This is a genomic window from Kosakonia sp. Marseille-Q7440, from assembly GCF_965119485.1.
This window is the reverse complement of sequence record NZ_CBCPLT010000001.1, coordinates 1,553,614-1,610,147: the sequence shown is the minus strand read 5'-3', so window position 1 is coordinate 1,610,147 and position 56,534 is coordinate 1,553,614. Positions and strand designations below refer to the sequence as shown.

Below are 56,534 nucleotides of genomic sequence, written 5' to 3'. Positions count from 1 at the left end.
AAACCAGAGCCGGAGCCATTTCGCTGGTGACGCCAGCTTTGCTCTCTTCGGTAGTCTCTTCACGACCCGGGGTCTTCAGATCCAGCGCTTTAATCAGCACACGGAAGACGGTGTAGTAAACCACCGCGTAGCAGATACCGATGATCGGGAACAGCCACAGTTTACTGCTGTTGCCGCTCAGCACGACAAAGTCGATCAGACCGTGGGAGAACGACGTACCGTCACGCATACCCAGCAGGATACAGATCGGGAAGGCCAGGCCTGCCAGAATCGCATGGATAACGTACAGGATCGGCGCCACGAACATAAAGGAGAACTCGATCGGCTCGGTGATACCGGTCAGGAACGAGGTCAGCGCGGCGGAGATCATGATACCGCCCACTTTCGCGCGGTTTTCCGGTTTCGCAGAGTGCCAGATAGCAATCGCGGCAGCCGGCAGACCGTACATTTTGAACAGGAAGCCACCGGAGAGTTTACCAGCGGTCGGGTCACCTGCCATGTAGCGCGGGATATCGCCGTGGAATACCTGGCCTGCGGCGTTGGTGAATTCACCAATCTGCATCTGGAAAGGTACGTTCCAGATATGGTGCAGACCAAACGGCACCAGGCAACGCTCGATGAAGCCATAGATACCGAACGCGACAACCGGGTTCTGATAAGCAGCCCACTGAGAGAAGGTCTGGATAGCAGTACCGATCGGCGGCCAAATAAAGGAGAGGATCACGCCGGTGAAGATTGCTGCCAGACCAGAGATGATCGGCACAAAGCGTTTACCCGCGAAGAAGCCCAGATACTCAGGCAGCTTGATACGGTAGAAGCGGTTAAACATATACGCTGCGATCGCACCAGAGATGATACCGCCGAGTACACCGGTGTCTGCCAGGTGTTTCGCCGCGATCTCTTCAGCAGGTAAATGCAGAACCAGCGGCGCAACCACCGCCATGGTTTTAACCATAATGCCGTAGGCGACAACGGCGGCAAGCGCTGAAACGCCGTCGTTATTGGTGAAGCCAAGGGCCACACCGATCGCGAAGATCAGCGGCATGTTGGCGAAAACGGAACCGCCCGCTTCGGCCATAACATGGGAAACCACTTCTGGCAGCCAGCTGAAGTTTGCAGAACCGACGCCCAGCAGGATACCTGCGATAGGCAGTACGGATACTGGCAGCATCAGCGATTTACCGACCTTCTGCAGGTTAGCAAATGCATTCTTAAACATAATTGAGAGTGCTCCTGAGTATTAGTGCTTTTTTCTACGCTTTCGCGCATTGGCACGGGGGGAGAACCGCGCCGTGGGAAGGGCATCTAAGCGCCCTTTATTTATTACACAGAGTAAAATAAATCGTTTCAGGTTTGTTTGACCGCTATCACGTTTCAGCCAGCGCTAATAAGAAAAGTCACATTGGCTTACATTTACCGCTCTGTTTAGGTCAAATTGTAACCTTCACCGCCCATTTTATGGCGGTGAACTTTACTCTTATCGGGTATTAATTACGAGTACTAAAATAAGCTGCTTTTCATGCTATGTGCAGACGCGACGGGGCAATATGGAACAGGCGGGCAAAGTTTTGCGTCGTCTGTTGGGCAAGCTCTTCAATGGAGACGCCCTTCAGCACCGCCATATACTCTGCAACATCGCGCGTCATGGCAGGCTGGTTCTCTTTCCCGCGGTGCGGCACCGGTGCCAGATAAGGCGAATCGGTCTCCACCAGCAGGCGATCGAGCGGCACATAGCGCGCGGCGTCGCGTAACTGCTCGGCGTTACGGAAAGTGACGATGCCGGAAAAGGAGATATAAAAGCCCATATCCAGCAGCTTACCGGCCGTTTCACGATCTTCGGTAAAGCAGTGTAGTACGCCGCCGCAATCCTGCACCTTCTCTTCTTGTAAAATCGCCAGCGTATCGGCGCGCGCGTCACGCGTATGCACAATCACCGGTTTATTCAGCTCACGCCCAATGCGGATATGGTTGCGGAAGGACTCCTGCTGGCGCGGCTTGGTTTCCGGGGTATAGAAGTAGTCGAGGCCGGTTTCACCCATAGCCACCACACCCTCTTCTGCCGCCAGCTGGCGCAGGGTTTCCACCTCGTACTCTTCATCCTGATTAAGCGGATGTACGCCGCAGGAGAAGACCACATTCTCACGCTCGCCGACTAATTCACGCATTGACCGGTATCCAGGCAGCGTAGTGGCGACCGCGAGGCAGAACTTCACATCGCGCGCGGCGGCTTTCGCCAGCACATCGTCCACATCTTTATGCAGCGTTTCATAGTTAAGGCCATCAAGATGGCAGTGCGAGTCGACTAAAAACATAATGTCTCTCTTATAGATGGGATACAGGGAGCGTCACGCCGGAGTGCAGGTAACGCTCCACATTTAACAGTAAATCGGTCAGCAGCAGTTCACGGTTAACGCCAACAACGCTCAGCAACTGCTCGCGGCAGGTAAACAGCGCATGTAAAAGCGCATGCAGCGTGTCGCTGCGCCACTGGTGGGCAAAGCCCTGCACCAGCGCCGGAGCATCAACATTGGTAACAAGTGTTGCGCCTTGCTGCAGCTTCAGCGCATCAAGGATCAGTGAAGCGAGCCACTGCAGGCGCTCCGGGGCATTGTCATGATTAAGCGCGGGCAGCACTGCCAGCCAGTCACCGCCGGTAAGCGCTGCGTTTGCCGCCTCGCACAGCGCCTGGCGCTGCTTCCACTTATCATCCTGCAACAACATTTGGGCAGCGCCTGGCGAGCCGGCCGAGAGGCGCAGCGCGGTGAGAATCGCATCTTGTGACATTGTCACTTCACGCGAAAGCCACGTCGCGGCGTAATTCTCTGCGGGCGGCGCTAAGTGATGCATACGACAGCGGCTACGCAGAGTGGGCAGCAGCCGCACGGGCTCGCGGCAGGCGAGGAAAAACCATGTCTGCGCCGGCGGCTCTTCAAGCGTTTTGAGTAACGCGTTGGCGGCGGCGTCGCTGAGCTGTGCGGCATCCGGCAGACAGACGACTTTCGCGCCGCCGAGCCGGGCGTGCTCATACAACTTTTCGTTCACTTCACGCACCGCATCAATACCCAGCGTCGACTTCCCTTTCTCCGGCGCAAGCACGTAATAATCGGGGTGGGTACCCGCCTGCATTAATTCGCAGCCGCGACAGTGACCGCAGCTTTTATTTCCTTGCGGCGTCTGGCAGAGCAGCAGGCGGTTGATGGCGTAGATCAGCGCATCGTCGCCCATCCCTTCCAGGGCATGGATCAGTAACGCGTGGTGCCCGCGCCCGCTCTGATAACTGGCGACCAGTTGTTCAAAGTCCGGCCGTAGCCACGGATACCATTTCATGCGCCCTGCTCCTCCACCCATGCGCTGACGGTGCGGCGAATATCGGCTACAACCTCTTCCAGCGACTGGGTGGCATCAATGGTACGAATACTCGGATCCTGTTCCGCCAGTTCCAGATAGCGCGCACGTGTGCGGTTAAAGAAATCGAGTGACTCCTGCTCAATACGGTCAAGCTCGCCGCGCGCACGGGCGCGTTTAAGGCCCACTTCTGGCGTTACATCAAGATAAAGGGTTAAATCGGGGCGGAAATCGCCGAGCACCGCGTCGCGCAGCGTGGTGAGCAGAGTTTGGTCAATACCGCGTCCGCCGCCCTGGTAGGCCTGGGTGGAGAGATCGTGGCGATCGCCAATGACCCAGCTTCCGCGCGCCAGCGCGGGTTTGATAACCGTCTCCACCAGCTGAACGCGGGCGGCGTAAAACATCAGCACTTCGGCTTTATCGGTGATCACTTCATCCCCGACGGAGCGGATATCCAGCACCAGGCTGCGCAGTTTTTCCGCCAGCAGCGTGCCGCCCGGCTCGCGGGTAAACACCATGTCGCCAACGCCGAGCATTTTCAGCGTATCAACAATGACATCCCGCGCGGTGGTTTTGCCCGCGCCTTCCAGCCCTTCAATGACGATGTATTTACTGCCCATTTTTTTCCTTAAGTACTTTCAGGTACTCCTGCACCGATCGGTTATGACTGGCGAGATTGGTGTTAAACGTATGCCCGCCTTTACCGTCGGCAACAAAATAGAGATATGGCGTTTTTGCCGGATGCGCCGCGGCGTTGAGTGAGGCTTCACCCGGCGTGGCAATCGGTCCCGGCGGCAGGCCATTAATGACATAGGTGTTGTAATCCGTCGGTGCCTCCAGATCGGCGCGCGACAGCTTACCACTATATCGCGCCCCCATCCCGTAGATTACCGTCGGATCGGTCTGCAGACGCATCCCGATGCGCAGCCGGTTAATAAACACCGAGGCCACCCGGTCGCGCTCACCGGCGACGGCGGTCTCTTTCTCAATAATCGAGGCCATGGTAACCAGCTGATTTTCATCTTTATAGGGCAGACCTTCGGCGCGCCCTTCCCAGGCGCGGGCAACGGCCTGCACCATTTTTTGATGCGCACGTTTCAACAGCGCGACGTCGGTGGTATTGGCGGTGTACATCCACGTGTCAGGCCAGAACCACCCTTCGACCCACTCCGGGTGCGCCATTTTTATCGCCTGCGCTACGGTCGCGTAGTCATCATCTTTCAGCGTGTGTTTGATGTATGGCGCGTCGCGCAGCTGTTTCAGGTAATCGCTTAACCGCATCCCCTCAACGAAACGCAGCGGGAATTGCGCCTCTTTACCGCTCTCCAGCAGTTGCATCATCTCACGCACGGTCATATTGGGCGTGAAGCGGTAGGTCCCGGCTTTGAAGTGTGAGAGATCGGGCTCCAGGCGCAGTAACCACTGGAACACGCGCGGGCGATTAATCACCTTTTCGCGATAGAGCAGCTCGCCCAGCGTTGTGCGCCCGGTGCCTGCCGGCAAGGTGAAGATGGTTTCGTCTTTGATCAATATTTTGCTGTCCGCCAGCTGCCGCACCTTCCAGGCACCAGCGCCTGCGGCAATAACCAGTACTGCGAGCAGAATGAGTACAACGCCAAAGAGTTTTTTCATAATGGATTTATGCGCTCACAAAGAGGGGCTAAAAAATGGTACAGATCGCGCGCCTGCCACTGCCTGTCCGCCCACTGGCGAACCGGCACAACCGGCATCAGCGCGTTACAAATAATGGCTTCGTCTGCCAGTGCCAGCGCATCGAGCCCGGCGTTCACTTCGGCAACGTTAAACGCAGAAGATGCCAGCTGGCGCAGGCAGTATTGCCGCATAATGCCGTCAACGCCCGCCTGATCGAGCCTGGGGGTGAACACCGTTTTACCCTGCCGCCAGAAGATATTTCCCGCACTGCACTCGGTGATCCAACCGTCGCTGTCGAGCACCAGTGCGTCATCGGCGTCGGTTTTTTCAAGCCCGAGGCGAATAAGCACCTGCTCCAGCCGGTTAAGGTGTTTGATACCGGCAAGCGCAGGGTTGCGCCCCAGACGGATCTCACTAAGCGCAAGGGAGACGCCCTCCTGCTGCCAGCGCGCATAGTGCGCGGGCCGGGGTGCAAAGGAGACAATGCGCGTCGGCGCAGAACAGTTGGCCGGGCTGTAGCCACGCCCGCCCACGCCGCGCGTGATCACCGCTTTGATGACGCCTTCATCGTGCTCTTTCGCCAGCATGGTCATCTCCTGCTCAAGCGCAGACCATTCAGCAAAAGGGATCGCTAAGCGCTCGCACCCCTGATGCAGGCGCTGCTGGTGAGCGGCGGCAAACTGGATCTGCCCGTCGATAATGCGCGCGGTGGTAAAACAGCCGTCACCAAACTGCGTCGCCCGGTCATTGGCCGCAAGCGAGGCCTGCTCTGTGCCATTAATCAAGAACATAGCGACTCCTTGTATGCATAGGCAGACAGTTTGGCAGGATGAAAAGCCGAGGACAAGGGGGATAAATCAGAATAGAAAAGGCCCGCAAGCGGGCCTTTATACGGCAGGTTGATCACACTTTTTTGAAGATCAGCGAGCCGTTGGTACCACCGAAGCCGAAGGAGTTACACAGGGTGTACTCCAGACCGCTAACCTGACGCGCCTCATGCGGCACGAAATCAAGGTCGCAACCCTCATCCGGGTTATCGAGGTTGATGGTTGGCGGTACAGCCTGGTCGCGCAGTGCCAGGATGGAGTAGATAGATTCTACTGCACCCGCCGCACCGAGCAGGTGGCCGGTCATGGATTTGGTCGAGCTGACCATCACGCTGTAAGCTGCGTCGCCGAATACGGACTTCACTGCCTGCGCTTCGGCTTTATCGCCCGCAGGTGTTGAAGTGCCGTGTGCGTTTACGTAGCCAATCTGAGACGGCTCAATGCCCGCATCGCGAAGCGCATGAATCATCGCTTTCGCCGCACCCGCGCCGTTTTCCGGCGGAGAAGTCATGTGGTAAGCATCGCTGCTCATGCCAAAACCGATGATTTCAGCATAAATTTTCGCACCGCGCTTCTTCGCGTGTTCGTACTCTTCCAGCATGATGATGCCTGCGCCATCGCCGAGGACAAAACCATCACGGTCTTTATCCCACGGGCGGCTTGCGGCCTGCGGATTGTCGTTACGCGTGGAGAGAGCGCGCGCTGCGCCAAAACCACCGACGCCAAGCGGCGTACTCGCTTTTTCCGCACCACCTGCCAGCATCGCATCGGCATCGCCATAGGCAATGATACGTGCGGCGTGACCAATGTTATGCACGCCTGATGTACAGGCAGTCGCAATTGAAATGCTGGGGCCTTGCAGACCAAACATAATGGTCAAATGGCCAGCCACCATATTCACAATGGTCGATGGAACGAAGAACGGGCTGATTTTACGCGGCCCACCCTTAACGAGGGAGCTGTGGTTTTCTTCGATCAGTCCGAGACCACCAATGCCAGAACCAATAGCCGCGCCAATACGCGAGGCGTTTTCTTCTGTTACTTCCAGGCCGGAATCCTGCATGGCCTGAATACCAGCGACAATTCCATATTGAATGAAGTCGTCCATTTTGCGCTGTTCTTTGCGCGAAATGTAATCTTCACAGTTAAAATCCTTTACTAAGCCAGCAAATTTGGTTGCATAGGCGCTAGTATCGAAATGGTCGATCAGGCTGATGCCACTCTGACCGGCAAGGAGAGCTTTCCAGGTAGACTCTACGGTATTGCCGACAGGAGACAACATGCCAAGTCCGGTCACAACTACACGACGCTTAGACACGTTTGTCCTCCAGGGAGGGATAAAAAAAGAGATTCGTGAGATTGCTTAGATAAAACTCAGGCGGTCGAATGACCGCCTGGAGATGTTCACTTACGCCTGGTGGCCGTTGATGTAATCAATGGCAGCCTGAACGGTAGTGATCTTCTCAGCTTCTTCGTCCGGAATCTCAGTATCAAACTCTTCTTCCAGAGCCATTACCAGCTCAACGGTGTCAAGAGAATCAGCGCCCAGGTCCTCAACGAAGGAAGCATTGTTGGTAACTTCTTCCTGCTTAACGCCCAGCTGCTCGCCGATAATTTTCTTAACGCGTTCTTCGATAGTGCTCATACTCTTAAATTTCCTATCAAAACTCGCTTTCGCGATGGTTTTCGTAGTGTATAAAATGTTGAAAAATTTGCAACTAAATCCCGGCAGTTCGTACCACGATTTTACGCTATTTTGAGGCCTTTCACCCCAATAACGCAAATAAATTTCATCGTGGTCAAACCATATACATTCCGCCATTGACGTGCAGGGTTTCACCAGTGATGTAACCCGCCTCGTCAGAGGCTAAAAATGCAACCGCGCTGGCGATTTCCTGCGCACCGCCGAGACGGCCTGCAGGCACTTGCGCCAGAATACCCGCACGCTGATCGTCAGATAGCGCACGCGTCATGTCCGTTTCAATAAAACCCGGAGCAACAACGTTTACTGTAATACCGCGGGACGCAACTTCACGCGCCAGCGATTTACTAAAACCGATAAGACCCGCTTTCGCCGCAGCGTAGTTGGCCTGACCGGCATTTCCCATGGTACCAACCACAGAACCGATAGTGATAATACGCCCATGACGCTTTTTCATCATAGCTCGCATTACCGCTTTTGACAGACGGAAAACAGATGAAAGATTGGTCTCGATAATATCGTTCCACTCATCATCTTTCATACGCATTAGCAGATTGTCACGAGTAATCCCGGCGTTATTCACCAGAATATCGACCTCGCCAAACTCAGCGCGAATGTTTTCCAGCACAGATTCGATAGATGCAGGGTCGGTCACATTTAACTGCAGACCTTTACCGTTCGCACCCAGATAATCGCTGATTGCCTGCGCGCCACTTTCGCTGGTCGCAGTACCAATCACCTTCGCGCCGCGGGCGACGAGGGTTTCGGCGATTGCGCGGCCAATACCGCGGCTTGCACCGGTAACCAGCGCGATTTTTCCTTCAAAACTCATGGTCTTCCTCTTTTATTGCGCAAGTGCCTCTGACATGGCCGCCGGCTCGTTCAACGCCGAGGCTGTCAGGGTGTCAACAATACGTTTAGTCAGGCCGGTGAGGACTTTACCCGGGCCCACTTCATACAGGTGCTCAATGCCCTGCGACGCCATAAACTCAACGCTTTTGGTCCACTGAACCGGGCTGTAGAGCTGGCGCACCAGCGCATCGCGAATCGCTTCCGGTGTCGTTTCACACGCCACGTCGACGTTATTCACGACAGGGATCTGCGGCGCATTAAAAGTAATATTGCTGAGCTCAGCAGCCAGTTTCTCCGCCGCAGGTTTCATCAACGCGCAGTGGGAAGGAACGCTTACCGGCAGCGGCAGCGCACGTTTTGCACCAGCGGCTTTACAGGCAGCCCCTGCGCGCTCAACGGCTTCTTTATGACCCGCAATCACCACCTGACCCGGTGAGTTATAGTTTACCGGCGAGACGACCTGCCCTTCGGCAGCGGCTTCACACGCCTGTGCAATTGCGGCGTCATCAAGACCGATAATTGCGGACATCGCACCGGTACCTGCCGGAACGGCATCCTGCATAAACTTACCGCGCAGTTCAACCAGGCGAACCGCGTCAGCAAAGGCGATCACGCCCGCGCAAACCAGCGCAGAGTATTCGCCAAGGCTGTGACCCGCCATCAGCGCAGGGGCTTTGCCGCCCTGCTGCTGCCATACGCGCCACAGCGCGACGGAGGCCGTCAACAGTGCAGGCTGCGTCTGCCAGGTTTTATTCAGCTCTTCCGCCGGGCCTTGTTGAACCAGCGCCCAGAGATCGTAGCCCAGCACCGCTGAAGCTTCCTGGAAAGTCTCTTCGATAACCGGCCAGGTGGCTGCCATGTCGGCCAGCATGCCGACAGTCTGGGAGCCCTGTCCCGGAAACACAAATGCGAATTGCGTCATTTTTTTGTCCTTATACTCAGAAACGTACCAGCGCAGAGCCCCAGGTGAACCCGCCGCCAAAGGCTTCAAGCAGGATCAGCTGGCCAGCTTTGATGCGCCCGTCACGCACCGCTTCATCCAGTGCGCAAGGCACGGAGGCGGCAGACGTATTGCCATGACGATCGAGTGTAACCACCACATTATCCATCGACATGCCGAGTTTTTTCGCCGTCGCGCTGATAATACGCAGGTTCGCCTGATGCGGCACCAGCCAGTCCAGCTCGCTGCGCTCAAGGTTGTTGGCAGCCAACGTTTCGTCAACAATATGCGCCAGTTCGGTGACGGCAACTTTAAAGACTTCGTTACCCGCCATCGTTAAATAGGTCGGATTTTCCGGGTTTACGCGATCGAGGTTCGGCAGCGTCAGCAGTTCGCCATAGCTTCCGTCAGCGTGCATATGCGTGGAGATAATGCCCGGCTCCTCTGAAGCGCCCAGCACGGCAGCGCCCGCGGCGTCACCGAAGAGGATAATCGTACCGCGATCTTCTGGATCGAGCGTGCGCGCCAGCGCATCGGAGCCGATCACCAGCGCATGTTTTACCGCACCGGATTTAATGTACTGATCGGCAATGCTCAGGGCATAGGTAAAACCTGCGCAGGCGGCGGCAACGTCAAACGCCGGGCAGCCTTTAATTCCCAGCATATTCTGGATCTGGCAGGCAGCGCTTGGGAAAGCGTGGGTCGCTGAAGTGGTTGCGACAATGATTAAGCCAATCTGATCGTTATCGATGCCGGCCATCTCGAGCGCGCGTTTAGCGGCCTCAAAGCCCATAGTCGATACAGTCTCGTTTGCCGCAGCAATACGACGCTCACGGATACCCGTACGCGTGACAATCCACTCGTCGGAGGTATCGACCATTTTTTCTAAATCGGCGTTTGTTCGAACCTGTTCTGGCAGATAGCTGCCGGTACCAATAATCTTTGTATACATGTGCGCTCAGTCACTCTTGGATAATATACATACGTTCTTGCTTTCGTTGCCCAGTGCAGACGAAGCCGACGCGATGTACACAGATTCCAGGCGAGCGGCAATCCGCTGTGGGACTTGCCGCTGCACCGCCTGCACTGCCTGCTCAATCGCGACGCAAAACGCGCGCTGATTGGCTGCGCCGTGACTTTTAATCACTGTGCCGCGCAATCCTAACAGACAGGCACCATTATACTGGTCGGGGTTGAGGTGGCTGAATCGACTTATCAGACTTTTTTGTAACCAACGTTTGAGTAAGATGAGCCACCACGCCCTTTTTTTCCCTTCGCCCTGCGATTTCAGCAGCGAAAGAAACATTCTGACAACCCCTTCCATGGTTTTTAGCGTGACGTTTCCCGTGAAACCGTCACACACCAGCACATCCGTCTTGCCGGTTAATAATTCGTTCGCTTCCAGGTAACCAATGTAGTTGATGGATGGCGCTTCGCGTAACAACGCGGCAGCTTCGCGGATATTGTCATGGCCTTTGCTTTCCTCTTCACCAATATTGAGCAGAGCGACCCGCGGGTTGGCGATCTCCAGGATCTCCTCCGCCATGACGGCACCCATTACGGCGAATTGTGCCAGCATCGTGCTGTCGCAATCGACATTCGCACCCAGATCGAGCACCACGGTTCTGCCCTTTTGCTGATGCGGCAATACCGTCACCAGCGCCGGACGCTCAATACCGTCGAGGGGTTTAAGCAGCAGTTTCGCCAGCCCCATCAACGCCCCGGTATTACCTGCGCTGACGCAGGCCTGGGCGCGCCCCTCTTTCACCAGCTCCAGCGCGATACGCATTGACGTACCACGACTATTACGGATCGCCTGCGCCGCGCGCGCATCACTGGCAACAACTGACTGTGCAGGAACAACAAGCAGGCGAGAGCGCTGCTCGAAATCAGCTTTGGCAAGTAATGGCGTGATTGCGTCGGGATCACCGACTAACAGGAGAGTGAGTTGCGAATTAGAATTCAGTGCCTGCAAAGCTGCAGGCACTGTCACGGAGGGGCCAAAATCGCCCCCCATGACATCTAACGCCAGGGTTAGACGTGTCAAGGTATCGTCAGAGCCTGGTTCGGTTTATCCCCGCCTGAGCGGGGAAAGCCTCACTAAGCTTCATCACGCTTGCGCGTGATTACTTAGTGATAACCTTGCGACCGCGGTAGAAACCGTCAGCGGTCATGTGGTGACGCAGGTGGGTTTCACCAGAAGTTTTGTCTACAGACAGGCTGGTGACTGCGGTCAGCGCGTCATGGGAACGACGCATGCCACGTTTGGAACGGGTTGGTTTATTCTGTTGTACGGCCATGGACCTTACTCCTCAATTACTTACGCTTTAAGCTGGCTAATACGGCAAATGGATTGGGTTTTTGCGCTTCATCAGGCAATTCCCCAAAGACCATGTCCGCCTCGGACACTTCACAGTGTTCAGAATCATGCACCGGAACTACAGGCAAGGCGAGAATGATTTCATCCTCAACCAACGCCCGCAGATCGATTTCGCCGAATTCGTTAACCTCAATCGGCTCATACGCTTCCGGCAGTGCTTCAGCCTGTTCGTCTGAACGCACAGGACTAAAACAATACGTTGTGTAGACGTGATGGGTGAACGGTTTCCCGCAGCGCTGGCACTCGAGAGCTACCGTAACCTTCGCATCGCCGGTTAACACCGCCAGACGCTGATTATCGATAGCAAACGACATGGAGCACTCCACATCAGTTTCTACGCTGACAACAGAATCGGCGACGCGCTCGACCTGATCGAGAGTGTAGACACCCTCATAATCAAGGCGTTTTTGAGCGGTACGAACCGGATCAAGAGTCAGGGGTAATTTTACCTTTTGCATAGGGCGCGCATATTAACTTTGTAACGTCATAGAGTCAAAGAAAAAGGCAGCCTGCGGTTGCCTTTTGCCAATTATTCGCACACATTGCGGCCTACAGTTTAATTTGCCTCTCATCGTTAAGCCATATTTGGTGGAAAAAATATGTCTCCTCTTATTCTTGCTTCAACTTCACCCTATCGTCGCGCGCTGCTGGAAAAACTCGGCCTCCCCTTTGAGTGTGCAGCGCCGCAAACCGACGAAACACCGCATCCCGGTGAAACGCCCCGCCACCTCGTGCTGCGCCTTGCTCAGGAAAAAGCGCAGTCGCTGGCGGAAAAATATCCACATCACCTGATAATTGGCTCCGATCAGGTGTGCGTATTAAATGGCGAAATTAACGGCAAACCGCATACGGAAGAGAATGCACGCCAGCAATTGCTGAAAGCGAGCGGAAATATTGTCACCTTCTATACGGGACTTGCGCTGTTTAATTCGGCAACCGGACATTTGCAAACGGAGTGTGAACCCTTCGACGTCCATTTCCGTCATTTAAATGAGCAGGAGATTGACGACTACGTGCGCAAAGAGCGCCCGCTTAATTGTGCCGGCAGTTTTAAAAGCGAAGGGCTGGGCATCGCCCTGTTCGAGCGGCTTGAGGGGCGCGATCCGAATACGCTGGTCGGGCTACCGCTGATTGCGCTGTGCCAGATGCTGCGCCGTGAGGAGCGCAACCCGTTGTTAAGCTAATGCTTAGGCGATCACAGATTGTTTAGGACACGACCTGTAGAGTCACACTCAATATTAAAACGGCGTTTTAATTCGAGGGATGGTGATGAAGATTTCGTGCAAAGGGGCGCTGGCCGCCGCGTTATTGATTTCCGCTGCGGCCAGCGCGCAAGAGACGTGGCAAACCGAAGGCGTCGTCGAAGGCAATCTCCCGGCGAGCTGGCCCGCGCTGAAAGCGCAAATGCTCTACCCCGACTCCTGGCTCTCCGGCCACTACTCTGATTTTAATCAATGGCAAACAGAGGGCCGTCAACGCTTTCGCGCCGCCCTGCTCACCCCCGATGCCAGCAAAATCTTCGCGCCCGAGACAATAAGCAAAGAGGATCGCGGCAGCTACACCGCAGAAAAACTGGCGCTGAACATTACCGACGACAACCGCATTTCAGCCCTGCTGCTGATGCCGAAAACGCCCGGCCCGCATCCGGCGGTGGTGCTTCTGCATGATCACGGTTCGAAGTTTGATATTGGCAAAGAGAAATTAATCCGACCGTGGAATGACGCCAAAAAGCTCGCCAGCGCACAGGCGTGGGCGGATAAATTCTTTAGCGGAAAATTTATTGGCGACGAGCTGGCACAGCGCGGGTATGCGGTTATCGCTATCGACAGCCCCGGCTGGGGCGATCGCGGGCCAATGGTCTATGAACAACAGCAGGCGCTGGCCAGCAACTACTTCAACCTGGGCCGTTCACTTGCGGGCGAAGTGGCGTATGAAGATATGCGCACCGTCGATTTTATCGCCGCACATGCGGGCGTCGACAGTAAACGCGTCGGCGTGCTGGGCTTCTCCATGGGCGGGTTCCGCGCCTGGCAACTGGCTGCCCTTAGTGACAAGGTGGCCGCAACGGCGGTGATTTCGTGGTTCGGCACTTACAACGGCCTGATGCAGCCCGGGAATAATGTGCTGCGCGGGCAGTCAGCCTTTTATATGCTGCATCCCGGTATGCCGGCGCTGATGGATATTCCCGATATCGCCAGTCTCGCGGCACCAAAGCCGATGCTCATCTTCAGCGGCGGCAAAGATAAGCTCTTCCCGCCGCAAGCGGTCGAAGAGGCCTTTGAGAAAGTGCACCGCGTCTGGGCATCGCAGCATGCCGATGAGAAACTGGTGACCAAAAGCTGGCCCGAGCTGGGCCATGTTTTTTATCAGCAGCAGCAGGATGAGGTCTTTCCGTGGCTGGACAAGTGGCTGAAGCCGTAAACGCCCCCCTCCGCAACGGAGGGGAGAGAGCTTATTTTGCGTTACGCAGCGTCGTCAGGCAGTGCTTAAGGGCATTGTCGAGGGGCGCTTCGATGCGCAGCGTCTCGCCGGTTGCCGGGTGGGTGAACTTCAACGCCGCCGCATGCAGAAAGAGGCGTGATAAGCCGGTTGAGGCAAGCTGCTTATCAAACTCGCGGTCGCCGTAGCGATCGTCAAAAGCAATGGGATGACCGGCATGCTGGGTATGGACGCGGATCTGGTGCGTACGCCCCGTCACTGGGCTGCAACGTACCAGCGTGGCGAACGCGTAACGCTCTTCCACTTTGAAGCGCGTTTCCGACGGTTTGCCTTCGCTGTTAACCCGTACGATGCGCTCACCGCTCTGCAAAATATTTTTCAGCAGCGGTGCCTGCACGGTTTTCACGTGGGATTGCCACTGCCCGCGCACCAGCGCCAGGTAATCTTTCTGCATCTCTTTACCGCGCAGCTGCTCATGGAGCGAACGCAGCGCCGAACGCTTTTTCGCCACCAGCAGCACGCCGGAGGTGTCGCGATCGAGGCGATGGACCAGTTCGAGGAAGCGCGCTTCCGGGCGCAACGCACGCAGCCCTTCGATCACGCCGAAACTGAGGCCGCTGCCGCCGTGTACCGCGGTGCCAGAGGGTTTATTCAGCACCAGAATATGATCATCTTCGTAGAGAATGACGTCATTAAGCTGGGCGACCTTTTGCAGGTGCGGCGAAACTGCCTCTTCTTCTTTTTCGGCTACGCGCACCGGCGGGATACGAATTTCATCGCCATCTTCCAGTTTATATTCTGGTTTTACGCGCTTTTTATTCACACGTACTTCGCCTTTACGCAAAATACGGTAGATCATGCTCTTCGGTACGCCCTTCAACTGCGTACGCAAAAAGTTATCAATGCGTTGCCCCGCTTCGTCTGCGGTGATAGCAACAAATTTTACGGCTAATGTCTCAGTTTTCATGGGAGGCGATTCTAAATAGCCACGCTGAATAGCGCCACTCATTTTTATATGCTTATATTGACTATTACATTCGGTAAACAGCGTTTCATACAGTTGATTCGGTGGTTATTAAACCAATCTCCGGGCAAAGGTGAAGAAACTGTGAGTAACCGGGTGATAAATGGTAAAAGTCAGCTTGCTATAACAGGGTTCGCAAGGAATAATGTTGCCGTTTTCCGTGTTGAATTTTGCTAAAACAAGTAAATGAGCGGAATGACCAGTTTTGCCTGTCCGATCATACACGCAGCAATGGCGTAAGACGTATTGATCTTTCAGGCAGTTAGCGGGCTGCGGGTTGCAGTCCTTACCGGTAGATGGAATCTTCTCTGGAGAGTTTTTCCCAGGCTGTTCCCCTGATAATTGCGCTGTATTTTCCACAGGAAATGCAGGCAACCGACACACTGCGCCTCTTAAGCGAGCGACAACCGTGAGGTTGGCGACGCGTAATAGACTCGAGGCCATCGGTTCTCCCCGGAAAGGCAAAATCTTGCCCGCAGCTTAGTCGTCAATGTAAGAATAATGAGTAAGTTACGATGAAAAGAATGTTAATCAACGCAACTCAGCAAGAAGAGTTGCGTGTCGCACTTGTTGATGGGCAACGTCTGTACGACCTGGATATCGAAAGCCCCGGGCATGAACAGAAAAAAGCCAATATCTACAAAGGTAAAATCACCCGCATTGAACCGAGCCTTGAAGCTGCCTTCGTTGACTACGGCGCTGAACGTCACGGTTTCCTCCCCCTCAAAGAGATCGCTCGCGAATACTTCCCCGCCAACTACAACGCGCATGGCCGTCCGAACATCAAAGATGTCCTGCGTGAAGGCCAGGAAGTTATCGTCCAGATCGACAAAGAAGAGCGCGGCAACAAAGGCGCGGCGCTGACCACCTTTATCAGCCTCGCCGGTAGCTACCTCGTTCTGATGCCGAACAACCCGCGCGCGGGCGGCATCTCTCGCCGTATCGAAGGCGACGATCGTACCGAGCTGAAAGAGGCGCTGTCGAGCCTCGAACTGCCGGACGGCATGGGTCTTATCGTACGTACCGCGGGCGTTGGCAAATCTGCCGAAGCGCTGCAGTGGGATCTCAGCTTCCGCCTGAAACACTGGGAAGCGATCCAGAAAGCCGCAGAGAGTCGTCCGGCTCCGTTCCTGATTCATCAGGAGAGCAACGTTATCGTTCGCGCTTTCCGCGACTATCTGCGCCAGGACATTGGCGAAATCCTGATTGATAACCCGAAAGTGCTGGAGCTGGCTCGCCAGCATATCGCCGCGCTGGGTCGTCCGGATTTCAGCAGCAAAATTAAGCTCTACACCGGTGAAATCCCGCTGTTCAGCCACTATCAGATTGAGTCGCAAATCGAATCCGCCTTCCAGCGTGAAGTGCGTCTGCCTTCCGGCGGCTCGATTGTTATCGACAGTACCGAAGCACTGACTGCCATCGACATCAACTCCGCTCGTGCAACCCGCGGCGGCGACATTGAAGAGACGGCGTTCAACACCAACCTCGAAGCGGCAGATGAGATTGCCCGCCAGCTGCGTCTGCGCGACCTCGGCGGCCTGATCGTTATCGACTTTATCGACATGACCCCGGTACGCCACCAGCGCGCGGTTGAAAACCGTCTGCGTGAAGCCGTGCGCCAGGATCGTGCGCGTATCCAGATTAGCCATATCTCCCGCTTCGGCCTGCTGGAGATGTCCCGCCAGCGTCTGAGCCCATCGCTGGGTGAGTCGAGCCACCACGTCTGCCCACGCTGTAGCGGTACGGGTACCATTCGTGACAACGAATCCCTGTCGCTCTCCATTCTGCGTCTGATTGAAGAAGAAGCGCTGAAAGAGAACACCCAGGAAGTGCATGCGATTGTGCCGGTGCCGGTCGCCTCTTACCTGCTGAACGAAAAACGCGCCGCTGTAAGCGCCATCGAAGCCCGTCAGGGCGGCGTGCGCTGCGTCATCGTGCCGAACGATCAGATGGAAACGCCGCACTACTCGGTGCTGCGCGTACGTAAAGGCGAAGAGACGCCAACCCTCAGCTACCTGCTGCCGAAGCTGCATGAAGAGGAGATGGCGCTGCCGTCTGAAGAGGAGTATGCCGAGCGTAAACTGCCTGAGCAGCCTGCCCTCGCTACCTTTGTGATGCCGGACGTGCCGCCTGCGCCGCAAGCCCAGGAGCCCGCGCCTACAGCCCAGGCACAGCCTGCCGCTACCACTACCGCGGCACCGGGTCTGTTTGGCCGCATCGTCTCTGCTCTGAAAAACCTGTTTGCTGGCGAAGAAGCGCCCGCACCGGTTGAAGTGAAGGAAGAGAAGAAAGAGGCGAAACCTGAGCGTTCGCAGGAGCGTCGTAAACCGCGTCAAAGCAACCGTCGCGACCGTAACGATCGCCGCGATTCACGTGATTCCCGTAGCGAAGGCAACGAGGGGCGCGAAGGACGTGACAACCGCGACAATCGTGACAACCGCGAAGGTCGTGAGAGCCGCGAAGGTCGCGAAGATAACCGCCGCAACCGTCGCGAAAAACCGCAGCAGAACGCGGAAAATCGCGAACCGCGCCAGAACACCGTCACAGACGAGTCGGATAAAGCGAAAACCCGCGACGAGCAGCAGCCTTCACGTCGTGAACGCAACCGCCGCCGCGGCGATGACAAGCGTCAGGCGCAGCAGGAAGTCAAAGAGCTGAACCGTGAAGAGCCGATCCGCGAAGAGCTGCCAGCTCAGGAAACGGAACAGGAAGAGCGTGTTCAGGTAATGCCGCGCCGCAAACAGCGCCAGCTGAGCCAGAAAGTGCGCATCGATGACAACCGTGCTGAAACCGTTATTGACGAAACCGTTGCAGAGACCGCGCCGGAGCAGCAGCACACTCAGGTCGCGAAAGTCGATCTGCCGGCTGTGGTTGAAAACGCCCCGGTTCTGGAGCAGGAAGAGAACGGTGAAGCGCGTGAAAACACCATGCCGCGCCGCTCACGCCGCTCCCCGCGTCACCTGCGCGTCAGCGGTCAGCGCCGCCGTCGCTACCGTGACGAGCGCTACCCGGTACAGTCCGCCATGCCGCTGACTATCGCCTGCGCCTCGCCGGAGATGGCTTCCGGTAAAGTGTGGGTTCGCTATCCGGTGCCGCGTGCGCAGGAAGAGCAGCAGGAGATCCAGCAGAACAGCGCGCTGGAAACCGAGCAGCAGCATGCACCAGAGCATGAAGTTGCCCCAGCCGTAGCTGAAGCGCAGCAGGTTACCGCCGCGCCGGCTGACGTTGTTGAGCCGCAGGCACCGGTTGAAACCGCACCTGCCAGCGAGCAGCCAGAAGTGGTTGAACCGCAGGCAGAGGTTGCAGAGCCAGCTCCGGTCGAGATCGAAACGACCCATCCGGAAGCGATCTCTGCCCCGGTAGACGAGCAGCCGCAGCTGATTGCTGAGGAAGATCGCCCTGTCGCAGAGCAGGTTGCTGAAAACGCAGAGCCGGTGAAAGAAGAGGCTGCGCCTGCACCGGTTGCTGAAGAAGTTGCTCCGGCGCAAGTTGAAGCACCGGCTCCAGCTAAAGTTGAAGCTCCAGTGCAAGCTGAAGCTCCTGCTGTGGTGAAAGCGGAAACCCCTGCGCCGGTGAAAGCCGACGCACCGGTGGTCGTGCACAGCCATGCAACCGCGCCGATGACCAAAGCGCCTGCCCCTGCATATGTGCAGGAAGCACCGCGCCACAGCGACTGGGTTCGCCCGGCGTTCAACTTCGACGGTAAAGGTTCTGCGGGCGGTCACAGCGCCACGCATACCGCCACCGCGCCGGCGACCAAACCGCCAGCAGTCGAGTAAGTTAAACGCTGCAAAAAGCCGACCTCCGGGTCGGCTTTTTTTATGTCCGCATTTCCGGCTGGCGCATCCCGCTCAGCCCCGGCATCACTTCCCGCATCAGCTGCAAAAATTTACGCAGCCGCGCCGGATAGTAGCGCGCCCACGGATAGACAAGATGGACCGGCAACGGTGCGGCCTGCCATTGCGGTAAAAGCGTCACCAGCTTGCCGCTGCGGATATCCTCCTCCACCGCCCAGCTGGAGATTAACGTCACCCCCAGCCCGGCGAGTGCCGTATTGCGCGCGGCGTAAAGGCTGTCGGTAAACAAGCGCGGCGAGATGGCTACCTGCACCGACTGGTCATCATCCTGCGCATAGAGCGCGATTTGATGCTGATAGAAGGTACTCAGCGCCACCCACGGTAAGTTGCTCAGCTGCTGCGGCGTCTCAATGGCAGGAAAGCGTTCCAGCAGCGCGGGCGACGCCACCAGGCTGCGCGGCACTTCGGCTAGCAGCACCGATACGGTAGCCGGATCGACTTCTGCACCGACGCGAATGGCGCAGTCAATATTGGCGCTAAGAAAATCAACGGTTTTATCATTCAGCATCCACTCCACCGTCAGCTGCGGATGACGCTCAAGAAACTGCGTCAGCGGCACCAGCAATTGCTGCTGACCAAAAGCATGCGGGGCGCGCACCCGCAGCATGCCGACCGGTTCGTCGTCGGACTGGCTGAGATCGTCCTCCAGCGCCACCCAGGCATCCGCCACCCGCTTTGCATGCTGATAACAGCGCTCGCCGTCATCAGTGAGCTTCATAGCATGGGTGGTGCGCAGCAGCAGCTTGACGCCAAGCAGCGTCTCCAGCGATTGCAAACGACGGCTAACGGTTGCCTGTGTGGTCTCCAGCTGGCGGGCCGCCGCTGACAGCGAGCCTGCCTCAACAATGCGGATAAAGGTCCGCATTAAGTCCACCCGATCTATACGCTCTTGTCGCCTCATAATCTTTATGCCTATACGTTACACGTATAACCGTTTTACCACTGCGCTGACTACCGCGCCACCGTGCCATGGGTAAAAATGCGCTCACACCGTAGCCTGACTACGCATTCACAGCTTTATCTCTTCGGGGACACCATATGAACCACCAATCGCTCTCTGCCCGTATGGCAAACGGCATCTTTTTTGCGCTGGCGCTCGGCGCGGGATTCAGCGTTGCGGCCATCTACTACTCGCAGCCGCTGCTGCCGCTGATGGGCAGCGATCTGCATCTGACCATTAACGGCATGGGGCTGGTACCGACGCTCACGCAGGCCGGTTACGCGCTCGGCATTCTCTTTCTGTTGCCGCTGGGCGACCGTCACGATCGTCGTCGCCTGATTGTGGTGAAAAGCGCAGCGCTGGCGGTCTTACTGCTGGCCTGTAGCCTGACCAGCCATCTGCCCTCGCTGCTTATTGTCAGTCTGTTAATTGGTATGGCGGCGACCATGGCGCAGGATATTGTGCCGGCCGCGGCGATCCTCGCCCCGGCGGGGAAACAGGGGAAAATGGTCGGCACGGTGATGACAGGCCTGCTGCTCGGTATTTTGCTCTCGCGGACGGTCAGCGGCTTTGTCGGTGCGGCGTTTGGCTGGCGTGTGATGTATCAGCTCGCGGCGGTCAGCATCGCCCTGATTGGCCTCTTGATGTGGTCAGTATTGCCGCGTTTCGCTACCCACTCCACGCTGAGCTACCCGGCACTGATGCGCTCAATGGCGCACCTGTGGCAGCGCTACCCGACGCTGCGCCGCGCGGCGATGGCGCAGGGCTTTTTGTCCATCGCCTTTAGCGCCTTCTGGTCGACGCTGGCGCTGATGCTGCTTGAGCACTATCAGCTGGGCAGCGCCGTTGCCGGAACATTCGGTATTGCCGGTGCCGCAGGGGCGTTAGCCGCTCCGCTGGCGGGAGGCCTTGCGGATAAAGTGGGTGCAGAGCGCGTCACGCAGCTCGGTGCCGGGCTGGTAACGATCTCCTTCGCCCTGATGTTCCTGCTGCCTGCCCTGCCGCCCCATGGTCAGCTGGCGCTGATTGCCCTCTCGGCGGTCGGGTTTGATCTTGGCCTGCAATCGAGCCTCGTCGCGCATCAGAATCTGGTTTATAGCCTTGAGCCGCAGGCGCGGGGACGTCTCAATGCGCTGCTCTTTACGGGGGTGTTTATCGGTATGGCGCTGGGTTCGGCGCTGGGAAGTAAGCTTTACGCTGTCGCCTCATGGCAGGGGGTGGTGGTACTGGCGAGCGTATCGGGGCTTATCGCACTGCTGATTCGTCTCTTCGATGCCCGTAAGCTTGAGCAGGCGAAGCAAAACGCATAGATAAAAAAAGGCCCGCTCTGGAGAGACAGAGCGGGCATAGCAGACATACTCCAGTTTCAGGATATGCCCAAAGAAAAAAGGTTATTAACGATTCATCTGGAACAGTGACATACCCTGCATATCGGAGAAGGCTTTATAAGAAGCCTGCAATGCCGCTTGTTGCATGGTGTAAGAGGAGATCACCGAGCTCCAGTCAGCATCGATCAGGTCACTCTTCTGCTGCTTTAACGACAGTGCACGATCGTCGCCAAGCGCATCGAGGGTATCCAGTTCGTTAAGCTGCGTACCGAGTTCAGCACGCACGCTCAGCACGTTGTTCAGGGAGTTGCCCAGACCACGGCTGGTTTTATCCACCGCGGCCTGCGCCGTGGCTTTCGCCGTATCGTCGCCTGCTACCGGTGTCTTCAGCGCTGCAATTGCCGTGTCGAGCATTTTGAACAGATCCGTTTCCGGCGCAGGCGCAACGCCCGTAGCCGGATCGACAGGCTCTTTAGTCGCATTACTGGTGACGGTGTTGAATACCTGGTCACCGGTATGGGCGATCACCATCGTACGCGCCGCATCAACCTGCTGGGTAATGGCGTCGGTACCGCCGCTGTAGTTGCCTGTGGCATCGTACGGCTTGTTTTCAGTGCGGTAGCCACCAAAAATGTAGCGGCCGTTACCGTCGGTGCTGTTCGCGAGGTTCAATAACTGATCGCGAAAGCCCTGCAACTCGGCGGCTACTGAAGCGCGGTCATCATCACTCAAGGAGCCATTGCCCGCTTTCACAATGCTGCTCTGTGCGCCTATGACGGCAGTAGTCACCTGCTGCAACACGCTCTCTTCAAGGGAAACTTTCTGCTTCGCGAAGGTGCGCGCCGTATCGTACTGCGTGTTTTGCGCCTGCGCCTGGGAGATCACCACCGCCTGCGAGGCGGCGATCGGATCATCAGACGGGCGGTTAACGCGCTGACCGGTTGTCATCTGCTCGCCGTATCCTAACCATTTGCCCTGAGCATTGGTTACGCCGCGCAGATTTTGTTCGTACATCATTTGCGTGCTAATACGCATGACTCACCTCTTACTTAACGAATGGCCAGCAGGGCATCAAACAACGAGCTTGCGGTCTTCAGCACCTGGGCGTTAGCCAGGTAATATTGCTGAAAACGCTGCAGGTTGCCGTACTCTTCATCGAGGTTCACCCCGGAGATAGACTGCTGCTGGTTACTCAACTGGGTCACGACGTTAGTCTGCGTCGCGCTGCTGGTTTTCAGCGTCGAGGTTTTGTTCCCGACATCGCTCACCAGCGTGGCATACGAATCGTTAAAGGTTTTGTTCCCGCCGACCACTTTCGCGCTCTGCAGCTTTAACAAATCCTGACCGTTGCGGTTGTCGCTCGCGCCGTTACCGGCCGCGCCCGCCATAGCGATTTTCGACTCATCGGTCACCGCCACGCTCATATTCACAATCGCGTTGCTCACCGGACGGATGGTGAAGCTGTCATCTTTTTTCGCACCGGTAGAGCCGTTATTGATGGAGACTTTCAGGCCATCAAAATTGAGCGTACCGTCTGTCGCATCCGGCGTTACCGGGATGGTGGTGTTATTGGACAGACGCGTGACGTTCCACTGGGTGCCGTCAAAAGCAACTTTATAGTCGGTCGCCTGTACCGCAGAGCTGTTGCTTACCGCTGCGGTCAGCGTGGCGTCGCCGCTGTTTTTGCTGTTCGACGTGGCAGAAGGCCCACCGATATTGAAGAACTTCTCGCCCGCATCGCCGTCGGCGTCAAACCCTTTAACATGCTGCTGGTTAAAGGAGTCGGCGAAAGAGAGCGCCAGCTGGCCCAGCGTATTACGCGCCTGGTCCAGATCCTGCGTGCGGAATGAGAGCAGACCGCCGAGTGAACCGGTGGTCACCTGCTTTTCCGGGATCTCGACATTGCCAGCGATTTTATCCACATAAGCCAGCGTGGTACGTGCCGGATCGGCGCTGGAAGGCACAGCTGCAAGCTGACGCGCCTCTTTACCCTGCACCAGAGTAATGCCGTTACCCATGCTGACGTTATAGCTGCCATCCTGGGTGCTGACTTCCACACCCACGACTTTGTTCAGTTCGCTGACCAGCTGATCGCGCTGATCGAGCAGGTCGTTCGGCGATGAGCCTGCGCCTACCGCAGTCAGTTTAGAGATCTGCTGGTTGAGGTTGGCGATCTGCTTCGAGTAGTTGTTGATCTGATCAACGCTGGTGGCGATAGATAAGTTGACCTGTTTATCCTGGTCACGCAGATACTGATCGGCCACTTTAAACTGGTTTACCAGACCGTCGGCTTTGCCGAGCAGCGCCTGGCGCGACGACGGATCGGAGGCGTTACTCACCAGCGTCTGCATGCTGGAGAAGAAGCTCTGCAGGCTGCTCGACAGGGAGTTGGTGGTATCCGACAGCACATCGTCAATTTTTGACATCTGCTCGTAACGCGTGGTCAACCCGCTGTTCTGGTTTTGCGCCGCGCGCAGCTGGTTGGTAATAAAGGCGTCATACTCACGCTGAACGCCAGTCACGGTGACACCATTGCCCACGTAGCCGCTACCGGTCAGCGTGCTGTTCGAACTGGTCAACACCGTCGTCTGACGGGTATAGCCCGCGACGTTATAACTCGCAATGTTATTACTGGCGGTATTGAGCGCGGCCTGGGCTGCGCTAAGCCCGCTCATTGCGCTGTTAATCAAACTGGACATGGAGGTTCCTTATACACTTTCAGACATGAGTCCTGTTGAAGATTATCGGCAACCCTGAGTGAAACTTGAGACGTTTTAGAACAGATTTTGTGTATCTGTGCTGTAAGCCTTGCTCACTTTTTCACCCATCGATTTAAGCTGCTGGATCATTGACGTCAGCTTACGGGCATAGTGCGGATCGGTGGCGTAACCGGCGCTCTGCAACGCCTGTGCGCCCTGCTCCGCCGTTGCTGCGGTAGTTACCGCCGCGTAACGTTTGTTGCGCGTCAACATGCCGACATAGTCGGAGAGCGCTTCAAGATAAGAGCTATAGACACGGAATTTGGCTTTCACCTTCACTGCCTCACCGTTTTCATACTCGGTGGTGGTGATTTCGGTGGTCGGCCCTTTCCAGCTTGAGGTCGCTTTCACGCCGAAGATGTTGTAGCTCGGCTCGCCGTTTTCACGCGGGATCTGCCGCTGGCCCCAGCCCGATTCCAGCGCAGCCTGCGCGAGGATCAGGTGGTGCGGTACGCCGCTCTGCTGGCTCGCCAGCCGCGCCGGGAGCGAAAGCTGGGCGAGGAAGTCTTTGCTGTCGCCGGAGAGCGGCTGATCGTTACCCGCCTCAGCCACTTCAGCGGCATCGGGCACTTTGGGTATCGCTTTGCGCACCAGCTGCGTCAGCGCCTGGTTTTGATAGGTGTTGACGGTCTCCAGCGGGAACTTCATCGGCACCTGCTGCATCTGGTCAGCCGGATCGACCGGCGCCTGATCGCCGGTCATCTGTTTCACCATCATATCGGCGAGACCAAGACCTTTACCGGCGGTCATCTGCTGGGCGATCTGCTGGTCATACATGCTGGTATACAGCCGCGTTGAATCACTGCTGAAAATCCCGTCTTTCGGTAACGCTTCGCGCATGCTTTTCAGCATCATCTGCACGAACATCCCCTCTACCTGGCGCGCCACCGGGCGCAGGTTGGCAGCCGGATCCTGTCCGGCTTTTGACTTCAGTTCATTCAGTGATTGCGCGTCCCATGCCGCGCTGGTCAACATTCGGCTGTCGGTCAACATTAGATGATCTCCAGTTTCGCACGCAGGCAACCGGCGCTCTGCATTGCCTGCAGAATCGACATCAGCTCCATTGGCGAGGCACCAAGGGCGTTAAGGGCACGCACAACGCTATTGAGGTTGGCGCTGGAGCGTACACTTTGCAGCGAGCCGCCGCTCTGGCGCAGGTCAATCTGCGTTTGCGGTGTTACCACGGTCTGGCCGCCGCCAAACGGTGTATTCGGCTGGCTAACATTGTTCTGCTGGTTGACGGTGACCGAGAGGTTACCCTGCGCAATGGCACAGCTATCCAGCGATACTTCGCGGTTCATGACCACCGAGCCGGTACGCGAGTTAACAATCACTTTCGCATCCTGCTGCGTGGTGCCGACTTCCATATTCTGGATATCTGCCAGGGCACGAACCTGAGAGCTACCGCCGGAGGAGACGCGCACCTGAACGGTACGGCCATCCAGCGCGGTGGCGCTGCCATAACCGCGTGCGCGGTTGATGGTGTCAGCAATCTGCTGCGCCATGGTGAAGTCTTCCTGGTTCAGTTGCAGGTTGATGCTATTAGTGGCCCCGAACTGGTTCGGCAACTCACGCTCAATCACCGCGCCGCCGGTAATGCGACCGCCGTTAAGCTGGTTAACCTGCACGCTGCTGCCGCCGGCTGATGCGCCCGCGCCGCCAACAAGGATGTTGCCCTGCGCCAGCGCATAAACCTGGCTGTCGACGCCCTTCAGCGGGGTCATCAGCAGCGTACCGCCGCGCAGGCTTTTGGCGTTACCCATTGAGGAGACCACCACGTCGATGGTCTGACCCTGGCGACCAAAAGCCGGGAGCTGCGCCGTGACCATGACTGCCGCCACGTTTTTCAGCTGCATGTTGGTGCCCTGCGGGACGGTAATGCCCATCTGCGACAGCATGTTGTTCAGCGTCTGGGTGGTAAACGGCGTCTGGGTGGTCTGGTCGCCCGTACCATCCAGGCCAACCACCAGCCCGTAGCCAATTAAGGAGTTTTCACGTACGCCCTGTACACTGGTGAGATCCCGGATACGGTCAGCCTGGGCGAAGGTCGCCATCAGCACTAACACCATACCAGTCAAATATTTAAACATTGTTCACCCCGGTTACATCGGCGATAAGTTAAGGAAGAAACGCTGCAGCCAGCCCATATTCTGCGCTTCGTTGATGTAGCCGTTGCCGACGTACTCGATGCGCGCGTCCGCCACCTGGGTGGAAGGTACGCTGTTGCTGCCGCTGATGGTGCGTGGGTTCACGACACCGGAGAAGCGGATGAACTCAGTGCCCTGGTTGATGGCGATCTGTTTTTCACCCACAACATGTAAATTGCCATTGATCAGCACCTGATCGACGGTCACGGTCAACGTGCCGCTAAAGGTGTTACTGGCGTTGGCGCCGCCTTTGCCCCCGAAGGAGTTGCTGCCTGAGGCACCCAGATCGGCACGAGCATTGCCAAACAGACCTTCGAGATAACGCGGTGTGGTGTCTACGCCAAAACTGGCTTTACCATCACGACTGGCGTTGGCCGACGAGCTCTTACTGGCGCTCACGTTTTCCTGCAGTACGATAGTCAGCGTATCGCCAATGTTGCGCGGACGACGATCTTCAAACAGCGGCTGATAGCCGTAGTTAATCGGCTGCGCGGTCTGATAAATCGAGCCATTGACGACCGGAATGGGGCCGGGCATCGGTTGAGCTGTCGTTGCCCCCTGCACCAGCGGTGTAGAAGGGACCCAGGCACACCCGGTCAGGGTTAATGCCACTAAAGCCATTATCGGGTAGCTGCGGACGGCGTATTTTTGCATTGCATTCATCTTCGAGATCAGGGTTCCGGTGCGGCGGTTACCGCACCGGATAACGCCTTAGAGTTGCGTCAGTTTTTGCAGCATCTGATCGGTGGTCGATACTGCTTTACTGTTAATTTCGTAAGCGCGCTGAACCTGGATCATATTCACCAGCTCTTCCGCGACGTTTACGTTTGAAGTTTCCACAAATCCCTGGTAGAGCAAACCTGCACCGTTCAGGCCAGGCGTGGTGCCGTTTGGCGCGCCGGAGGACTGGGTTTCGGTGTAGAGGTTCTCACCAATGCTCTCAAGCCCGGTGTCGTTCATAAAGGTGGTGAGGTTTAACTGGCCAACCTGCACCGGTGCTGCCGCGCCCTGCTGCGTCACGCTGACCACACCATCGCGACCGATGGTGATGCCCAGGCTGTTCGCCGGGATGGTGATAGCCGGTTGCACCTGGAAGCCGCCCGCCGTTACCAGCTGACCGTTCTGATCCACCTGGAAAGAGCCGTCGCGGGTGTAAGCAGAGGTGCCGTCCGGCAGCAGAACTTCGAAGAAGCCCTGGCCTTTAATGGCGACATCTTTGCTGTTGTTGGTCTGAGACAGGTTGCCCTGGCTGTGCAGACGCTCGGTGGCGACCGGACGCACACCGGTACCGATCTGCAGACCGGAAGGCAGCGTCGTCTGTTCAGAAGATTGCGCGCCTGGCTGGCGGATCGTCTGGTACATCAAATCTTCAAATACCGCACGCTGACGCTTAAAACCATTGGTGCTGACGTTCGCCAGGTTGTTGGCGATGACATCCATATTGGTTTGTTGGGCGTCGAGGCCGGTTTTCGCGATCCATAATGAACTGATCATATGTAGTCCTGTTTATTAGCTCATTGACAGCAATTGGTTAGCACGCTGCTCGTTTTCATCGACGCTGCTGATGATCTTCATCTGCATTTCGAAACGGCGCGCGCTGGCGATCATATCGGTCATCGACTCGACTGGTTTCACGTTACTGCCTTCCAGTACGCCAGACTGCACGCGAATGGAGGGATCAGGCTGCAACGTTGCGCCACGGGTCGCCTGTGCGCTCTGGCTCAGACGGAAAAGACCGTCATCACCGCGCACCACTTCACGCGGCTCTGCTTTTACCAGCTTCAGCTTGCCGACAGGCGCGATGGTATTCGCCGCGTCGCCGGGGTTGAGCGCTGAAATCGTACCGTCAGCGGCGATAGTGACCTGCGCCCCTTCCGGTACAGCGATCGGACCGCCTTCGCCAATCACTGGATGGCCCTGAATCGTCAACTGACCGGTCGGGCTCACCTGGATATTGCCGTTACGGGTGTAACCTTCCGAGCCGTCCGCCGTTTGCACTGCCAGCCAACCATCCTGCTGCAACGCCACATCAAGCGGGCGTGAGGTGTAGTCCAGTTGACCCGGCGTCATATCGGCGCCAGGCGTGGAGGCCACCACCAGCGTGCGGGTAGGCAGGGAAAGCCCTTCTACCGGCACCGCGCGCAGCGCGTTCAGCTGGGCACGAAAGCCCGGTGTGGAAGCATTCGCGAGGTTGCTGGCGGTGACAGCCTGCTGATTCAGCGTCTGGCTGGCTGCGCCCATCGCGGTATATATTGCGTGATCCATTAAGCCGTCCCGTCAGTCGATTAACGCAGGTTAACCAGCGTGTTAAGGATCTGATCCTGGGTTTTGATGGTCTGCGCGTTCGACTGATAGTTACGCTGCGCGACGATCATGTTGACCAGTTCTTTACTCAGATCCACGTTTGAGGCTTCCAGCGCGCCGTTGGTCAGCTTGCCGAAGTTACCGGTACCGGCGGTGCCGAGCAGCGCAACACCAGAGGAGTTGGTAGCGGACCAGACGTTGTCACCCTGAGACTGCAGGCCTTCGTTGTTGGCGAAGTTCGCCAGCACGATTTGACCCAGCAGCTGCGACTGTTCGTTGGAGTAGCTACCGACCACGGTGCCGTCATCGTTAATGGCGTAGCTAACCAGTGAACCCGGCGCGTAACCGTTCTGGTTGATAGCCACCACACCGCTGGTACCGGTGTTCTGCTGCATTGAGTTCAGGAAGCTCAGGCTAAAGGTGCTGGCGGCAGAGCCGTTCAGGCTAGCCAGGTTGATATCGATCTGCGGCTGAGCGTTAGCGGTCGCTGACAGGTTCCAGGTACGCGGAGAGGTCGCCGGAGAGACTTCGGTGTAGTTGTTGACCGCAGAGAGCGTACCGTTGCTGGTAAAGGTCATCTGCGCGGCTTTCTGGTAAGAAGAGCCCGCTACGCTGGAGTCCTGGGTGTAGACATCCCATTTGTTGGCGCTGTTTTTGACGTAGTAAACGTCAACGGCGTGGGAGTTACCCAGGCTGTCATAGGTGGTGACAGTGCCTTTTTTGTTGTAAGAGTCTGAGTTCGTCGGATCGAACGGCGTAACCGTCGGGGTGGAGTCCGTTGAGTTCAGGTTCATCTGCATCGCCGCCGTGGTGGTAGCTTTCGCCGCCATCAGGGTGTTCGGGATGGTGATGGCAGACGGGTTCGCGCCGCTCTGTACCGCAGGCGGGGTGCCGGCTACCGGGAAACCGGTCACCTGCATACCCTGCATGTTAACCAGGTTGCGGTTTTCGTCGAGTTTGAACTGACCGTTACGGCTGTAGTAAACAGAGCCGTTGCTGTCGGTCACACGGAAGAAACCGTTACCGCTCAGCGCGACGTCGAGGCCACGACCAGTGTTGGTGGTGGTGCCGTCAGCGAAGTCCTGGGTAATACCAGCCACTTTAACGCCGAGACCTACTTTAGAACCGGCAAACATATCGGCGAAGGACGCAGATCCGGATTTAAAGCCATAGGTGGCGGAGTTGGCAATGTTGTTACCAATGACATCGAGGTTGGTGGCCGCAGCATTCAGGCCGCTGACCGCTTGTGAAAAGGCCATGACTTACTCCTGATAAGTATGAAGGCTTTAAATAATCTGTCGTACTTCGTCGAGTGTGGTACTTCCATAAGTACCTAAATCCAGTGTGCTTCCCTTGTCACCGCGGGTCACACCCTGTACCAACGCAAACTGCAGCGGCTGTGCAACCAGCTGAGTTGCGCCGGAGCTGGCCGCAATAGAGACCGTATATGAGCCATCCGGTGCTACGCTGCCATCTGTCATTTTGCCGTCCCAACTGAAGGTGTGGACGCCAGCTTTCAGACCGCCGAGTTCAATAGTCCGCACCGGTGCACCACTCTTATCGCTCACGATGGCGGTCACTTTGTCGGCAGTCTGCGTCAGTTCTACGCCAAACGGCGTGGATGTTCCTTTACCCACCAGCACGGTCTGTCCCGGGATCATTACGCCGTGACCAATCAGGGTGCTCGCCTGCAGCGACTGATTGTTATCAAGCTGTCCGGAGATGGAGCCGAGGGTGGTATTCAGTTTCTCAATCCCGCTTACGGTGCTGATCTGCGCCAGCTGCGTGGTCAGCTCGTTGTTCTGCAGCGGGTTGGTCGGATCCTGGTTCTTTAACTGCGCAACCAGCAGCGTCAAAAAGCTGCCCTGAAGGTCGGATGCGCTGTTAGTGCCGGTAGTCGTGGTACCGGACGTTTTACTGGTCGTCGAGACGCCGTTGTTAATCGGGTCGTTAATATTCACGCTGATAGACATACGGGGCCCCTTTACTGACCGAGAGTGAGCGTTTTGAGCATCATGCTCTTCACGGTGTTCAGCACTTCAACGTTCGCCTGGTAGCTGCGCGACGCGGACATGCTGTTGACCATTTCGCCCACGACATCGACGTTAGGCATTTTTACGTAGCCGCTTGCATCAGCCAGCGGGTTACCGGGTTCATACACCAGCTTGTCCGGTGCCTGGCTTTCAATCACATCCGCCACTTTTACGCCGCCCGTTGCCTGGCCCGGTGCTGCATCGACCTGAAAGACAACCTGTTTAGCGCGATACGGCTGACCATCGGGTCCGGTTACGCTGTCGGCGTTCGCCAGGTTACTGGCGGCAACGTTCATACGTTTGGACTGTGCGGTCAGCGCGGAGCCTGCGACATCAAAGATATTCAGTAATGCCATTTAATTAGTTCCCCTGTTGCAGAACACTCATCATGCTTTTGATCTGCCCGCCCAGCACGGTCAACCCGGTCTGGTATTTGACGCTGTTGTCGGCGAACTGGGTACGTTCACGATCCATATCGACGGTGTTGCCATCCAGCGATGGTTGATCGGGAATGCGATAGAGCAGATCGGTAGACGGGCCGGTCATCGCCTGCGCCGGAATGTGGCGCGAAGAGGTGAGAGCCAGCGAGACACCGCTGCCTTCAGCCCGACCGCGCTCCATCACTTTTTTTAATTCACTGGAAAAATCCATATCGCGCGCCTGAAACCCTGGGGTGTCGGCGTTAGCAATATTTGCTGCCAGAATCTCCTGGCGCTGGGCGCTCAGGTTTAGCGCTTCCTGTTGAAAGCGCAGTGCGGCATCAAGTTTATCGAGCATGGCTCCCTCACTGATGACAATTATTTAGCCAACAGCTTAAATCGCCCCTTGCAAACTTATCGTTGGAATAAGGGCAAAATGCGTCGCTATTTTTTGCGTTGATAGATTTGCAATGCGGTTAAAATCTCCTCATCTGGTTCAACAGGTATGTTTTGCGATGAAGACGTTGAAAGGCGGTGTAGCCGCAATCATGTTGTTATTAAGCCCCTTTTCTCAGGCAGCGGATCTGCAGGCGCAACTGACGTCGCTTTTCGCCCAGCGTCTGGCTGGCTTTAGCGATGAGGTGGTGGTAAACATTCGCACCCCGCAAAGCCAGCTACCGGCGTGCGACCAGCCCACCCTGAGCGTGGTGGGCGGCGCGAAGCTGTGGGGCAATATGAATGTGATGGCGAACTGCGCGGGCACGAAACGCTTTGTGCAGGTCGAAGTCCAGGCGACGGGCAATTATGTTGTGGCGGTGCAGCCTGTTGCGCGCGGCGCGACATTGCAGGCCGGGAGCGTGGCGTTACAGCGCGGCCGCCTCGATCAGCTGCCGCCAAGAACCATGCTCGATATTAATATGGCGCAGGACGCGGTAAGTCTGCGCGATCTGGCACCAGGCCAGGCAATTCAGCTCTCAATGGTGCGTCAGGCATGGCGGATTAAAGCCGGCCAGCGCGTCCAGGTTGTGGCGTCGGGAGATGGCTTTAGTGTGAACAGCGAAGGTCAGGCGATGAACAATGCGGCAGTGGCGCAAAATGCGCGGGTTCGCATGGCTTCAGGGCAGATAGTGAGTGGTACGGTTAATCCTGATGGGAATATTCTTATTAACCTATAAATTACTTAAAGAACTAATGCTATCTGCCGATAAGTTAGTAAGACTGAAGAAATCTGGCCCGAAACGCCGCGAACCTCAATGAGGAAACACTATGAGCATCGATCGTACCTCTTCCCTGAAGCCGGTTAACACCGTTCAACAGCGTGAGACTAACGAAACCCAGACGCAGAAAACGCGCCAGGAAACTGCCGCGACGGCAAACAGCACCAACGTCACGCTCAGCGGTTCGCAAACCAAGCTGATGCAGGCGGGCGCTAACGACATCAATATGGAACGCGTGGAGAAACTGAAAACCGCGATTCGTAATGGTGAACTCAAAATGGACACCGGCAAAATTGCTGATGCCCTGATTAACGAAGCGAAGAGTTACTTACAGAGTAAATAACCGTATGAATCGACTGTCAGATATTCTTGATCAAATGACAGTTATCCTGAGCGCTCTGAAAGACGTGATGGATACTGAGCAAAAACAGCTTTCCGTTGGCCATCTCAATGGCAGCGCGCTACAGCGCATTACGGAGGAGAAAAGCTCCTTGCTCGCGACGCTGGACTACCTTGAGCAGCAGCGTCGTGCCGAACAGAAAACGCAACAAAACGCCAGTGGCGATGTTGCTAATCGCTGGCAGATCATCACGCAGAAAACGCAGCATTTACGCGACCTCAACCAGCACAACGGCTGGCTGCTGGAGGGGCAGATCGCGCGCAACCAGCAGGCGCTGGAAGTCCTGAAACCACATCAGGAACCGAGCCTCTACGGTGCGAATGGTTATGCCTCATCCGCCAATCGCGGCGGCAAGAAAATCGCGATTTAGTTCGACGACAGTTTGAGCACGCCGTCGTAAACAGGCCAGGGTCTCCCCTGGCTTTTTGCGTTGCTTTTTTTTATATCGTGCGGCGGGCGAACTCTTTCACTTTAAACCCGAGCAGCGCAAGGGTAACAAAGTAAGCAACAATACCTGCCCCCACTACCAGCATCAGGCGCAGCAAGCGGTACGGCATCGTTCCTGTCGCCCAGTCCGGCATCACATACAGCATCCCCACCAGCGCGGCGGCCATCACCACTACGGCAATCACCAGACGCAGCAGAAAACGGCTCCAGCCCGGCTGCGGGGTGAAAATATTCTGTTTACGCAGTTGCCAGTAGAGCAGGCTGGCATTGAGACAGGCCGCCAGACCAATCGACAGCGACAGCCCGGCGTGCTTCAGCGGGCCAATAAAAGCCAGGTTCATCACCTGGGTCATCAGCAGCGTCACAATGGCGATTTTGACCGGCGTTTTAATGTCCTGGCGTGAATAGAAACCTGGCGCCAGCACCTTCACCACGATCAACCCCATCAACCCGACCGAGTAGGCGATAAGCGCCCGCTGGGTCATGGCCGCATCAAAAGCGGTGAATTTGCCGTATTGGAAGAGCGAAACGGTCAATGGCTTGGCGAGAATGCCGAGCGCCACGGCACTTGGCAGAGCCAGCAGGAAACAGAGACGCAGGCCCCAGTCCATCAGGCGGCAATACTCCTCCTGATTGCCACTGGAGAAGCTTTTCGACAGCGACGGCAGCAGGATCGTCCCGAGCGCCACGCCCAGCACGCCGGAGGGGAACTCCATTAAGCGGTCAGCGTAATACATCCACGACACAGAGCCGGAGACGAGGAACGAGGCGAAAATGGTGTTGATGATAAGTGAGATTTGGCTGACGGAGACGCCGAGGATCGCCGGCCCCATCTGCTTCACCACCCGCATCGCGCCCGCATCGCGCAGGTTGATGCGCGGCAGCACCAGCATGCCAATCTTCTTCAGATGCGGCAGTTGATAGACCAGTTGCAGCACGCCGCCGACGGTCACCGCCCAGGCCAGCGCCAGCACCGGCGGATGGAAGTAAGGCGCGGCAAACAGCGCAAAGCCAATCATGCTGACATTGAGAAAGGTGGGCGCAAACGCCGGTACCGAGAAGCGGTTCCAGGTGTTGAGGATCGCCCCCGCCAGCGACGCCAGCGAGATCAGCAGAATATAGGGAAAGGTGATGCGCAGCAGCTGCGAGGTGAGGTTAAATTTATCCGCCGTATCGGCAAACCCTGGCGCAGTAACGAGGATCACCCAGGGGGCCGCGAGCATCCCGGCAACGGTGACAATCGCCAGCGCAATCGTCAGCAAGCCCGAAACATAGGCGACAAAGACGCGGGTGGCATCTTCACCCTGTTTGCTTTTGTACTCGGCGAGGATCGGCACAAAGGCCTGGGAAAACGCGCCCTCGGCAAAAATACGCCGTAACAGATTAGGCAGTTTAAACGCAACAAAGAAGGCGTCCGTCGCCATCCCTGCGCCAAACACCCGTGCCACAATGGCATCGCGCGCAAAGCCCAGCACGCGGGAAAACATTGTCATGGAGCTGACTGCCGCCAGCGATTTGAGTAGGTTCATTCTGGTTTCCATAAGACACAACGCCTGCAATGCAGGCGTTGGGATACAGCGAAGCGCTTAGTCTACAGGGAAAAAAGCGAATTACTATCGCCCGCGTTGCCCCGCCTTATTCACTCATCGCCTCGCGCCAGAGCTTCTCCACCACGCGCTGCGCAAGGATCGCCTGCTCGCCCGCGGTTTCCGGAACCGTCTGATTTTGCACACACTCGATAAAGTGGCGCGCGCAACCGGCAAAACCGCGCTGCTCCAGCACGCTCTGCCAGCCGGGAATGGGGCGCGCAATAATCCCCTGCCCGCGCTCTTCGCGCCATTCGCGCATATCGGTAATATCCACCAGCCCGCCGTCGGTCACCGCCTGCACCCACTCGCGCTGGCTGCCCGCCCGCCGGTGCATACTGGTGGTGATTTGCAGCGTGTCGGCGCTGAAGTGGTGCTCGGCATAGAGCATTGCGCCGTCGTCGGTGGTTTGCAGTATGCCGCTCTGGATCTGCACGCGTCCGCCCGCCAGCCATAGCGCGGTGTCGACCACATGAAGATAGTCATCAAGCAGCGTAAAGCGCAGATCGTGCGGCCCGACGCTGTCGGCGCGGTGTTTATCCATGCGCAGCGACGCCGCCTGCGGCATCTGCTGTTTTAACTCGCGGTAGAGCGGCGAGAAGCGGCGGTTAAAGCCGACCATCAGCGTCAATTTTTTGCGCGCCGCCAGCTCGACTAAGCGCTCGGCATCTTTCAGATTTTCCGCCAGCGGCTTATCGACGCAGACATGCACGCCAAGGTTGAGCAGCTCGCTCACCACCGCATAGTGCGAAGCGGTTGAAGTGTGAACAAAAACCGCATCGCACTGCGCCGCCAGCGCCGCCAGCGAATCCGCATAAGGGATGCGCCAGGTTTCACATACCCGCAGGGCTTTGTCCCGCGTCGGCGACCAGGCCGCCGCCAGCGTCCACTCCGTTGCCGCGCCGAGCACCGGCAACCAGGCTTTCTGCGCGATACCGCCCAGCCCTACTACACCAATCCGTAATGTCGTCACGCTTAATCCCCTAAATGTGCCAGCAGCGAATCGAGACGCTGCTTCAGTTCCGCGACTTCACTCTCCAGCGCCTCAACGCGCGCCTCGAGACTCTGCTCAGTTGGCGCGACGGCTTCGACCACATTGATCAGCGTCTGCATATCGCCACTGAAGAGATGCATATAGCGGCTTTCGCGCTTGCCCGGCTCGCGCGGCAGACGCACGACATAGGGGCCATCGTCACGGTTTGCCAACTGCTCAAGGGCGTTTTCCACCTCGGCCATATCGGCAAAACGGTGCATGCGTTCCGCGCGTCCACGCAGTTCGCCCGGCGTTTGCGGCCCGCGCAGCAACAGCGTGGCGATTAGCGCCACCTCTGCCGGACTTAACTTCAGATCGCCAAATTCAGAGTTGCAGAAGCGCTGCTCATATTTGGTCACCCGGTTGCCAAAACCGCTGACGGTGCGCAGGTAGTGGCGCTTTACCAGCTCATCAAGCACATCCTGAACCTCGTGCTCGCTCAGGTTCATCACCGGCTCGCGGTTGGTTTTCTGATTACAGGCCGTCACTACGCCGTTGATGGAGAGCGGATACTGCTCCGGCGTAGTGACCTGCTTCTCCAGCAGGCAGCCGATAACCCGCGCCTCGATGGCGGTGAGTTGATACTTCATCTCTGCTCCTTAGCGTCCCGGAGTCCACTCCTGGGCGGTTAATGCGGTAAGGACGTGGTCGCGCCACTGCCCATCGATCAATAAATAGGATTTGGCATAGCCCTCTTTTTCAAACCCGAGCCTCGCCAGCAAATCGCCGCTGCGTTTATTGTGCGGCATATAGTTGGCCATTATGCGGTGCATATGTTGCGTGCGCTGCATATAGCGAATGGCGGATGTCAGGGCTTCAAACATCAACCCTTGCCCCTGCCACTTCTGGCCGATGGAGTAGCCGAGATAACAGGCGTGAAACGAGCCGCGCACCACGTTGGAGAAATTGGCGACGCCGACGATCTCTTTCTCTTCAGGATCGAGCAGGGCAAAGTAAAAAGCAGAGCCCTGTTTATGGAACTCATTGATCATCCCCAGACGTGCCTGCCAGCCGGAAGGGTAACAGTGGCTCTCATCGCGAACGGGCTCCCAGGGTTTTAAAAACTGGCGATTTTCCGCGTAATAATCCGCAAGCCGCCACGCATCGCGCTCGTGAACCAGGCGCACCACTAATCTGTCTGTTACCAAGCGTACTTTCGGCACATTACTGCGATAGCCAAACATGTTTACCACTCCTTCGTTTCGCGGCTTTTTTTACCCCTTCTCTTTACTATACCTTTGCTCTGCGACTCTGTGAAAACAGCAACATGGCATTTTCTGCGCCGCGCCCCCTTTTCGATGAAAAGTCTCAATCAAACGCCCGCCTTGATAAAAAAATATTGTCGCGGTGAATGTGTGAAAACGGTTGCCGAAGCCGCAGAATAGAGGCGTCACCTTTTTCTGATTTCCCGGAGGGGAAATGGCGCGCATCTCGCAGGCAAGGAGCCTGGGTAAATATTTCCTGCTGGTCGATAATTTTTTGGTGGTGCTCGGTTTTTTTGTTGTCTTCCCCCTGATTTCCATTCGTTTCGTTGATCAACTTGGCTGGGCCGCGCTGATGGTCGGGATCGCGCTCGGCCTGCGTCAGTTTATTCAGCAGGGGTTAGGCATGTTTGGCGGCGCCATCGCCGACCGCTTTGGCGCAAAACCGCTGATTGTCACCGGCATGCTGATGCGCGCGGCAGGCTTTGCGGCGATGGGAATGGCGAATGAACCGTGGGTGCTGTGGCTCTCCTGTATCCTTTCCGGTCTTGGCGGCACGCTGTTCGACCCGCCGCGTTCGGCGCTGGTGGTCAAACTGGTGCGTCCGCGCCAGCGCGGTCGCTTCTTCTCGCTACTGATGATGCAGGATAGCGCCGGGGCGGTTATCGGCGCGCTGCTCGGCAGCTGGCTGCTGCAGTATGATTTCCGTCTGGTGTGCGCCGCCGGGGCGCTGATGTTTATCCTCTGCGCGGGCTTTAACGCCTGGCTGCTGCCAGCGTGGAAGCTCTCAACGGTGAAAACGCCGGTGCGCGAAGGCTTAGCCCGTGTGCTGCGTGACAAGAAATTCGTCACCTATGTTTTAACCTTAAGCGGTTACTACATGCTGGCTGTGCAGGTGATGCTGATGTTGCCGATTATGGTCAACGACGTTGCCGGATCGCCGACGCCGGTCAAATGGATGTACGCCATTGAGGCCTGTCTCTCGCTGACGCTGCTCTACCCGATTGCGCGCTGGAGCGAAAAGCGCTTTCGCCTTGAGCAGCGCCTGATGTTCGGCCTGGTGGTGATGTCATTCAGCCTCTTTCCGATGGGCATGGTCGGCTCGCTGCAACAGCTTTTTACACTTATCTGCACCTTCTATATCGGCTCGATTATCGCCGAACCGGCGCGGGAAACCCTGAGCGCGCAGCTGGCCGATGCGCGGGCGCGCGGCAGTTATATGGGCTTTAGCCGCTTAGGTCTGGCCTTTGGCGGCGCGCTTGGCTACGCGGGCGGCGGCTGGCTGTTTGACGCCGGGAAAGCCTTTCGCCAGCCGGAGTTACCGTGGATGATGCTCGGCGTGATTGGGCTTATCACCTCCCTTGCGCTGCTGTGGCAGTTTGCCCCCCGCCGCGTGCAGCCGCCGATGCTCGAACCCGGCGCCTGATTTGCGCCACCTCTACCTCTCTTCCATACTGATTAGTGATGGATAAACCAGTATGGAGGAGAAACGTGAAACTCTACATTTACGATCACTGCCCTTTCTGTGTAAAAGCCCGCATGATTTTCGGCCTTAAGAATCTCCCGGTTGAACTCCATGTCCTGCAAAGCGATGACGAAGCGACGCCGACCCGCATGATTGGTCAAAAGATGGCGCCGATCCTGCAAAAAGATGACAGCCGCTACCTGCCCGAAAGCCTCGATATTGTTCACTACGTTGATAAGCTCGACGGTCAACCGCTACTGACCGGCTCGCGCAATCCGAAGATCGAAGAGTGGCTGCGTAAGGTGAATGGCTACGTCAATAAGCTGCTGATCCCACGCTTCGCGCAGGCCCCCTTTGACGAATTTTCCACCCCGCAGGCGCGCGCCTACTTCACCGCCAAAAAAGAGGCGGCGATTGGCGATTTCGCCGATCACCTCTCCCACTCTGCCGGGCTGGTGAAGAATATCAGCGACGATCTGCGCGCGCTGGAGAAGCACATCGTGCAGCCGAATGCCGTCAACGGCGAGCTGTCGGAAGATGATATTCACCTCTTCCCGCTGCTGCGTAACCTGACAATTGTCAGCGGCATTACCTGGCCGACCCGCGTCGCCGATTACCGCGACAACATGGCGAAACAGACTCAGGTTAACCTCCTCTCTTCCATGGCTATCTAAGCCGTTCATGGCGGAAGCGACCGGCTTCCGCCCCTTCTTTAAGTATTTTCTGCTGGCCTTTGCGCCGGGCGTCGCGCATGCTACACCTCGATCGAGGCATCAGGACCACGTTGAGGAATTCATGAAGAAGATGATTTTGGCCGCAGCACTCATGCTGAGCGGCGTGCTGGTGGGGTGCAATCAACTGACCCAATACACAATCAGCGAGCAGGAGATTAACCAGGCCCTGGAGAAACGGAATAACTTCGCCAAAGATATTGGCGTGCCGGGCGTGGCTGATGCGCATATTGTTCTCAACAATCTTGCCAGCGCGATTGGCCGTGAAGAGCCGAATAAAATCACCTTAACCGGCGATGCAAATCTGGATATGACCTCGCTGTTCGGCAATCAAAAAGCGGTAATCAAGCTGAAGCTGAAAGCGCTGCCGACCTTTGATAAAGATCAGGGCGCAATCTACCTGCATGAGATGGAAGTGGTGGACGCGACGGTCACACCGGAAAAGATGCAGAGCGTGCTGCAAACCTTGATGCCCTACCTGAACCAGTCTCTGCGCAACTACTTTAACCAGCGCCCGGCCTATGTGCTGAAAGAAGACAGCACCAAAGGCGAAGCGCTGGCGAAGAAATATGCCAAAGGCATTGAGGTGAAACCTGGCGAGATTGTCATCCCGCTTACCGACTGAATCACTGGGCGCCTGGCGCCCTTTTTTTCAGGAAAAGGATGCAAACGAAAACGTTTCCCCTTATGCTTGGTCTCCGGCAAAAACAGCCCTTTCTCACTTAGCCGGAGCCCTTCAATGACACAACCCCAGGTTTTGAAAATCCGCCGTCCTGACGACTGGCATCTCCATCTGCGCGACGGCGATATGCTGAAAACCGTGGTGCCGTGGACCAGCGAAACCTACGCCCGCGCCATTGTGATGCCGAACCTGGCTCCGCCTGTGACCACCGTTGAGGCCGCTCTCGCCTATCGCCAGCGCATCCTTGACGCGGTGCCTGCCGGTCAGCACTTCGAACCGCTAATGACCTGCTACCTGACCGACAGCCTCGATCCTGATGAGATCGAACGCGGCTTTGCGGAAAAGGTGTTTACGGCGGCTAAGCTCTACCCGGCAAATGCCACCACTAACTCCAGCCACGGTGTCACCAGCATTGATGCCATCATGCCGGTGCTTGAGCGGATGGCGAAGCTTGGCATGCCGCTGCTGGTGCATGGGGAAGTGACTCACGCGGAGATCGATATTTTCGATCGCGAAGCGCGCTTTATTGAGACGGTGATGGAGCCACTGCGCAAGCGTCTGCCGGAGCTGAAAGTGGTATTCGAGCACATCACCACCAAAGATGCCGCTGACTATGTGCGCGACGGCAATGAGCGGCTGGCCGCCACCATCACCCCGCAACATTTGCTGTTTAACCGCAACCATATGCTGGTGGGCGGCGTGCGTCCGCATCTCTACTGCTTACCGATCCTTAAGCGTAATATCCACCAGCAGGCGCTGCGTGAGCTGGTCGCCAGCGGGTTCGAACGCGTCTTCCTCGGCACCGACTCCGCCCCGCATGCCCGCCATCGCAAAGAGGCGAGCTGCGGCTGTGCAGGCTGTTTTAATGCGCCAACGGCGCTGGCCAGCTACGCCACGGTATTTGAAGAGATGAACGCGTTGCAGCACTTCGAAGCCTTCTGCTCCCTCAATGGGCCGCGCTTCTATGGCCTGCCGGTGAATGAAGAGTTTATTGAACTGGTGCGGGAAGAGTGCGTGGTGCCGGAGTCGATTGCGCTGGCGGACGATACGCTGGTGCCCTTCCTCGCCGGTGAAACCGTGCGCTGGCAGGTAAAACGCTAAATATTCTTATGCCCCCTGTTGTAATGTGTTTCGATTAACTGTATAAACATACAGTATCTTACACAGGGGGCTGTTATGCGCATTGAAGTGACGATTGCCAGAACCACATCTTTACCCGCGGGCGCTATCGATGCGCTGGCAGGTGAGTTATCCCGCCGTCTGAATGACCACTATCCCGATCGCGAAAATAAAATTTCTGTCCGTTATGCGGCAGCAAATAATCTCTCCGTCCTTGGCGGCGCGAAAGAAGATAAAGACCGCGTTAGCGAAATCCTGCAAGAGACCTGGGAAAGCGCTGACGATTGGTTTATCACCGATTAATTTCCCTCTGAAGTTGAAGTTATTGCCGGGTCGCCCCGGCTTTTTTTGCTTCATTTTCAAGCAAAACCGTAACATCTGATTTTCTCAGTGAAATGAGTCGCTTATCTTTTAGCCACTCCCTTAAGAAAAATCTATGACTACAAAAAAGATGTTGCAGAGTGTTTATTTTCCCGATCATGAGGTCGGGTTGTTGATATACTGAAAAGGCTTCAAATTAAAACACGCATTGAACCTCGAACGTCGTTGTCTAATTAAAACACGCCAAACAGGGGGTTATGATGGTAAAGAATAATGAAGTCATCCAGACCCATCCACTGGTCGGATGGGACATCAGCACCGTAGATAGCTATGACGCACTGATGCTTCGGTTGCACTACCAGACCCCGAACAGAGCCGCTCAGGAAGGTACTGAAATCGGTCAGACGTTATGGTTAACAACCGATGTTGCCCGCCAGTTTATTTCGATTCTGGAAGCTGGCATTGCCAAGATTGAATCAGGCGATTACGAAAAAGACGAGTATAAAAGACATTAACACCATCTGCGCATACTCAACATCAGGCACCCTCGCGGTGCCTTTCTTTTTTCTGCCCTTGTATAAGCCCCCCAGGTTATTTACCCTCCTGAACACGCATTTGCCTGGAGAGAACCATGACATACGACCTGATTATTATCGGCAGCGGATCCGTTGGCGCAGCAGCGGGCTACTACGCCACGCGCGCCGGGCTTAAGGTGCTGATGACCGATGCGCATATGCCGCCGCACAATGAAGGCAGCCATCACGGCAATACGCGCCTGATCCGCCACGCCTACGGCGAAGGCGAGAAATATGTTCCGCTGGTGCTGCGCGCCCAGCAGTTATGGGATGAGCTGAATACGCTCACCGGCGAAACGGTGTTTGAGCGCACTGGCGTCGTCAATTTTGGTCCGGCTGATTCTTCCTTTCTCGCCAACGTCGCCGACAGCGCCGCGCAGTGGAAGCTGGCGCTGGAAAAGCTGGATGCCGCCTCGCTGATGGCGCGCTGGCCGGAAATCCGCGTTCCTGATGATTACATCGCGCTCTATGAAGCTGACTCCGGCGTGCTGCACAGCGAACTGGCGATTAAAAGCTGGATCCAGCTGGCTGAGCAGGCAGGCTGCGCGCAACTCTTCAACTGCCCGGTCACCGCCCTGCACCATCATCAGGATGGCGTCACCATCGATACCCCGGAAGGGAGTTTCTCCGGCAAGAAAGCGCTGGTCAGTGCGGGAACCTGGGCGAAGACGCTGCTGCCAAACCTGCCGATCCAGCCGGTACGTAAAGTGTTTGCCTGGTTCCAGGCGGATGGCCGTTACAGCGTGAAAAACAACTTCCCGGCCTTTACCGGCGAGATGCCGAACGGCGAGCACTATTACGGCTTCCCGGCGGTTGAGAATGAGTTAAAGATTGGCCGCCACAACGGCGGACAGGTGATTAACGCGGCCGACGAGCGCACGCCGTTTGGTGCAGAAGCCGGCGACGGCTCGGAGTGCTTCTCCTTTTTACGCCAGCATCTGCCGGGTATTGGCGGCTGCCTGTATGGCGCGTCCTGCACCTATGACAACTCACCTGATGAAGACTTTATTATTGATACCCTGCCAGACGCGCCGAATACGCTGGTGGTAACCGGCCTGAGCGGCCACGGCTTCAAATTTGCCCCGGTGCTCGGTGAAATTGCCAGCGCCTTCGCGCAGCAAAAAACGCTGGAGTTCGATTTACAGCCCTTCTCCCTCGCCCGCTTTACGCGTTGAGTTTACGGCGGCCCTATTTCGGGGCCGTTGCTCTTTGTACCGAATAAAGTAATCACCTGCGTGAAAATGTGGCGGCATATATTCTCAGCCGTTGGCTTTTTATTAATTTTGCTTGTGGTTACCCGCGCTAAAATGCTTACAAAAGCTGACACTTAGCGATTTATTGGTCTTTTACAGACAATATTTTTGAATACTTCAGGAGTATGACAACAGGCTTAACCTACTGCTAATCCTGCCTTAAACGTTTCAACTTTCTAATAGCCTGAATGTAAACCGGCAAACTTATTCAAAATTTATGTTATAGAAAAAATAACAATCCAATTCGTTATTTTTGAGTTGCAATATTTTCTCACTGACGCCATTTTAAATTAACTTTTGTTTAACAGTGATGACCCGTTATGCAATTACGCAACTCTCCGGCGCGCTACGGTTTTATTTCCGTGACGCTTCACTGGCTGGTCGCCATCGTGGTGTATGGCATGTTCGCCTTAGGGTTATGGATGGTCACCCTCAGCTATTACGATGGCTGGTATCATCAGGCACCCGAGATCCATAAAAGTATCGGTATTCTGCTGATGTTTGGCCTGGTGATCCGCCTGCTGTGGCGCTTTATCTCCCCGCCGCCACCGCCGTTGAAAAGCTACTCCACCGCCACGCGCATCGCCGCGGTTGTTGCCCATATCGTTCTCTACCTGCTGCTGTTTGGCATCGTCTTTAGCGGCTATCTGATCTCCACCGCCGATGGTAAACCGATTAACGTCTTTGGCCTGTTTGAGATCCCTGCCACGCTTGCCGATGCCGGCTCGCAGGCGGACCTCGCCGGAACCATTCACCTGTGGCTGGCCTGGAGCGTAGTGGTTCTCTCCGTGCTGCACGGCCTTGCTGCCTTTAAACACCATTTCATTGATAAAGACGCCACTCTCAAGCGGATGCTGGGAAAATCGTCACCTGACTCTGGAGCATAAGTATGAAGAAGATCCTGCCGGGACTCGCTCTCGCCTCGCTGCTGTTTACCACCGGTTCTGCTGTAGCGGCAGACTACAAAATCGATAAAGAGGGCCAGCACGCCTTCGTTAACTTCCGTATCCAGCACCTCGGTTACAGCTGGTTATACGGTACGTTTAAGGACTTCGACGGTAGTTTTACCTTTGATGAGGCCAACCCGGCGGCCGACAAGGTGAACGTCACCATCAATACCAACAGTGTCGACACCAACCACGCCGAGCGTGATAAACACCTGCGCAGCGCAGAGTTCCTCAACGTGGCGAAGTTCCCGAAAGCGACCTTCACCTCAACGTCGGTGAAAAAGGATGGTGATGAGCTGGATATTACCGGCAACCTGACCCTGAACGGCGTCACCAAACCGGTTGAGCTGGAAGCGAAACTGCTGGGCCAGGGTAATGACCCGTGGGGCGGCGTGCGCGCAGGCTTTGAAGCCTCCGGCAAGATCAAGCTGAAAGATTTTAACATCACCACCGATCTCGGCCCGGCATCGCAGGATGTTGAGCTGATTATTTCGGTTGAAGGTGTGCGCCAGAAGTAAGCAGGCGTAAAAAAAGGAGAGGGGTTCCCCTCTCCTTCTGCGTTATTCCGGGTCCGGAATGCCCAGTTTGGTATTCAGGCGACCACGCGATTTATTGAAGATCTTATTACCATTCTCGCGTCCGGCGCGGCGTTTACGCTGCTCCTCTTCCGGCAACGCGCGCTCCTCTTTGCACAACTCGCTACAGCAGCCGTCGAACTTCTCAGCACAACTCGGGCACTGAATAAACAGCAGGTGACAGCCATCGTTCAGGCAGTTGGTGTGGGCATCGCACGGCGTGCCGCACTGGTGGCAGTGCGCAATCACATCGTCAGAGATGCGCTCGCCCATACGCTCGTCGAAGACAAAGTTTTTGCCGATAAAGCGCACCGGCAGACCCTGCTCGCGGGCGCGGCGGGCGTACTCAATAATGCCGCCTTCGATATGCCACACTTTGTTGAAGCCGTTATGCTTCATCCAGGCGCTCGCTTTTTCGCAGCGAATCCCGCCGGTGCAGTACATGACAATCTTTTTATCTTTATGATCCTGCATCATCTCAACCGCTTTCGGCAGCTGCTCGCGGAAGGTGTCGGCGGGAATTTCCATCGCACCGTCGAAGTGGCCCACTTCATATTCGTAGTGGTTGCGCATATCGATAAACACCGCGTCAGGATCGTCGAGCATGGCGTTCACTTCCGCCGCTTTCAGGTAATCCCCAACGTTGCTGGCATCAAAAGTCTCATCCTCAATGCCGTCCGCTACGATGCGGTCACGCACCTTCATGCGCAGCACCCAGAAGGATTTTCCGTCATCATCAATGGCGATATTCAGACGCAGCCCATCCAGCGCCGGATCGAAGGTATAGAGCGCTTCGCGAAACGCCTCGAATTTGCTCTGCGGCACGCTGATCTGCGCATTGATCCCTTCATGGGCGAGGTAAATGCGCCCAAAAACGCTCAGCTGCGACAGGGTCTGGTAGAGCGCATCGCGCGTCGCCTGCGGGTTAACAATGGTGAAGTATTTGTAAAACGAGACGGTGACGCGCGGCTCGGTTTCGGCGAGCATGCGGGCTTTCAGTTCATCATTGGAGATGCGGTTGTGTAACACTGGCATGGTGTACGTATCCTGCAGAGTGGAGAGTGAAAAACGGGCGGCATCATAAAGCAAATAGTGTTAATTTACATCCCCACATTTTGCGCTACATTTCCACCCATTCCTTTCACACTGTAATGCGCGTTGCGCTTATGGAACGCGGCTCCACGCCCTGGTTTTTGCGAATTACAAAAAAAGTGCGAGAATACAGGCCATTGTAGCTATACACAGGACAGTCATGACGCATTTACCCAAATTTTCGGCATCGCTGCTGCACCCCCGCTACTGGGCAACCTGGTTCGGGATCGGCGTGCTGTGGTTGGTGGTTCAACTTCCCTACCCGCTCCTTTACCGCTTAGGCTGTGCGCTCGGCCACCTTGCAAAGCGCGTGATGAAACGCCGCGCGCACATTGCGCACCGCAACCTGACCCTCTGCTTCCCGCAGATGAGCGAAGAGGAGCGGCAGAAAATGGTGGCGAAGAATTTTGAATCCGTCGGCATGGGGCTAATTGAAACCGGCATGGCCTGGTTCTGGTCCGATCGCCGCATGCGCCGCTGGATGGATGTCTCCCACTTCGAACATGTGCGTAACGTACAGGCGCAGGGGCGCGGCATTCTGCTGATTGGCGTCCACTTCCTGACGCTGGAGATTGGCGCGCGGATGTTTGGTCTGAATGAGCCGGGCATCGGCGTCTATCGCCCGAACGACAACCCGGTTATCGATCTGCTGCAAACCTGGGGGCGCATGCGCTCCAATAAGAGCATGATTGACCGAAAAGATCTGAAAGGGATGATCCGCGCGCTGAAAGCCGGTGAAGTGGTGTGGTACGCGCCGGATCATGACTACGGCCCGCGCGCCAGCGTCTTTGTCCCCTTCTTCGCCGTCGAGCAGGCCGCATCCACTTCCGGAACCTGGATGCTGGCGCGCATGTCGCAAGCCTGCGTGGTGCCGTTTGTGCCGCGCCGCAAACCCGGCGGTAAAGGGTATGAGCTGATTATGCTTGAGCCGGAGTGCTCACCGCCGCTGGACGATGCCGAAACCACCGCCGCATGGATGAACAAAGTGGTGGAGCGCTGCATTATGATGGCGCCCGAGCAATATATGTGGCTGCATCGCCGCTTCAAAACCCGCCCGCAGGGCGTGCCTTCCCGCTATTAACCGCCCCGCTCCGCCTGTAAACCACGGGCGGAGCCGCCTCTGTTACGGCTTCTCTTCACCCTTTTCGTTCTCGTTACGGTAACCGCCGCCCAGCGCTTTAATCAGTGTGATATCGGTGCTGAGCTGCTGCGCCTGCATATCGAGCAGCAGAAGCTGTTGCGCCAGCGCTAAGCGGCGCGCCTCCTGCGCCCTGAAGCGGCTCAGCAGCCCGCGCTGGTAATGGGCCGCCGCGCTGTTGGTTGCCGTCATCGCCGCACGCACCTTCTCCTGCTGCATCGCCACCATCTGGTTGAGATCGTTAAGCTGGCTGGAGGTGATCGCCACATCGCGTACCGCGTCCAGCACCGCCTGGTTGTACTGTTTGATCAGGATGTTACTGGCGGTGCGTACCGACTTCAGGTGCGCATTTAACCGCCCGCCGTCAAACAGTGGCAAGGTGAGCGCAGGCAGAATATTGAGCTGCTGGAAGGAGTAGCGGAACAGATCGCCGACATCAAAGGCGTTGTAGCCCCAGAAAGCCTTGATATCGAAGTGCGGGTAAAAGGCCGCCTTCGCTGAGTCCACCTGGCTCATGGTGGCAGTGACATACCCGCGCAGCGCCTGCAGATCGGGACGGCGCGCCAGCAGTTCGAAGGAGAGTGTCGCAGGCAACGTTTGCTGCAATTGCGGCAGCGCCACCGGATGGATCTCAGGCATGCTCTGCGCGTCCGCGCCAATCAGCGCCCGCAGGGTCTCGCGATAGCGGGTTAACGCGCCGTTTGCTTCCACCAGCTGTTGCTGCGCCGCCAGCCGTTCGGCCTGTCCGCCAGCGAGATCAACACTATCTTCAAGCCCGCGCGCCGCGCGCTGCTGGTGCGCCTGCTCGGAGAAGCGGGCAATCTCTTGCTGCTCATTGAGCAACGCAATGCGCGCAAAGGTCGCCTGCATCGCAAAGTAGAGCTGAGCAACACTGCTGGCGATATCAAGCTCAATCGCCGCAGTCTCAGCAAGCCTCGCATTCTGCTCGCCAATCGCGGCCGCCACGCGCGCACGATCCGATCCCCAGAGATCGATATTGAGCGACGCGCCAACGCCCACCGTGTTCAGTGTGTACCACGGCCCCTGTTTATCGACAGGCAGCGAGTAGGCGTAGGGCCAGGTCGCTTTCGCATCCCTGTCCGACACGCGCATGTAGTTTTGCGCCGCAACGGCACCTGCCTGCACGCCCATTGCCGACTGCGCCAGCGCCACCGTTGACTGTGACTGGCCGACGCGCAGCCGCGCCGCCTGCATGGTGGGTGAGTTTTGCAACGCGCGGTTAACCAGCATCGTTAACTGGCGATCGTGGTAGTTTTCCCACCAGCGTGCCGCGGGCCAGCCACTGTTCGCCAGGTGAATCGCCTGCGCCAGCTGCGCCTTCTGCGGGTTGACGATGGTCACCTGCCCCGGATCGTCCTGCACCAGCGCGCAGCCGGATAACAGCAGCAGGCCAAATGCGGCCAGCGTGCCGCAGCGAAAACGCGAAGAGATCATTTTTGCGCGCATACCTTACTCTGCCTGTCGCGAACTGAGTGAAAAGGGGGATGACCACGCCGGCAGGCTGGAGAGCACCTGCATCAGCGGCGGACCATAGGGGTTTGCTACATCGGCGCTAACTGACTTCAGCTCCGGCTTCGGCTGCGCCTGGTCGATCGCCGTAGCGTAGGCCGCAACATACTCCGCGCAGCGGGCCAAAAAGGGATCGTCCGCTGCGGCATAGAGCCGATAGCCTTCGCTCAGGCGCACCAGCTCCTGCGCGCTGGCAAACGTCTCGCCGCGCGGCCAGGCTTTCGCTTCTGCATGGGGATGCGCCCAGGTGTTGAGCGGCTCGGCGGCAACGCGGTTGAGCAGCGCATCGCTCTCGGTCAGGCTGGCAAACAGCGCCGGGGTAGTGGACTCGCGATCTTTGGCCCGCAGCAGGTCGGCAATGCGCCGGTAGAGGCGCGCGAGGCTGGCTTTGAGTTGCGGCGCTTCGCTGTCCGGCCATAAATAGAGGTGGATAAGCGACGAGACCAGCACGCCGAGCAGAATACCGATCACCCGGTCGCGAAGCTCGGTTAAGTTGGTGAGCGGGCCAAACCAGCTTAAAAAGGCCAGCGCAAAGGTAAAACCGAGCTGGATCCCGGCGTAGGCAATGCGCTCTGAACCACCCGCCAGCCAGGCGGCCAGCGCCATTACCGGCAGCGCCATCCCCAGCAGGCCAACCAGCGACTCCGTCCACGGTTGAATAAAGATTATCAGCAGCAGCGCCAGCAGGGTTGCCAGCAGCGCGCCGCCAATGCGCAGCGCGATCTTCTGCATCGTCGCGCCAAGCCCCGGCTGCGCCACAATCACGCAGCTCAGCATAATGGTGTGAATGCCCTGCCAGTCCGTTGCGGTATAGAAGACGTAGCAGAGCAGCGTGGCCAGCACGGTTTTCAAAGTGAAGTGCAGATAGGCCGGGTTGCGCCAGGCATCCGGCGGCATTAAGGCTATTTTCTCCCCCTCGCCGGGCGGCAAGGCAACGGTTTCTCCGCGCTGAAGCGAGGCCAGTAGCGCGGCTATCTCGCGTACAATCACATCATGCTGACTATCAACGAAAACGGAGACCTCCTGCACAGGCGGCAATTTGCCCTCCTCCACCTGCTGCGCCAGTGCAAACAGCGCATCGGCAAGCGGCCGCCGCGCCGCATCGGGCGCACCGGGCTGCAACAGCGCAATGAGTTGATAGCTGCGCAGGGTAAACGCCATCACGCTCTGCCACTTCTGCTGATTATCAGCCATTTCCGTGCTGGAGAGCCGCGCCAGCTTAAACAGCGTGTGCAGCTGCGCAACCTGGCGGGCAATGGCGCTAAAGGTGGGTCGGGCGTTTTCTAGGGAGGCGGCATCGGTTTGTGTCAGGCAGGTCGCCGTCTGGCGCAGCATCGCGGCGAGCGCGCTTTTGAACTGCCAGCCAGGAAACGCCTGCGCAAAACAGGCATTGACCAGCAGGGTCACCACAATGGCGCTGTTGATCGCCACCCACAGCCACAGCAGCAGGCGCACGAGGATCTCGCTCTGCCCGGTCATGGAGGGAAAAGTTTGCGCATAGATCACCGCCAGCGCCACGACAAAAAAGGCCAGCCCCAGCTTACCCATAATGCGCATCAGATAGACGGCAAGGGAGAAGAGCAGCACCGAGGCGACAAGACGCACCAGCGGATAGTCATAGGTCCACTTGATAATCAGCAGCACGCCGCCCAGCACCAGCGTTACCACCAGCATAAAGGCGACGCTGACCAGCGAAATCATCACTACGTTAGGCTGGCTGACATAGAAGACCACAATCAGGGCTATCGCCAGAAAGGGGATCTGCAGGCTCATAAACAGCGCAATGAGGATCCCGCAACTGAGGGTCATACGCAGGGTGTAGTTGCCCCGCCCCGGCGTGGCGCGCAGCTCTTTTTGCAGATAACCCCAGGCGCGCTCCATCCCGATGCTCACTGCGGTTTAAGGGTAACGCTTGCGGAAGCGCCCATGCGGAACAGCGCCGGATCGGGGTGCTCAACGGCGATTTTTACCGGGAAGCGCTGCGAGACATGCACCCAGTTGATGCTCTTCGGCACAATCGGTAAGCCGCCAATCACCGTTCCGCCCTCCGGCAGCACGCCAAACCCGACCGACTCGACGCGGCCGCTAAAGCGCTGGCTGTGGTCGGTCATTACGGTGATCTCTGCCGGTGTGCCGGCGCGAATGCCCTGTAGATCCGTTTCGCGGAAATTGGCCACCACATACCAGCGGTCGTCATCCATCAGCGTAAAGACCGGTTTTAACGCCGAGGCGTACTGGCCGACCGTGGTTTTCAGTGCGACTACCACACCGTTGAAGGGCGCGCGCACCTCAGTAAACTCCAGATGCAGCTCTGCCAGCGCAATCTGCGCCAGCGCCCCTTCCCGCTGTGCCACCATCGCATCGACGCCGAGCACGGCTGAAGCTGCCTGGCTGGCCTGAAGCTGAATTGCGGCCAGCTCTGAGCGGGCGGCTTTCTCTGCCGTGCGCGCCTGATCCAGCTCCTCCTGTGAAGCGAAGCCTTGCGGCACCAGCGGCTCCAGCCGGCTGCGCGTTGAGCGGGTCTGATCGACCAGCGCCTGCGAGCGCGCCACCGCAGCGGCAACAGACTGCGCGTTATACTCCTGCGCTTTGATGGTGCGCCCGGTCAGGGTGATTTGCGCATCGAGCGCCGCCAGCCGCGATTTCGCATCCGCCAGCATCGCCTGGTAAGGTCGCGGATCGATGCGGAACAGCAGATCGCCTTTTTTCACGCGCTGGTTGTCGCGTACAGGCATCTCGACAATGCGCCCCGTCACTTCCGGCACGACATCAATCGTGTCGGTGTAGACATAGGCATCGTTAGTTTGCGGAGAAGTTTGCAGGTGCCAGATCACCGCAATCAGCGCCACGATCGCGCCAACCACAATGAGCAGCAGCGGCCACTTTTTCCGTAACAGCGTTGGGCTGGAATCAGTCATAGGCCTTCATATCTAAAAAAGTAAAAACCAGAAGAGCGCGGCAAAGAGAAACAGCAGAGCCAGATAGCTTATAACCAGCGGCGAGAAACGCGCCTGCCAGCCTTTACGCACAATCAGCAGATGACACGGGATGAGCAGCAGCGCCGCGGCGAGAAAACAGAAGAACCAGGCGGGGAATGACGCGCCCAGCACGGGAATAGCGGGCGGCAAGCCGCAGCCAGAGAGTAAGCAGCAGAGCATCAGCGCGGCTGCGCGCAGAGGTTTTGCGATCCCTTTCACAGCCATGCTCCTGCGCGCGAAATCATCGTCACTGACACCTTTTCTCCATCCCTTAGATAAATAATTCGCTAACGACGCGTTTGGCACACCCGATTCAGATTATGGGTAACCTTTGCAAGCGCTGATTATAAACCGCTGCGCCAGAAAATATAACGTTGGCGTTACATTTCCGTTTTTTTGCATAACCTTCAGGCAAATCTCAAAAGCAAAATTACATTAGCGCAGAATCGTCTGCCTGGCGGCAGAATAGACCCCGCGCACTTAGCAATAACCAAACCACTCTTTTAAGCTGCCAACAATCAGCGACCGTAGCGCCGCGTCATCCTCGTTTTCGCGCCAGAATAACATCAGCGAGTGCAGGTTATTAAATTCATCATTATTGACATCAAGGGCAACAGCCCGCTTCGCCAACAGCTCAGGCCGCGCAATATGATCCGGTACGCAGGCGATGCCAAGCCCCTTTTTTGCCAGCATTGCGCTCAAGGTGTAATCCGTCACCAGCATCGCCTCTGCCGACGCGTGCAGTGGATAGCGATGGTCATTATTTTCATCCGGAAAAGCGGGATAGATGAGCGTTTCGCCATCCAGCTGAAAGGCGTCGATATGGCTCTGCTGCGCCAGCCAGTGCTGCGGATGGGCAATAAGCATGGTTTGCAGATCGCCCACCACGCAGCCCTGCAGCCCGCAAGGCATAACCGGCAGATGCAGCCCCAGCACATAGTCGACGCGCTTAGCGCGTAAGCTCGCCTCGGTGTCATATAAGTCCGTATGGATAACGTGGAGCAGCATCTGCGGATAGGCCGCCTTCACGGTGAGCAAAATATCTGCCACCACTTCTGCCGGGATCAATTCATTAAAGGCCAGCCTGACGATTTCCGGTTCGCGGCGTGTTTGTAATGATAAGGAGAAGGCCTCCAGCCGCTGCCAGCTATTTACCATTGATTTTGCTTTTGGCAGCAGCCGCTTGCCATTGCTGTTAATTTTAACCACCGATCCATTACCGCGCGTGTGAAATAAGGTGTAGCCGAGAATATCTTCCAGCTCTTTTATCCAGCGGCTTATCGTTGACTTCGAGCGATTCATCCGTTGCCCCGCTTGCAAAAAACTTCCTGTTTCTGCGGCGGCGACAAAGGCGCAGAGTGCTTTATTTTCAATAACCCGATCGCTTTTTTTCATGCTGTTTGCGTCCTTACCTCTTCTCATTATTGTGATGAGCCTGACTACTGCTCATCCCGCAGGTTCAGGTTTAAGCACTTTCTCATGGCAACACATTGATGTGGGTCACTTTTAACCTGCTCTGCCAGAGGGTTCCAGGCGCGCTGTTAACATGGCAATAAAGATAATTACAAAATGAAAAGTAAATAACTAAATAGCGTCAAATGACGTTATTAATTGTCAATAAACCGCATCCTTTAAGCTTTAACTGATAAGTAAGCAAATAACACTTTAAGAAAGCACTTATGATTTACCTTCAAATAAATGTCACCTGTTGCATAATCAGAACTTTTTACCAGCAGGAAAGTTTTATTATTGCCACAAGACCCTATTGCTGCGGTTATTTTGCGTGTGGCGCATTTGTATCGTTATTCGCTTCTGCTTATTATCGCGGCGAACATTACTATTCCCGCCTTTAAATGGAGAACGCGATATGGGTTTATTTAAACCTACGGGTACACTACAGAAAATTATCAAAGTGAGTCTGTTATCAGCATTAATTAGCACCTCACTTAACGCTACAGCAGCAAAGGATGTGCCTAACGATCCCAATGACCGGCCGACCCCTGCCGATATCATTATTATGAATGCCGATATCCGTACCTCCGATGCCGCCAAACCGCGCGCGCAGGCGCTGGCGATCAAAGATGGCAAGTTTATCGCGGTGGGCAGCCCGCACTATATCAAGCTGCTGCAAAGCGATAAGACCAAAATGATCGACGCTAAGGGTAAAACGGTGATCCCGGGGCTGATTGATGCCCACACGCACCTGATTGCCGGGATCGATCTCATCAACGGGGTCGATCTGTTTGGCGTCAGCAGCAAACAGACGTGGCTGAAGATGATCAAGGAAAAAGTGGATGCGCAGCCGAAAGGCAGCTGGATCTTCGGCGGCCGCTGGGACGCCACCTTAACCGCAGAGAAGACGCTACCCACGGCGGCCGAGCTCGACAAAGTCGCACCTGATAACCCGGTCGCGCTGGTGGACGTCGATTACCACACCATGTGGCTGAACAGCAAAGCGCTGGCAGAGCTTGAGATCACCGATAAGACGCCCGATCCGGTCGGTGGGACGATCCAGCGGGATAAAAACGGCAAAGCGACCGGGATCCTGCTGGAGAATGCCCTTGATCTCTACAACCGCTCACCAAAAGTGATCGCCGCCCAGGGTGATAAAAGCGAGGGCTTGCGCAAAGTGATGGCGCATTTCAACAGCCTAGGCGTCACCGGTGCCCACGATATGTGGACCAACTCGGGCGACATCTACACCGATATGCTGAAAAAAGGCAGCTTCCCGATGCGCATCTGGTATGGCTATATGGTGGATACCAGCGAGAAAAACAGCGGTGAAGAGGCGTGGAAAGCGCAGGCCGATAAGCAAAAAGAGATGAATACTTTTGCCGCCGACAAAGAGAAAGCGATCGGTAAAGGGCCGCAGTTCCGCTATGGCTACCATAAATATTTTATGGACGGCACCCTGATGAACCACACTGCCGCCCTGCATGAGCACTACTCCGATCGCCACGACCACTACTTCGGCACTCCGCTCTATACCCAGGAGAAGATGAACGAGATGGTGCAGCGCTCTCACCAGTATGGCTTCCCGGTTGCCGTTCATGCCATCGGCGATAATGCCGTGACCATGGCGCTGGAAGCGTTTCGCAACAGTCCGCAGGGCAAGGATAAAATCAACCGTATCGAACATATTGAGCTGACGAAGTACGCCAATATCGAGAAGTTTGCGCAGAACGGCATTGTGCCGTCAATGCAGCCCGACCATGCCATTGCGCCTAACTTCCTCGAGACGCGTCTGGGGAATGAGCGCCTGAAGCGCGGTTACGCCTGGCAATCGCTGCTGACGGCGGGTGGAAACCTGGTGTTCGGTAGCGACTGGCCGACGGCAAAAGAGAGCCCGATGACGCAGCTGGGTGATGCCGTGCTACGCCTGAAAGAGGGCAAAGTGTGGTATGGCGAAAACGCCCTCACCTTTGACGAAGCGCTGTATGCCTACACCATGGCGCCGGCCAAAATCAGCGGCTGGGATAAAGAGATTGGCTCGATTACCGTCGGTAAGTGGGCGGATTTCGCCATTGTTGACGGCAAAATCAAGGATCCGGTGCCGCAGGATATTCGTGACTGGAAAATTGCCGAAACCTGGTTCGCCGGGGAGAAGGTCTACGATAGCGCGCAGAAAAAATCATAACCCCTCTCTTCCCACGCAGAGCAGGCTCCGCGTGGGAAGCTAAATGCAACAGACCAGATTAAGAGTTTTCACGTCGGGGCAAGAAGTTGCCTGGCAACATCACCGCCGCTCTGCTTGTTTTTAGCCCGTGGCCTGAAAAAAATAGTGGGTGAGCACTCCCCTACCGGAACCCCCTCTTCCAGGATGGAAAGTCATGCATATTCTTCTGCTTTGCAGCGCCTTTAATGGCCTGTCACAACGTTTTTTTGTCGAACTGACCGATGCCGGTCATCAGGTCACCGTTGAGGTCTTTACCGGTGATGAGGCGCTTGAACAGCGGCTTGCGGCGAACCCGCCTGACATTATTATCGCGCCGTTTCTGAAACGGGCCATTCCCGACCGCGTCTGGCAACGTTACCGATGCTTCATTCTGCACCCGGGTATTGTCGGCGACCGCGGCCCCAGCTCCCTTGACTGGGCGATCCTCGAAGGGTGGCACGAATGGGGGGTGACCCTGCTGGAAGCCAACGCAGTGATGGATGCAGGCGACATCTGGGCGACCCGCACTTTCCCCCTGCCACCGATAGCGAAAAGCCGGATTTACCGCCATCTGGTTACTGATGCTGCCGTTGCCTGTTTGTGGGAGCTGATCGCGAAGTTGCAGCAGGGCCAGCAGCATGGCGATCCCCTTGATTATGACTGCGCCACAACGCGGGGACGTGAGAGAGCAGCACTGCCGATGAGCGCGCGCACTCTTGACTGGCAGTGCGATCCCACCGACCTGCTGCTGCGTAAAATCCGCGCCAGCGACAGCCTGCCCGGCGCGCCGACTCAATTAGCAGGCGTGCCGGTGCGGGTGTTTAACGCCTGGCAGGCAGAGGCAAATGTCGCCAGCCGACGTGGCCACGTTGGGGAGATTTTTGCCCGCGACGGCGATGCGCTCTGTGTGGCAACCCTCGATGGCGCGCTGTGGATCGGTCACCTGCGCCGCAGTGACAAGCACGCCTGTGCGCAGGTCAAACTTCCCGCCGCCTTCGCGCTACGGGACGAACTCGCGGCGTGCGCTTCGCTGCCGGTACTTGATGCGCAGCATCCCAACAGGCCCTGGCTCGAGACGCGCGGGCGTGTCGCCATTCTTCATTTCCCGCTGCTCAACGGCGCGTTTACCGTCAATGATTCGCAGATCCTCACCACGCTCTTTACGCGCGCAGCCGGAGATTGCAGCGTGGATGCCATCGTGCTTGCCGGGGGGGATGATTTCTGGTCAAACGGCATTGAGCTTAATTCCATTCATGTGGCGGATAACCCTGCTGAAGAGGGGTGGGCGTCGATCAACGCCATCGATGACTTTGCCGAGGCGATCCTCACCTGTCGCGACAAGCTGGTGATAAGCGCGGTCAATGCCAATGCCGGCGCAGGCGGTGCGATGCTGATGCTGGCCACCGATCGCGTCTTTATGCGCGCAGGTGTGGTGATTAATCCGCATTACAAAACCATGGGACTACATGGGTCGGAGTTCTGGACCTTAACGCTACCGTGGCGCGCGGATGCTGAAGCGGCGGTGGCGCTGAGTGAAAATTGCCTGCCAATTGGTGTCAGGCAGGCTGCGGCGCTCGGCCTCGTCGACTCGGTGCTCAATGTCTCGCGCGAAGCATTTCTTGAAACCGTTGTCAGCCAT

At 56.8% G+C, this 56,534-nt stretch carries 57 protein-coding genes (2 of these 57 only partly in view); 19 read left to right on the top strand and 38 right to left on the bottom strand.

The features are described from left to right. The 14 genes from ptsG to yceD all read right to left on the bottom strand — a co-directional run. Nucleotides 1-1,219 carry the 5' portion of a PTS glucose transporter subunit IIBC gene (gene ptsG, locus ACWPW2_RS07320; protein WP_023481473.1) on the bottom strand. 215 nt of this gene lie to the left of the window's left edge, so 1,219 of the gene's 1,434 nt are visible here — the first part of the coding sequence; it begins with the start codon at nt 1,217-1,219; its stop codon lies beyond the left edge, outside the window. A 298-nt stretch (nt 1,220-1,517) separates the two neighbouring features. After that, complete coding sequence (locus ACWPW2_RS07315; RefSeq protein ID WP_270220685.1) at nt 1,518-2,312, bottom strand: metal-dependent hydrolase; 795 nt, start codon at nt 2,310-2,312, stop codon at nt 1,518-1,520. 10 nt (nt 2,313-2,322) lie between these two features. Then, complete coding sequence (holB, locus tag ACWPW2_RS07310) at nt 2,323-3,327, bottom strand: DNA polymerase III subunit delta' (protein WP_279791820.1); 1,005 nt, start codon at nt 3,325-3,327, stop codon at nt 2,323-2,325. After that, nucleotides 3,324-3,965: a dTMP kinase gene (gene tmk, locus ACWPW2_RS07305; protein ID WP_454122121.1), complete on the bottom strand. Its 642-nt coding sequence runs from the start codon at nt 3,963-3,965 to the stop codon at nt 3,324-3,326. Before tmk ends, holB begins: the two co-directional genes overlap by 4 nt. Beyond that, nucleotides 3,955-4,977, bottom strand: a complete 1,023-nt coding sequence (yceG, locus tag ACWPW2_RS07300; RefSeq protein WP_454122119.1) for a cell division protein YceG — start codon at nt 4,975-4,977, stop codon at nt 3,955-3,957. Before yceG ends, tmk begins: the two co-directional genes overlap by 11 nt. Next, nucleotides 4,974-5,789: an aminodeoxychorismate lyase gene (gene pabC / locus ACWPW2_RS07295; RefSeq protein WP_454122116.1), complete on the bottom strand. Its 816-nt coding sequence runs from the start codon at nt 5,787-5,789 to the stop codon at nt 4,974-4,976. Before pabC ends, yceG begins: the two co-directional genes overlap by 4 nt. A gap of 112 nt (nt 5,790-5,901) precedes the next feature. Then, complete coding sequence (fabF, locus tag ACWPW2_RS07290; protein WP_279791823.1) at nt 5,902-7,143, bottom strand: beta-ketoacyl-ACP synthase II; 1,242 nt, start codon at nt 7,141-7,143, stop codon at nt 5,902-5,904. 90 nt (nt 7,144-7,233) lie between these two features. Beyond that, nucleotides 7,234-7,470 (bottom strand): acyl carrier protein, encoded by a 237-nt coding sequence (gene acpP / locus ACWPW2_RS07285; protein WP_000103754.1) that lies wholly within the window; start codon nt 7,468-7,470, stop codon nt 7,234-7,236. A 154-nt stretch (nt 7,471-7,624) separates the two neighbouring features. Further along, nucleotides 7,625-8,359, bottom strand: a complete 735-nt coding sequence (gene fabG / locus ACWPW2_RS07280) for a 3-oxoacyl-ACP reductase FabG (protein ID WP_023481790.1) — start codon at nt 8,357-8,359, stop codon at nt 7,625-7,627. A 12-nt stretch (nt 8,360-8,371) separates the two neighbouring features. Then, a complete protein-coding gene (gene fabD, locus ACWPW2_RS07275; protein WP_023481388.1) occupies nt 8,372-9,301 on the bottom strand; it encodes an ACP S-malonyltransferase in 930 nt (309 codons plus the stop codon). A gap of 16 nt (nt 9,302-9,317) precedes the next feature. Beyond that, nucleotides 9,318-10,271, bottom strand: coding sequence for a beta-ketoacyl-ACP synthase III (locus tag ACWPW2_RS07270; RefSeq protein WP_023481420.1), 954 nt, complete (start codon nt 10,269-10,271; stop codon nt 9,318-9,320). Between the two features lie 6 nt (nt 10,272-10,277). After that, nucleotides 10,278-11,366 carry a phosphate acyltransferase PlsX gene (plsX, locus tag ACWPW2_RS07265; protein WP_454122113.1) on the bottom strand — a complete coding sequence of 363 codons (1,089 nt, stop codon included), beginning with the start codon at nt 11,364-11,366 and terminating at the stop codon, nt 10,278-10,280. A gap of 79 nt (nt 11,367-11,445) precedes the next feature. Then, nucleotides 11,446-11,619, bottom strand: coding sequence for a 50S ribosomal protein L32 (gene rpmF, locus ACWPW2_RS07260; RefSeq protein WP_006819481.1), 174 nt, complete (start codon nt 11,617-11,619; stop codon nt 11,446-11,448). A 16-nt stretch (nt 11,620-11,635) separates the two neighbouring features. Then, entirely contained in the window at nt 11,636-12,157 is a 522-nt protein-coding gene (gene yceD / locus ACWPW2_RS07255; RefSeq protein ID WP_023481686.1) for a 23S rRNA accumulation protein YceD, read from the bottom strand. Between the two features lie 141 nt (nt 12,158-12,298). On the opposite strand from yceD, the gene ACWPW2_RS07250 reads away from it, so the two are divergent. Together ACWPW2_RS07250 and ACWPW2_RS07245 are read left to right on the top strand one after the other, a co-directional pair. Then, complete coding sequence (locus tag ACWPW2_RS07250; protein WP_454122110.1) at nt 12,299-12,883, top strand: Maf family protein; 585 nt, start codon at nt 12,299-12,301, stop codon at nt 12,881-12,883. 85 nt (nt 12,884-12,968) lie between these two features. Next, nucleotides 12,969-14,120 carry a dienelactone hydrolase family protein gene (locus ACWPW2_RS07245; protein WP_454122108.1) on the top strand — a complete coding sequence of 384 codons (1,152 nt, stop codon included), beginning with the start codon at nt 12,969-12,971 and terminating at the stop codon, nt 14,118-14,120. Between the two features lie 31 nt (nt 14,121-14,151). Here the strand turns inward: ACWPW2_RS07245 and rluC are convergent, their stop codons facing one another. Both rluC and ACWPW2_RS07235 read right to left on the bottom strand, forming a co-directional pair. Then, nucleotides 14,152-15,105 (bottom strand): 23S rRNA pseudouridine(955/2504/2580) synthase RluC, encoded by a 954-nt coding sequence (gene rluC / locus ACWPW2_RS07240; RefSeq protein ID WP_023481636.1) that lies wholly within the window; start codon nt 15,103-15,105, stop codon nt 14,152-14,154. 108 nt (nt 15,106-15,213) lie between these two features. After that, complete coding sequence (locus ACWPW2_RS07235; protein ID WP_023481669.1) at nt 15,214-15,606, bottom strand: DUF2655 domain-containing protein; 393 nt, start codon at nt 15,604-15,606, stop codon at nt 15,214-15,216. 71 nt (nt 15,607-15,677) lie between these two features. Here ACWPW2_RS07235 and rne point away from each other — a divergent pair, with 71 nt between their 5' ends. Further along, nucleotides 15,678-18,941: a ribonuclease E gene (gene rne / locus ACWPW2_RS07230; RefSeq protein WP_454122105.1), complete on the top strand. Its 3,264-nt coding sequence runs from the start codon at nt 15,678-15,680 to the stop codon at nt 18,939-18,941. A gap of 40 nt (nt 18,942-18,981) precedes the next feature. Here the strand turns inward: rne and ACWPW2_RS07225 are convergent, their stop codons facing one another. Further along, on the bottom strand, nt 18,982-19,920 hold the full coding sequence (locus ACWPW2_RS07225; RefSeq protein ID WP_023481555.1) for a LysR family transcriptional regulator: 939 nt from the start codon (nt 19,918-19,920) through the stop codon (nt 18,982-18,984). 137 nt (nt 19,921-20,057) lie between these two features. Here ACWPW2_RS07225 and ACWPW2_RS07220 point away from each other — a divergent pair, with 137 nt between their 5' ends. Beyond that, a complete protein-coding gene (locus ACWPW2_RS07220) occupies nt 20,058-21,269 on the top strand; it encodes an MFS transporter (protein WP_200579352.1) in 1,212 nt (403 codons plus the stop codon). An 84-nt stretch (nt 21,270-21,353) separates the two neighbouring features. On the opposite strand, the gene flgL is transcribed toward ACWPW2_RS07220, so the two are convergent. From flgL to flgB, 11 genes are all read right to left on the bottom strand, one after another. Next, nucleotides 21,354-22,322, bottom strand: a complete 969-nt coding sequence (gene flgL / locus ACWPW2_RS07215; RefSeq protein ID WP_279791832.1) for a flagellar hook-associated protein FlgL — start codon at nt 22,320-22,322, stop codon at nt 21,354-21,356. A gap of 14 nt (nt 22,323-22,336) precedes the next feature. Further along, nucleotides 22,337-23,986, bottom strand: coding sequence for a flagellar hook-associated protein FlgK (gene flgK, locus ACWPW2_RS07210; protein ID WP_023481637.1), 1,650 nt, complete (start codon nt 23,984-23,986; stop codon nt 22,337-22,339). A 75-nt stretch (nt 23,987-24,061) separates the two neighbouring features. Continuing rightward, nucleotides 24,062-25,039: a flagellar assembly peptidoglycan hydrolase FlgJ gene (gene flgJ, locus ACWPW2_RS07205; protein WP_454122101.1), complete on the bottom strand. Its 978-nt coding sequence runs from the start codon at nt 25,037-25,039 to the stop codon at nt 24,062-24,064. After that, nucleotides 25,039-26,136: a flagellar basal body P-ring protein FlgI gene (locus tag ACWPW2_RS07200; RefSeq protein WP_023481768.1), complete on the bottom strand. Its 1,098-nt coding sequence runs from the start codon at nt 26,134-26,136 to the stop codon at nt 25,039-25,041. The genes flgJ and ACWPW2_RS07200 overlap by 1 nt, the downstream gene beginning before the upstream one ends. A gap of 12 nt (nt 26,137-26,148) precedes the next feature. Further along, the gene (locus ACWPW2_RS07195) at nt 26,149-26,847 is read right to left on the bottom strand and encodes a flagellar basal body L-ring protein FlgH (RefSeq protein ID WP_023481882.1); all 699 of its coding nucleotides are present in this window, start codon (nt 26,845-26,847) and stop codon (nt 26,149-26,151) included. Between the two features lie 57 nt (nt 26,848-26,904). Continuing rightward, nucleotides 26,905-27,687: a flagellar basal-body rod protein FlgG gene (gene flgG / locus ACWPW2_RS07190; protein WP_023481502.1), complete on the bottom strand. Its 783-nt coding sequence runs from the start codon at nt 27,685-27,687 to the stop codon at nt 26,905-26,907. Nucleotides 27,688-27,702: 15 nt separating this feature from the next. Further along, nucleotides 27,703-28,458, bottom strand: a complete 756-nt coding sequence (locus ACWPW2_RS07185; protein ID WP_023481416.1) for a flagellar basal body rod protein FlgF — start codon at nt 28,456-28,458, stop codon at nt 27,703-27,705. A 20-nt stretch (nt 28,459-28,478) separates the two neighbouring features. Further along, on the bottom strand, nt 28,479-29,756 hold the full coding sequence (gene flgE / locus ACWPW2_RS07180) for a flagellar hook protein FlgE (RefSeq protein WP_454122098.1): 1,278 nt from the start codon (nt 29,754-29,756) through the stop codon (nt 28,479-28,481). A 27-nt stretch (nt 29,757-29,783) separates the two neighbouring features. Beyond that, the gene (gene flgD, locus ACWPW2_RS07175; protein ID WP_454122096.1) at nt 29,784-30,470 is read right to left on the bottom strand and encodes a flagellar hook assembly protein FlgD; all 687 of its coding nucleotides are present in this window, start codon (nt 30,468-30,470) and stop codon (nt 29,784-29,786) included. An 11-nt stretch (nt 30,471-30,481) separates the two neighbouring features. Beyond that, on the bottom strand, nt 30,482-30,886 hold the full coding sequence (gene flgC, locus ACWPW2_RS07170) for a flagellar basal body rod protein FlgC (RefSeq protein WP_023481372.1): 405 nt from the start codon (nt 30,884-30,886) through the stop codon (nt 30,482-30,484). Nucleotides 30,887-30,890: 4 nt separating this feature from the next. Continuing rightward, entirely contained in the window at nt 30,891-31,307 is a 417-nt protein-coding gene (gene flgB, locus ACWPW2_RS07165) for a flagellar basal body rod protein FlgB (protein ID WP_023481616.1), read from the bottom strand. Nucleotides 31,308-31,464: 157 nt separating this feature from the next. Between flgB and flgA the strand changes: the two genes are divergently transcribed. From flgA to flgN, 3 genes are all read left to right on the top strand, one after another. Further along, entirely contained in the window at nt 31,465-32,124 is a 660-nt protein-coding gene (flgA, locus tag ACWPW2_RS07160; protein WP_454122093.1) for a flagellar basal body P-ring formation chaperone FlgA, read from the top strand. A 91-nt stretch (nt 32,125-32,215) separates the two neighbouring features. Then, nucleotides 32,216-32,509, top strand: a complete 294-nt coding sequence (gene flgM / locus ACWPW2_RS07155) for a flagellar biosynthesis anti-sigma factor FlgM (protein ID WP_023481467.1) — start codon at nt 32,216-32,218, stop codon at nt 32,507-32,509. 4 nt (nt 32,510-32,513) lie between these two features. Next, nucleotides 32,514-32,936 (top strand): flagella biosynthesis chaperone FlgN, encoded by a 423-nt coding sequence (flgN, locus tag ACWPW2_RS07150; protein ID WP_023481860.1) that lies wholly within the window; start codon nt 32,514-32,516, stop codon nt 32,934-32,936. 70 nt (nt 32,937-33,006) lie between these two features. Here the strand turns inward: flgN and murJ are convergent, their stop codons facing one another. The 4 genes from murJ to rimJ form a co-directional block, all read right to left on the bottom strand. Then, nucleotides 33,007-34,542: a murein biosynthesis integral membrane protein MurJ gene (gene murJ / locus ACWPW2_RS07145; protein WP_454122090.1), complete on the bottom strand. Its 1,536-nt coding sequence runs from the start codon at nt 34,540-34,542 to the stop codon at nt 33,007-33,009. A 106-nt stretch (nt 34,543-34,648) separates the two neighbouring features. After that, on the bottom strand, nt 34,649-35,572 hold the full coding sequence (locus ACWPW2_RS07140; RefSeq protein ID WP_454122088.1) for a Gfo/Idh/MocA family protein: 924 nt from the start codon (nt 35,570-35,572) through the stop codon (nt 34,649-34,651). A gap of 2 nt (nt 35,573-35,574) precedes the next feature. Beyond that, nucleotides 35,575-36,222 (bottom strand): YceH family protein, encoded by a 648-nt coding sequence (locus ACWPW2_RS07135; RefSeq protein WP_454122086.1) that lies wholly within the window; start codon nt 36,220-36,222, stop codon nt 35,575-35,577. 9 nt (nt 36,223-36,231) lie between these two features. Further along, entirely contained in the window at nt 36,232-36,816 is a 585-nt protein-coding gene (rimJ, locus tag ACWPW2_RS07130; protein WP_076769679.1) for a ribosomal protein S5-alanine N-acetyltransferase, read from the bottom strand. A 235-nt stretch (nt 36,817-37,051) separates the two neighbouring features. Between rimJ and mdtH the strand changes: the two genes are divergently transcribed. The 9 genes from mdtH (at nt 37,052) to ACWPW2_RS07085 (ending at nt 44,445) form a co-directional block, all read left to right on the top strand. After that, nucleotides 37,052-38,260, top strand: a complete 1,209-nt coding sequence (mdtH, locus tag ACWPW2_RS07125; protein ID WP_454122084.1) for a multidrug efflux MFS transporter MdtH — start codon at nt 37,052-37,054, stop codon at nt 38,258-38,260. A 65-nt stretch (nt 38,261-38,325) separates the two neighbouring features. Further along, nucleotides 38,326-38,973 (top strand): glutaredoxin 2, encoded by a 648-nt coding sequence (gene grxB / locus ACWPW2_RS07120; RefSeq protein ID WP_023481875.1) that lies wholly within the window; start codon nt 38,326-38,328, stop codon nt 38,971-38,973. A gap of 121 nt (nt 38,974-39,094) precedes the next feature. Continuing rightward, the gene (locus ACWPW2_RS07115; protein ID WP_023481707.1) at nt 39,095-39,655 is read left to right on the top strand and encodes a lipoprotein; all 561 of its coding nucleotides are present in this window, start codon (nt 39,095-39,097) and stop codon (nt 39,653-39,655) included. Between the two features lie 114 nt (nt 39,656-39,769). Beyond that, the gene (gene pyrC, locus ACWPW2_RS07110; protein ID WP_454122081.1) at nt 39,770-40,813 is read left to right on the top strand and encodes a dihydroorotase; all 1,044 of its coding nucleotides are present in this window, start codon (nt 39,770-39,772) and stop codon (nt 40,811-40,813) included. Nucleotides 40,814-40,888: 75 nt separating this feature from the next. Next, nucleotides 40,889-41,134 (top strand): DNA damage-inducible protein I, encoded by a 246-nt coding sequence (dinI, locus tag ACWPW2_RS07105; protein ID WP_023481401.1) that lies wholly within the window; start codon nt 40,889-40,891, stop codon nt 41,132-41,134. Between the two features lie 278 nt (nt 41,135-41,412). Then, on the top strand, nt 41,413-41,667 hold the full coding sequence (gene bssS / locus ACWPW2_RS07100; RefSeq protein ID WP_023481711.1) for a biofilm formation regulator BssS: 255 nt from the start codon (nt 41,413-41,415) through the stop codon (nt 41,665-41,667). A 116-nt stretch (nt 41,668-41,783) separates the two neighbouring features. Then, a complete protein-coding gene (solA, locus tag ACWPW2_RS07095) occupies nt 41,784-42,902 on the top strand; it encodes an N-methyl-L-tryptophan oxidase (protein WP_454122079.1) in 1,119 nt (372 codons plus the stop codon). Between the two features lie 398 nt (nt 42,903-43,300). Further along, complete coding sequence (locus tag ACWPW2_RS07090; protein ID WP_023481494.1) at nt 43,301-43,867, top strand: cytochrome b; 567 nt, start codon at nt 43,301-43,303, stop codon at nt 43,865-43,867. A gap of 2 nt (nt 43,868-43,869) precedes the next feature. Next, the gene (locus ACWPW2_RS07085) at nt 43,870-44,445 is read left to right on the top strand and encodes a YceI family protein (protein ID WP_023481320.1); all 576 of its coding nucleotides are present in this window, start codon (nt 43,870-43,872) and stop codon (nt 44,443-44,445) included. Nucleotides 44,446-44,487: 42 nt separating this feature from the next. On the opposite strand, the gene trhO is transcribed toward ACWPW2_RS07085, so the two are convergent. Beyond that, entirely contained in the window at nt 44,488-45,537 is a 1,050-nt protein-coding gene (gene trhO / locus ACWPW2_RS07080) for an oxygen-dependent tRNA uridine(34) hydroxylase TrhO (protein WP_270220670.1), read from the bottom strand. 217 nt (nt 45,538-45,754) lie between these two features. Between trhO and ACWPW2_RS07075 the strand changes: the two genes are divergently transcribed. Next, the gene (locus ACWPW2_RS07075; protein WP_454122075.1) at nt 45,755-46,675 is read left to right on the top strand and encodes a Kdo(2)-lipid IV(A) acyltransferase; all 921 of its coding nucleotides are present in this window, start codon (nt 45,755-45,757) and stop codon (nt 46,673-46,675) included. Between the two features lie 42 nt (nt 46,676-46,717). Here the strand turns inward: ACWPW2_RS07075 and ACWPW2_RS07070 are convergent, their stop codons facing one another. From ACWPW2_RS07070 to ACWPW2_RS07050, 5 genes are all read right to left on the bottom strand, one after another. Beyond that, complete coding sequence (locus tag ACWPW2_RS07070) at nt 46,718-48,199, bottom strand: MdtP family multidrug efflux transporter outer membrane subunit (protein WP_454122073.1); 1,482 nt, start codon at nt 48,197-48,199, stop codon at nt 46,718-46,720. A 3-nt stretch (nt 48,200-48,202) separates the two neighbouring features. Beyond that, nucleotides 48,203-50,143 carry an FUSC family protein gene (locus ACWPW2_RS07065; protein ID WP_454122071.1) on the bottom strand — a complete coding sequence of 647 codons (1,941 nt, stop codon included), beginning with the start codon at nt 50,141-50,143 and terminating at the stop codon, nt 48,203-48,205. 8 nt (nt 50,144-50,151) lie between these two features. Next, entirely contained in the window at nt 50,152-51,180 is a 1,029-nt protein-coding gene (mdtN, locus tag ACWPW2_RS07060) for a multidrug transporter subunit MdtN (RefSeq protein WP_454122069.1), read from the bottom strand. Nucleotides 51,181-51,192: 12 nt separating this feature from the next. Next, nucleotides 51,193-51,420, bottom strand: a complete 228-nt coding sequence (locus tag ACWPW2_RS07055; RefSeq protein WP_152526154.1) for a YtcA family lipoprotein — start codon at nt 51,418-51,420, stop codon at nt 51,193-51,195. Nucleotides 51,421-51,720: 300 nt separating this feature from the next. Next, complete coding sequence (locus tag ACWPW2_RS07050; protein WP_454122067.1) at nt 51,721-52,635, bottom strand: LysR family transcriptional regulator; 915 nt, start codon at nt 52,633-52,635, stop codon at nt 51,721-51,723. Nucleotides 52,636-53,152: 517 nt separating this feature from the next. Here ACWPW2_RS07050 and ACWPW2_RS07045 point away from each other — a divergent pair. After that, on the top strand, nt 53,153-54,877 hold the full coding sequence (locus tag ACWPW2_RS07045; protein WP_454122065.1) for an amidohydrolase: 1,725 nt from the start codon (nt 53,153-53,155) through the stop codon (nt 54,875-54,877). A gap of 193 nt (nt 54,878-55,070) precedes the next feature. Further along, nucleotides 55,071-56,534: the 5' portion of an enoyl-CoA hydratase-related protein gene (locus tag ACWPW2_RS07040; protein WP_454122063.1), read on the top strand. 279 nt of this gene lie beyond the right edge of the window; the window shows 1,464 of its 1,743 coding nt (coding positions 1-1,464); it begins with the start codon at nt 55,071-55,073; the stop codon falls past the right edge of the window.

Coding starts and splice junctions, on each gene's coding strand:
- acpP (WP_000103754.1), bottom strand. CDS start 7,470: ATGAGCACTATCGAAGAACGCGTTAAGAAAATTATCGGCGAGCAGCTG.
- trhO (WP_270220670.1), bottom strand. CDS start 45,537: ATGCCAGTGTTACACAACCGCATCTCCAATGATGAACTGAAAGCCCGC.
- ACWPW2_RS07090 (WP_023481494.1), top strand. CDS start 43,301: ATGCAATTACGCAACTCTCCGGCGCGCTACGGTTTTATTTCCGTGACG.
- ACWPW2_RS07115 (WP_023481707.1), top strand. CDS start 39,095: ATGAAGAAGATGATTTTGGCCGCAGCACTCATGCTGAGCGGCGTGCTG.
- ACWPW2_RS07085 (WP_023481320.1), top strand. CDS start 43,870: ATGAAGAAGATCCTGCCGGGACTCGCTCTCGCCTCGCTGCTGTTTACC.
- ACWPW2_RS07270 (WP_023481420.1), bottom strand. CDS start 10,271: ATGTATACAAAGATTATTGGTACCGGCAGCTATCTGCCAGAACAGGTT.
- ACWPW2_RS07250 (WP_454122110.1), top strand. CDS start 12,299: ATGTCTCCTCTTATTCTTGCTTCAACTTCACCCTATCGTCGCGCGCTG.
- flgA (WP_454122093.1), top strand. CDS start 31,465: ATGAAGACGTTGAAAGGCGGTGTAGCCGCAATCATGTTGTTATTAAGC.
- flgJ (WP_454122101.1), bottom strand. CDS start 25,039: ATGTTGACCGACAGCCGAATGTTGACCAGCGCGGCATGGGACGCGCAA.
- dinI (WP_023481401.1), top strand. CDS start 40,889: ATGCGCATTGAAGTGACGATTGCCAGAACCACATCTTTACCCGCGGGC.
- yceD (WP_023481686.1), bottom strand. CDS start 12,157: ATGCAAAAGGTAAAATTACCCCTGACTCTTGATCCGGTTCGTACCGCT.
- ACWPW2_RS07225 (WP_023481555.1), bottom strand. CDS start 19,920: ATGAGGCGACAAGAGCGTATAGATCGGGTGGACTTAATGCGGACCTTT.
- ACWPW2_RS07065 (WP_454122071.1), bottom strand. CDS start 50,143: ATGGAGCGCGCCTGGGGTTATCTGCAAAAAGAGCTGCGCGCCACGCCG.
- solA (WP_454122079.1), top strand. CDS start 41,784: ATGACATACGACCTGATTATTATCGGCAGCGGATCCGTTGGCGCAGCA.
- flgE (WP_454122098.1), bottom strand. CDS start 29,756: ATGGCCTTTTCACAAGCGGTCAGCGGCCTGAATGCTGCGGCCACCAAC.
- rimJ (WP_076769679.1), bottom strand. CDS start 36,816: ATGTTTGGCTATCGCAGTAATGTGCCGAAAGTACGCTTGGTAACAGAC.
- mdtN (WP_454122069.1), bottom strand. CDS start 51,180: ATGACTGATTCCAGCCCAACGCTGTTACGGAAAAAGTGGCCGCTGCTG.
- pabC (WP_454122116.1), bottom strand. CDS start 5,789: ATGTTCTTGATTAATGGCACAGAGCAGGCCTCGCTTGCGGCCAATGAC.
- ACWPW2_RS07055 (WP_152526154.1), bottom strand. CDS start 51,420: ATGCTCTGCTGCTTACTCTCTGGCTGCGGCTTGCCGCCCGCTATTCCC.
- rne (WP_454122105.1), top strand. CDS start 15,678: ATGAAAAGAATGTTAATCAACGCAACTCAGCAAGAAGAGTTGCGTGTC.
- yceG (WP_454122119.1), bottom strand. CDS start 4,977: ATGAAAAAACTCTTTGGCGTTGTACTCATTCTGCTCGCAGTACTGGTT.
- ACWPW2_RS07075 (WP_454122075.1), top strand. CDS start 45,755: ATGACGCATTTACCCAAATTTTCGGCATCGCTGCTGCACCCCCGCTAC.
- flgD (WP_454122096.1), bottom strand. CDS start 30,470: ATGTCTATCAGCGTGAATATTAACGACCCGATTAACAACGGCGTCTCG.
- ACWPW2_RS07220 (WP_200579352.1), top strand. CDS start 20,058: ATGAACCACCAATCGCTCTCTGCCCGTATGGCAAACGGCATCTTTTTT.
- flgG (WP_023481502.1), bottom strand. CDS start 27,687: ATGATCAGTTCATTATGGATCGCGAAAACCGGCCTCGACGCCCAACAA.
- flgM (WP_023481467.1), top strand. CDS start 32,216: ATGAGCATCGATCGTACCTCTTCCCTGAAGCCGGTTAACACCGTTCAA.
- flgL (WP_279791832.1), bottom strand. CDS start 22,322: ATGCGTATTAGCACGCAAATGATGTACGAACAAAATCTGCGCGGCGTA.
- fabD (WP_023481388.1), bottom strand. CDS start 9,301: ATGACGCAATTCGCATTTGTGTTTCCGGGACAGGGCTCCCAGACTGTC.
- ACWPW2_RS07135 (WP_454122086.1), bottom strand. CDS start 36,222: ATGAAGTATCAACTCACCGCCATCGAGGCGCGGGTTATCGGCTGCCTG.
- ACWPW2_RS07070 (WP_454122073.1), bottom strand. CDS start 48,199: ATGCGCGCAAAAATGATCTCTTCGCGTTTTCGCTGCGGCACGCTGGCC.
- tmk (WP_454122121.1), bottom strand. CDS start 3,965: ATGGGCAGTAAATACATCGTCATTGAAGGGCTGGAAGGCGCGGGCAAA.
- rpmF (WP_006819481.1), bottom strand. CDS start 11,619: ATGGCCGTACAACAGAATAAACCAACCCGTTCCAAACGTGGCATGCGT.
- flgK (WP_023481637.1), bottom strand. CDS start 23,986: ATGTCCAGTTTGATTAACAGCGCAATGAGCGGGCTTAGCGCAGCCCAG.
- fabG (WP_023481790.1), bottom strand. CDS start 8,359: ATGAGTTTTGAAGGAAAAATCGCGCTGGTTACCGGTGCAAGCCGCGGT.
- rluC (WP_023481636.1), bottom strand. CDS start 15,105: ATGAAAACTGAGACATTAGCCGTAAAATTTGTTGCTATCACCGCAGAC.
- bssS (WP_023481711.1), top strand. CDS start 41,413: ATGGTAAAGAATAATGAAGTCATCCAGACCCATCCACTGGTCGGATGG.
- pyrC (WP_454122081.1), top strand. CDS start 39,770: ATGACACAACCCCAGGTTTTGAAAATCCGCCGTCCTGACGACTGGCAT.
- murJ (WP_454122090.1), bottom strand. CDS start 34,542: ATGAACCTACTCAAATCGCTGGCGGCAGTCAGCTCCATGACAATGTTT.
- flgN (WP_023481860.1), top strand. CDS start 32,514: ATGAATCGACTGTCAGATATTCTTGATCAAATGACAGTTATCCTGAGC.
- ACWPW2_RS07235 (WP_023481669.1), bottom strand. CDS start 15,606: ATGGCCTCGAGTCTATTACGCGTCGCCAACCTCACGGTTGTCGCTCGC.
- ACWPW2_RS07050 (WP_454122067.1), bottom strand. CDS start 52,635: ATGAAAAAAAGCGATCGGGTTATTGAAAATAAAGCACTCTGCGCCTTT.
- flgC (WP_023481372.1), bottom strand. CDS start 30,886: ATGGCATTACTGAATATCTTTGATGTCGCAGGCTCCGCGCTGACCGCA.
- ACWPW2_RS07245 (WP_454122108.1), top strand. CDS start 12,969: ATGAAGATTTCGTGCAAAGGGGCGCTGGCCGCCGCGTTATTGATTTCC.
- holB (WP_279791820.1), bottom strand. CDS start 3,327: ATGAAATGGTATCCGTGGCTACGGCCGGACTTTGAACAACTGGTCGCC.
- flgB (WP_023481616.1), bottom strand. CDS start 31,307: ATGCTCGATAAACTTGATGCCGCACTGCGCTTTCAACAGGAAGCGCTA.
- ACWPW2_RS07185 (WP_023481416.1), bottom strand. CDS start 28,458: ATGGATCACGCAATATATACCGCGATGGGCGCAGCCAGCCAGACGCTG.
- mdtH (WP_454122084.1), top strand. CDS start 37,052: ATGGCGCGCATCTCGCAGGCAAGGAGCCTGGGTAAATATTTCCTGCTG.
- ACWPW2_RS07200 (WP_023481768.1), bottom strand. CDS start 26,136: ATGTTTAAATATTTGACTGGTATGGTGTTAGTGCTGATGGCGACCTTC.
- ACWPW2_RS07315 (WP_270220685.1), bottom strand. CDS start 2,312: ATGTTTTTAGTCGACTCGCACTGCCATCTTGATGGCCTTAACTATGAA.
- ACWPW2_RS07195 (WP_023481882.1), bottom strand. CDS start 26,847: ATGCAAAAATACGCCGTCCGCAGCTACCCGATAATGGCTTTAGTGGCA.